The sequence below is a fragment of the Nonomuraea sp. 3N208 genome (assembly GCF_052245935.1).
Taxonomy (GTDB): Bacteria; Actinomycetota; Actinomycetes; order Streptosporangiales; family Streptosporangiaceae; genus Nonomuraea.
Genome location: NZ_JBQQBR010000026.1, coordinates 1 through 55,502 on the forward strand (window position 1 = coordinate 1; position 55,502 = coordinate 55,502).

Annotated in this window: 59 protein-coding genes and 1 pseudogene (1 of these 60 running past the window's edge); 38 read left to right on the forward strand and 22 right to left on the reverse strand. The window is 69.8% G+C overall.

Annotation, left to right across the window (positions count from 1 at the left end; all coding sequences use genetic code 11):
- Positions 1-273 precede the first annotated feature (273 nt).
- The gene (locus ACTWPT_RS34380; protein WP_443181670.1) at positions 274-858 is read left to right on the forward strand and encodes a redoxin domain-containing protein; all 585 of its coding nucleotides are present in this window, start codon (positions 274-276) and stop codon (positions 856-858) included.
- Between the two features lie 42 nt (positions 859-900).
- Positions 901-1,761 carry a cytochrome c biogenesis CcdA family protein gene (locus ACTWPT_RS34385; RefSeq protein WP_443181671.1) on the forward strand — a complete coding sequence of 287 codons (861 nt, stop codon included), beginning with the start codon at positions 901-903 and terminating at the stop codon, positions 1,759-1,761.
- 18 nt (positions 1,762-1,779) lie between these two features.
- Here the strand turns inward: ACTWPT_RS34385 and ACTWPT_RS34390 are convergent, their stop codons facing one another.
- Positions 1,780-2,517, reverse strand: coding sequence for a GntR family transcriptional regulator (locus ACTWPT_RS34390; RefSeq protein ID WP_443181672.1), 738 nt, complete (start codon positions 2,515-2,517; stop codon positions 1,780-1,782).
- A gap of 155 nt (positions 2,518-2,672) precedes the next feature.
- On the opposite strand from ACTWPT_RS34390, the gene ACTWPT_RS34395 reads away from it, so the two are divergent.
- The 10 genes from ACTWPT_RS34395 (at position 2,673) to ACTWPT_RS34440 (ending at position 13,929) form a co-directional block, all read left to right on the forward strand.
- Positions 2,673-3,701: a Gfo/Idh/MocA family protein gene (locus tag ACTWPT_RS34395; protein WP_443181673.1), complete on the forward strand. Its 1,029-nt coding sequence runs from the start codon at positions 2,673-2,675 to the stop codon at positions 3,699-3,701.
- Positions 3,698-4,591, forward strand: a complete 894-nt coding sequence (locus tag ACTWPT_RS34400) for a TIM barrel protein (RefSeq protein WP_443181674.1) — start codon at positions 3,698-3,700, stop codon at positions 4,589-4,591. The genes ACTWPT_RS34395 and ACTWPT_RS34400 overlap by 4 nt, the downstream gene beginning before the upstream one ends.
- Entirely contained in the window at positions 4,591-5,541 is a 951-nt protein-coding gene (gene iolC, locus ACTWPT_RS34405; protein ID WP_443181675.1) for a 5-dehydro-2-deoxygluconokinase, read from the forward strand. The genes ACTWPT_RS34400 and iolC overlap by 1 nt, the downstream gene beginning before the upstream one ends.
- Complete coding sequence (locus tag ACTWPT_RS34410; protein ID WP_443181676.1) at positions 5,538-6,440, forward strand: class I fructose-bisphosphate aldolase; 903 nt, start codon at positions 5,538-5,540, stop codon at positions 6,438-6,440. Before iolC ends, ACTWPT_RS34410 begins: the two co-directional genes overlap by 4 nt.
- Positions 6,437-7,345: a 5-deoxy-glucuronate isomerase gene (gene iolB, locus ACTWPT_RS34415; RefSeq protein WP_443181677.1), complete on the forward strand. Its 909-nt coding sequence runs from the start codon at positions 6,437-6,439 to the stop codon at positions 7,343-7,345. The genes ACTWPT_RS34410 and iolB overlap by 4 nt, the downstream gene beginning before the upstream one ends.
- Complete coding sequence (gene iolD, locus ACTWPT_RS34420; RefSeq protein WP_443181678.1) at positions 7,342-9,375, forward strand: 3D-(3,5/4)-trihydroxycyclohexane-1,2-dione acylhydrolase (decyclizing); 2,034 nt, start codon at positions 7,342-7,344, stop codon at positions 9,373-9,375. The genes iolB and iolD overlap by 4 nt, the downstream gene beginning before the upstream one ends.
- A 131-nt stretch (positions 9,376-9,506) precedes the next feature.
- Positions 9,507-10,496 carry a sugar ABC transporter substrate-binding protein gene (locus ACTWPT_RS34425; RefSeq protein ID WP_443181679.1) on the forward strand — a complete coding sequence of 330 codons (990 nt, stop codon included), beginning with the start codon at positions 9,507-9,509 and terminating at the stop codon, positions 10,494-10,496.
- A 6-nt stretch (positions 10,497-10,502) separates the two neighbouring features.
- Positions 10,503-11,558, forward strand: coding sequence for an ABC transporter permease (locus ACTWPT_RS34430; RefSeq protein ID WP_443181680.1), 1,056 nt, complete (start codon positions 10,503-10,505; stop codon positions 11,556-11,558).
- Complete coding sequence (locus ACTWPT_RS34435; RefSeq protein ID WP_443181681.1) at positions 11,555-12,430, forward strand: ATP-binding cassette domain-containing protein; 876 nt, start codon at positions 11,555-11,557, stop codon at positions 12,428-12,430. Before ACTWPT_RS34430 ends, ACTWPT_RS34435 begins: the two co-directional genes overlap by 4 nt.
- Positions 12,431-12,435: 5 nt before the next feature.
- A complete protein-coding gene (locus ACTWPT_RS34440) occupies positions 12,436-13,929 on the forward strand; it encodes a CoA-acylating methylmalonate-semialdehyde dehydrogenase (RefSeq protein ID WP_443181682.1) in 1,494 nt (497 codons plus the stop codon).
- Between the two features lie 68 nt (positions 13,930-13,997).
- Here ACTWPT_RS34440 and ACTWPT_RS34445 read toward each other — a convergent pair whose 3' ends face one another.
- Positions 13,998-15,077 carry a LacI family DNA-binding transcriptional regulator gene (locus tag ACTWPT_RS34445; protein WP_443181683.1) on the reverse strand — a complete coding sequence of 360 codons (1,080 nt, stop codon included), beginning with the start codon at positions 15,075-15,077 and terminating at the stop codon, positions 13,998-14,000.
- A 143-nt stretch (positions 15,078-15,220) separates the two neighbouring features.
- Here ACTWPT_RS34445 and ACTWPT_RS34450 point away from each other — a divergent pair, with 143 nt between their 5' ends.
- Together ACTWPT_RS34450 and ACTWPT_RS34455 are read left to right on the forward strand one after the other, a co-directional pair.
- The gene (locus tag ACTWPT_RS34450; RefSeq protein WP_443181684.1) at positions 15,221-16,003 is read left to right on the forward strand and encodes a TIM barrel protein; all 783 of its coding nucleotides are present in this window, start codon (positions 15,221-15,223) and stop codon (positions 16,001-16,003) included.
- Positions 16,004-16,029: 26 nt separating this feature from the next.
- A complete protein-coding gene (locus ACTWPT_RS34455) occupies positions 16,030-17,055 on the forward strand; it encodes a Gfo/Idh/MocA family oxidoreductase (protein WP_443181685.1) in 1,026 nt (341 codons plus the stop codon).
- A gap of 141 nt (positions 17,056-17,196) precedes the next feature.
- On the opposite strand, the gene ACTWPT_RS34460 is transcribed toward ACTWPT_RS34455, so the two are convergent.
- Together ACTWPT_RS34460 and ACTWPT_RS34465 are read right to left on the reverse strand one after the other, a co-directional pair.
- Positions 17,197-17,676, reverse strand: coding sequence for an SRPBCC domain-containing protein (locus ACTWPT_RS34460; protein ID WP_443181686.1), 480 nt, complete (start codon positions 17,674-17,676; stop codon positions 17,197-17,199).
- 135 nt (positions 17,677-17,811) lie between these two features.
- Positions 17,812-18,861: a LacI family DNA-binding transcriptional regulator gene (locus tag ACTWPT_RS34465; RefSeq protein WP_443181687.1), complete on the reverse strand. Its 1,050-nt coding sequence runs from the start codon at positions 18,859-18,861 to the stop codon at positions 17,812-17,814.
- A 624-nt stretch (positions 18,862-19,485) separates the two neighbouring features.
- On the opposite strand from ACTWPT_RS34465, the gene ACTWPT_RS34470 reads away from it, so the two are divergent.
- The 7 genes from ACTWPT_RS34470 to ACTWPT_RS34500 all read left to right on the forward strand — a co-directional run bounded on the left by ACTWPT_RS34470 (position 19,486) and on the right by ACTWPT_RS34500 (position 25,690).
- Positions 19,486-20,514 carry a substrate-binding domain-containing protein gene (locus ACTWPT_RS34470; RefSeq protein ID WP_443181688.1) on the forward strand — a complete coding sequence of 343 codons (1,029 nt, stop codon included), beginning with the start codon at positions 19,486-19,488 and terminating at the stop codon, positions 20,512-20,514.
- A gap of 88 nt (positions 20,515-20,602) precedes the next feature.
- Positions 20,603-21,661, forward strand: a complete 1,059-nt coding sequence (locus ACTWPT_RS34475) for an ABC transporter permease (protein ID WP_443181689.1) — start codon at positions 20,603-20,605, stop codon at positions 21,659-21,661.
- A complete protein-coding gene (locus ACTWPT_RS34480) occupies positions 21,658-22,464 on the forward strand; it encodes an ATP-binding cassette domain-containing protein (RefSeq protein ID WP_443181690.1) in 807 nt (268 codons plus the stop codon). Before ACTWPT_RS34475 ends, ACTWPT_RS34480 begins: the two co-directional genes overlap by 4 nt.
- A gap of 2 nt (positions 22,465-22,466) precedes the next feature.
- Positions 22,467-23,378 carry a TIM barrel protein gene (locus ACTWPT_RS34485; RefSeq protein ID WP_443181691.1) on the forward strand — a complete coding sequence of 304 codons (912 nt, stop codon included), beginning with the start codon at positions 22,467-22,469 and terminating at the stop codon, positions 23,376-23,378.
- Between the two features lie 14 nt (positions 23,379-23,392).
- On the forward strand, positions 23,393-24,397 hold the full coding sequence (locus ACTWPT_RS34490) for a Gfo/Idh/MocA family protein (RefSeq protein ID WP_443181692.1): 1,005 nt from the start codon (positions 23,393-23,395) through the stop codon (positions 24,395-24,397).
- Between the two features lie 14 nt (positions 24,398-24,411).
- Entirely contained in the window at positions 24,412-25,266 is an 855-nt protein-coding gene (locus tag ACTWPT_RS34495) for a sugar phosphate isomerase/epimerase family protein (RefSeq protein WP_443181693.1), read from the forward strand.
- A gap of 76 nt (positions 25,267-25,342) precedes the next feature.
- Complete coding sequence (locus tag ACTWPT_RS34500) at positions 25,343-25,690, forward strand: hypothetical protein (RefSeq protein ID WP_443181694.1); 348 nt, start codon at positions 25,343-25,345, stop codon at positions 25,688-25,690.
- Positions 25,691-25,704: 14 nt separating this feature from the next.
- Here the strand turns inward: ACTWPT_RS34500 and ACTWPT_RS34505 are convergent, their stop codons facing one another.
- Positions 25,705-26,877 carry an alginate lyase family protein gene (locus ACTWPT_RS34505; protein WP_443181695.1) on the reverse strand — a complete coding sequence of 391 codons (1,173 nt, stop codon included), beginning with the start codon at positions 26,875-26,877 and terminating at the stop codon, positions 25,705-25,707.
- A 243-nt stretch (positions 26,878-27,120) separates the two neighbouring features.
- On the opposite strand from ACTWPT_RS34505, the gene ACTWPT_RS34510 reads away from it, so the two are divergent.
- Positions 27,121-27,678, forward strand: coding sequence for an SAM-dependent methyltransferase (locus ACTWPT_RS34510; protein WP_443181837.1), 558 nt, complete (start codon positions 27,121-27,123; stop codon positions 27,676-27,678).
- A 15-nt stretch (positions 27,679-27,693) separates the two neighbouring features.
- On the opposite strand, the gene ACTWPT_RS34515 is transcribed toward ACTWPT_RS34510, so the two are convergent.
- From ACTWPT_RS34515 to ACTWPT_RS34540, 6 genes are all read right to left on the reverse strand, one after another.
- On the reverse strand, positions 27,694-28,047 hold the full coding sequence (locus ACTWPT_RS34515; protein WP_443181696.1) for a hypothetical protein: 354 nt from the start codon (positions 28,045-28,047) through the stop codon (positions 27,694-27,696).
- Between the two features lie 132 nt (positions 28,048-28,179).
- Positions 28,180-29,007: a hypothetical protein gene (locus tag ACTWPT_RS34520; RefSeq protein ID WP_443181697.1), complete on the reverse strand. Its 828-nt coding sequence runs from the start codon at positions 29,005-29,007 to the stop codon at positions 28,180-28,182.
- A 33-nt stretch (positions 29,008-29,040) separates the two neighbouring features.
- Positions 29,041-29,211 carry a hypothetical protein gene (locus ACTWPT_RS34525; protein ID WP_443181698.1) on the reverse strand — a complete coding sequence of 57 codons (171 nt, stop codon included), beginning with the start codon at positions 29,209-29,211 and terminating at the stop codon, positions 29,041-29,043.
- 41 nt (positions 29,212-29,252) lie between these two features.
- Positions 29,253-30,509 carry an RNA polymerase sigma factor gene (locus ACTWPT_RS34530; protein WP_443181838.1) on the reverse strand — a complete coding sequence of 419 codons (1,257 nt, stop codon included), beginning with the start codon at positions 30,507-30,509 and terminating at the stop codon, positions 29,253-29,255.
- A complete protein-coding gene (locus ACTWPT_RS34535) occupies positions 30,506-30,832 on the reverse strand; it encodes a YciI family protein (protein WP_443181699.1) in 327 nt (108 codons plus the stop codon). Before ACTWPT_RS34535 ends, ACTWPT_RS34530 begins: the two co-directional genes overlap by 4 nt.
- A gap of 8 nt (positions 30,833-30,840) precedes the next feature.
- Positions 30,841-31,008, reverse strand: coding sequence for a hypothetical protein (locus ACTWPT_RS34540; RefSeq protein ID WP_443181700.1), 168 nt, complete (start codon positions 31,006-31,008; stop codon positions 30,841-30,843).
- Positions 31,009-31,230: 222 nt separating this feature from the next.
- Here ACTWPT_RS34540 and ACTWPT_RS34545 point away from each other — a divergent pair, with 222 nt between their 5' ends.
- Together ACTWPT_RS34545 and ACTWPT_RS34550 are read left to right on the forward strand one after the other, a co-directional pair.
- The gene (locus ACTWPT_RS34545; RefSeq protein WP_443181701.1) at positions 31,231-32,646 is read left to right on the forward strand and encodes an MFS transporter; all 1,416 of its coding nucleotides are present in this window, start codon (positions 31,231-31,233) and stop codon (positions 32,644-32,646) included.
- A gap of 41 nt (positions 32,647-32,687) precedes the next feature.
- The gene (locus ACTWPT_RS34550) at positions 32,688-32,873 is read left to right on the forward strand and encodes a hypothetical protein (RefSeq protein ID WP_443181702.1); all 186 of its coding nucleotides are present in this window, start codon (positions 32,688-32,690) and stop codon (positions 32,871-32,873) included.
- Positions 32,874-33,006: 133 nt separating this feature from the next.
- Here ACTWPT_RS34550 and ACTWPT_RS34555 read toward each other — a convergent pair whose 3' ends face one another.
- Positions 33,007-33,606, reverse strand: a complete 600-nt coding sequence (locus ACTWPT_RS34555) for a TetR/AcrR family transcriptional regulator (RefSeq protein ID WP_443181703.1) — start codon at positions 33,604-33,606, stop codon at positions 33,007-33,009.
- Between the two features lie 92 nt (positions 33,607-33,698).
- On the opposite strand from ACTWPT_RS34555, the gene ACTWPT_RS34560 reads away from it, so the two are divergent.
- From ACTWPT_RS34560 to ACTWPT_RS34575, 4 genes are all read left to right on the forward strand, one after another.
- Positions 33,699-35,111 (forward strand): DHA2 family efflux MFS transporter permease subunit, encoded by a 1,413-nt coding sequence (locus ACTWPT_RS34560; RefSeq protein WP_443181704.1) that lies wholly within the window; start codon positions 33,699-33,701, stop codon positions 35,109-35,111.
- Positions 35,108-35,689 (forward strand): NAD(P)-binding protein, encoded by a 582-nt coding sequence (locus tag ACTWPT_RS34565; protein ID WP_443181705.1) that lies wholly within the window; start codon positions 35,108-35,110, stop codon positions 35,687-35,689. Before ACTWPT_RS34560 ends, ACTWPT_RS34565 begins: the two co-directional genes overlap by 4 nt.
- A 308-nt stretch (positions 35,690-35,997) precedes the next feature.
- Positions 35,998-36,426, forward strand: a complete 429-nt coding sequence (locus tag ACTWPT_RS34570) for a MarR family winged helix-turn-helix transcriptional regulator (RefSeq protein ID WP_443181706.1) — start codon at positions 35,998-36,000, stop codon at positions 36,424-36,426.
- Entirely contained in the window at positions 36,416-36,922 is a 507-nt protein-coding gene (locus ACTWPT_RS34575; protein WP_443181707.1) for a hypothetical protein, read from the forward strand. The genes ACTWPT_RS34570 and ACTWPT_RS34575 overlap by 11 nt, the downstream gene beginning before the upstream one ends.
- Before the next feature lie 466 nt (positions 36,923-37,388).
- Here ACTWPT_RS34575 and ACTWPT_RS34580 read toward each other — a convergent pair whose 3' ends face one another.
- From ACTWPT_RS34580 to ACTWPT_RS34590, 3 genes are all read right to left on the reverse strand, one after another.
- A complete protein-coding gene (locus ACTWPT_RS34580) occupies positions 37,389-39,026 on the reverse strand; it encodes a VanW family protein (RefSeq protein ID WP_443181708.1) in 1,638 nt (545 codons plus the stop codon).
- Positions 39,027-39,299: 273 nt separating this feature from the next.
- Positions 39,300-40,088 (reverse strand): SDR family oxidoreductase, encoded by a 789-nt coding sequence (locus ACTWPT_RS34585; RefSeq protein WP_443181709.1) that lies wholly within the window; start codon positions 40,086-40,088, stop codon positions 39,300-39,302.
- Positions 40,089-40,213: 125 nt separating this feature from the next.
- Positions 40,214-41,059: a S1 family peptidase gene (locus ACTWPT_RS34590; protein WP_443181710.1), complete on the reverse strand. Its 846-nt coding sequence runs from the start codon at positions 41,057-41,059 to the stop codon at positions 40,214-40,216.
- A gap of 328 nt (positions 41,060-41,387) precedes the next feature.
- Between ACTWPT_RS34590 and ACTWPT_RS34595 the strand changes: the two genes are divergently transcribed.
- The 5 genes and pseudogenes from ACTWPT_RS34595 (at position 41,388) to ACTWPT_RS34615 (ending at position 45,767) form a co-directional block, all read left to right on the forward strand.
- Positions 41,388-42,224, forward strand: coding sequence for a glucuronyl esterase domain-containing protein (locus ACTWPT_RS34595; RefSeq protein WP_443181711.1), 837 nt, complete (start codon positions 41,388-41,390; stop codon positions 42,222-42,224).
- A 26-nt stretch (positions 42,225-42,250) separates the two neighbouring features.
- A complete protein-coding gene (locus tag ACTWPT_RS34600) occupies positions 42,251-42,352 on the forward strand; it encodes a glucuronyl esterase domain-containing protein (protein WP_443181839.1) in 102 nt (33 codons plus the stop codon).
- Positions 42,353-42,500: 148 nt separating this feature from the next.
- Positions 42,501-42,908 (forward strand): annotated as a pseudogene (locus tag ACTWPT_RS34605) (IS200/IS605 family accessory protein TnpB-related protein); the annotation flags it as partial.
- A 214-nt stretch (positions 42,909-43,122) separates the two neighbouring features.
- Complete coding sequence (locus ACTWPT_RS34610; protein ID WP_443181712.1) at positions 43,123-43,770, forward strand: cellulose binding domain-containing protein; 648 nt, start codon at positions 43,123-43,125, stop codon at positions 43,768-43,770.
- Between the two features lie 167 nt (positions 43,771-43,937).
- Positions 43,938-45,767, forward strand: a complete 1,830-nt coding sequence (locus ACTWPT_RS34615; RefSeq protein WP_443181713.1) for an ABC transporter ATP-binding protein — start codon at positions 43,938-43,940, stop codon at positions 45,765-45,767.
- A 5-nt stretch (positions 45,768-45,772) separates the two neighbouring features.
- Here the strand turns inward: ACTWPT_RS34615 and ACTWPT_RS34620 are convergent, their stop codons facing one another.
- Together ACTWPT_RS34620 and ACTWPT_RS34625 are read right to left on the reverse strand one after the other, a co-directional pair.
- Complete coding sequence (locus ACTWPT_RS34620) at positions 45,773-46,045, reverse strand: hypothetical protein (protein ID WP_443181714.1); 273 nt, start codon at positions 46,043-46,045, stop codon at positions 45,773-45,775.
- Positions 46,046-46,121: 76 nt separating this feature from the next.
- On the reverse strand, positions 46,122-47,108 hold the full coding sequence (locus tag ACTWPT_RS34625) for a glycoside hydrolase family 11 protein (RefSeq protein ID WP_443181715.1): 987 nt from the start codon (positions 47,106-47,108) through the stop codon (positions 46,122-46,124).
- A 276-nt stretch (positions 47,109-47,384) separates the two neighbouring features.
- Here ACTWPT_RS34625 and ACTWPT_RS34630 point away from each other — a divergent pair, with 276 nt between their 5' ends.
- Complete coding sequence (locus ACTWPT_RS34630; RefSeq protein ID WP_443181716.1) at positions 47,385-47,513, forward strand: hypothetical protein; 129 nt, start codon at positions 47,385-47,387, stop codon at positions 47,511-47,513.
- Positions 47,514-47,605: 92 nt separating this feature from the next.
- On the opposite strand, the gene ACTWPT_RS34635 is transcribed toward ACTWPT_RS34630, so the two are convergent.
- The 3 genes from ACTWPT_RS34635 to cobF all read right to left on the reverse strand — a co-directional run bounded on the left by ACTWPT_RS34635 (position 47,606) and on the right by cobF (position 50,434).
- Entirely contained in the window at positions 47,606-48,025 is a 420-nt protein-coding gene (locus tag ACTWPT_RS34635; RefSeq protein ID WP_443181717.1) for a DoxX family protein, read from the reverse strand.
- A gap of 374 nt (positions 48,026-48,399) precedes the next feature.
- On the reverse strand, positions 48,400-49,773 hold the full coding sequence (locus ACTWPT_RS34640) for a pyridoxal phosphate-dependent aminotransferase (protein WP_443181718.1): 1,374 nt from the start codon (positions 49,771-49,773) through the stop codon (positions 48,400-48,402).
- Complete coding sequence (cobF, locus tag ACTWPT_RS34645; RefSeq protein WP_443181719.1) at positions 49,676-50,434, reverse strand: precorrin-6A synthase (deacetylating); 759 nt, start codon at positions 50,432-50,434, stop codon at positions 49,676-49,678. Before cobF ends, ACTWPT_RS34640 begins: the two co-directional genes overlap by 98 nt.
- A gap of 72 nt (positions 50,435-50,506) precedes the next feature.
- Here cobF and ACTWPT_RS34650 point away from each other — a divergent pair, with 72 nt between their 5' ends.
- From ACTWPT_RS34650 to ACTWPT_RS34665, 4 genes are read left to right on the forward strand one after another with little or no spacing between them, the layout of a single operon-like run.
- Positions 50,507-50,893, forward strand: a complete 387-nt coding sequence (locus ACTWPT_RS34650) for a pyridoxamine 5'-phosphate oxidase family protein (RefSeq protein ID WP_443181720.1) — start codon at positions 50,507-50,509, stop codon at positions 50,891-50,893.
- Positions 50,890-52,128 (forward strand): precorrin-6y C5,15-methyltransferase (decarboxylating) subunit CbiE, encoded by a 1,239-nt coding sequence (gene cbiE, locus ACTWPT_RS34655; RefSeq protein WP_443181721.1) that lies wholly within the window; start codon positions 50,890-50,892, stop codon positions 52,126-52,128. The genes ACTWPT_RS34650 and cbiE overlap by 4 nt, the downstream gene beginning before the upstream one ends.
- Positions 52,125-52,880 carry a precorrin-4 C(11)-methyltransferase gene (gene cobM, locus ACTWPT_RS34660; RefSeq protein ID WP_443181722.1) on the forward strand — a complete coding sequence of 252 codons (756 nt, stop codon included), beginning with the start codon at positions 52,125-52,127 and terminating at the stop codon, positions 52,878-52,880. Before cbiE ends, cobM begins: the two co-directional genes overlap by 4 nt.
- Positions 52,865-53,593 (forward strand): cobalt-precorrin-6A reductase, encoded by a 729-nt coding sequence (locus ACTWPT_RS34665; protein WP_443181723.1) that lies wholly within the window; start codon positions 52,865-52,867, stop codon positions 53,591-53,593. Before cobM ends, ACTWPT_RS34665 begins: the two co-directional genes overlap by 16 nt.
- On the opposite strand, the gene cobJ is transcribed toward ACTWPT_RS34665, so the two are convergent.
- On the reverse strand, positions 53,584-55,062 hold the full coding sequence (cobJ, locus tag ACTWPT_RS34670) for a precorrin-3B C(17)-methyltransferase (RefSeq protein ID WP_443181724.1): 1,479 nt from the start codon (positions 55,060-55,062) through the stop codon (positions 53,584-53,586). The two genes, ACTWPT_RS34665 and cobJ, sit on opposite strands and share 10 nt — an antisense overlap.
- Positions 55,063-55,067: 5 nt before the next feature.
- Positions 55,068-55,502: the 3' portion of a precorrin-8X methylmutase gene (locus tag ACTWPT_RS34675; RefSeq protein ID WP_443181725.1), read on the reverse strand. It continues 186 nt past the right edge of the window; only the last 435 of its 621 coding nucleotides appear in the window; its start codon lies off the right edge, out of view; its stop codon occupies positions 55,068-55,070.

A 55,502-nucleotide genomic window follows, 5' to 3' on the forward strand; every position in this document is an offset into this window, starting at 1 on the left:
GACGGCACGATCACCGCGATCGAAGGCAACACCGGCAACGGCAAGGTCGAGCAGCGCATCCGGCCCAAGTCCCACGTCGTGGGCTACGGCTACCCGCAGTACAAGGCCTGACCGGCCAGACGGCTTCCAGCCACATACGCAAAAGCAACGGGTGGTGCAGGACAAGCTCCTGCACCACCCGTCGCATGTGTGCATGCATATCGGAACGCGCAAGATCGGCGTTGTCATCGGCTCGTAAGATTCGGGCCCGCGGCCAAGGCCTATCCTCACGACGTGGACAGAATTCGTGTGACCGCTGTCATCGTGGCGGCCGGACTATTGATCGCCGGGTGCGGCGGGGCTGATGAGACGGTCCGCGGTGATGCGCCCGTGCCGGCGACGGTGGCGCCGGCCACCCCGGCTCCCGCGTCCACGGCGTCCAGTACGCCCCGTGAGTCCAGTGACGTGCGCGTTCCAGACGCCTTGAAGTTCACCGCCACCACACTCGGCGGGCAGACGTTCGACGGCGCGAGCCTGGCGGGCAAGCCGATCGTGTTCTGGTTCTGGGCGCCGTGGTGTCCCAAGTGCCAGTCGGAGGCGCCGGCCGTCAAGGCGGCCGCCGAGAAGTACGCCGACGTCTCCTTCGTAGGGGTCGCCGGTCTGGACACCGAGGCGGAGATGAAGGACTTCGTCCGGCGTACCGGGACCGGCGACCTCGTCCACCTGTCGGATGAGAAGGGCGCGGTGTGGACCCGGCTCGGGATCACCCAGCAGTCCACGTTCGTATTCATGAAACCGGACGGATCAACCGCGAAAGCCTCCGGCCCGCTCGGCTCCGATGAGCTCGATAGCCTTGTCGCCAAGCTGCTCGCCGCATGACGCCGCGCCGCGGCCGAGCCGGGGCGGGCCATGATCGGTGACGTGCCGTTGGCGCTGGCCCTGGCCGCGGGCCTGGTGGCGGCGTTCAATCCTTGCGGGTTCGCGCTGCTGCCGGCGTACCTGACCATGCTCGTGGCCGACGACGACACCCGCCCGGCGGGCGGCGTGCTGTCTCGGGGGCCGGTGGCGCGGGCTCTGCTGCTCGGGGCGGCCATGACCGCTGGTTTCGTCACGGTTTTCGGGGTGTTCGGGCTGGTGGTCACCCCGCTGGCGGTGTCGGTCGGCCGCTACCTGCCGTGGGTGACGATCCTGATCGGCCTCGCCCTGACCGGGCTCGGGCTGTGGCTGCTCAGTGGGCGGGAGCTGCTGATCCGCACGCCCCGGCTGGCCACCGGCCGTCCCATCGCCTCGCTGCCCTCGCTGTACGGATACGGCCTGAGCTACGCCGTGGCCTCGCTGTCGTGCACCATTGGGCCGTTCCTCGCGGTGACCTCCGCCTCGCTGGCCGCCGGCGGGATACTGGGCGGCCTGATGGTCTTCGTCGCCTACGGGCTCGGCATGGGGCTCGTGGTCTCCGCGCTGTCGCTGGCGGTGGCGCTGGCCCGGTCGGCCGTGGTCGCCCGTACCCGGGCCGTGCTGCCGTACGTGTCGCGCATCAGCGGCGGCCTGCTGGTCCCTGCCGGCCTGTACGTCGCCTACTACGGCTGGTACGAGCTACGCGTCTTCGCCGGCGCCCCGCCCCGCGACGCGATCGTCGACGCCGCGACCGCAGTGCAAGGCACCCTCGCGCGGTGGCTGGAATCCCTCGGCGTGGCCTGGGTCGCCGTCATACTCGCGGTGCTCGGCGCAGCCGCTCTGGCCGCTCGCCTGGCACGGCGCAAGGCGCACCGGTCCGAGGACTGACGCGTTCGCCGGCGCTGCTCAGCGCTGGTCGACCAGGACCTCGATGCTGTAGTCCTGGGCGCGATAGCAGTGGTCCCCGTGCTCCACCGCTCTGCCCCCGGCGTCGAAGGCGGTGCGTGTCATCGTCAGGACGGGCTCGGCGAGCTCGAGCTGGAGGTGGTGCCGCTCCGGCGCGGTCGGAGGGCGGGCTCCGATCGACTGGGCCGCGACGACGGGGCGCACCCCGCGTTCGCGCAACAGCGCGTAGAGGCCTGATTCCTGTAGATCCTCCCGGCTGATGTCGTAGTGCGCCGGGGGCAGCCAGTTGCGCATGATGGCCAGCGGCCGGTTGCCGGAGAACCGCAGCCGGACGATCGAGAGCAGGTCGGTATCGGCCGGCAGATCGAGCGCGGCGGCCACTTGCCCGTCACGCACCAGCTCGTGTTGCAGGACGCTCGTCGAGGGCCGCCCGCCGGCCCGGGCGAGGTCGTCGAAAAGGCTGGTGAGCTCGGCGCGCCGGTGCACCTTGGGGTTCGCCACCGTGGTGCCGATCCCGCGCCGGCGCAGCACGAGCCCGCGGTCGACCAGTTCTTGGATGGCCTGACGCACCGTCGGGCGTGCCAAGCTGAGCCGCTCGGCCAGGGCGAGCTCGTTCTCCAGCTGGTCACCGGGCTGGAGCCGCCCGCTGGCGATCGCCGTGCGGAGCTGCTCGGCGAGTTGGTGGTAGAGGGGCACGGGGGAGGAGCGATCGAGCGTCACGCCCACTTGGACTGCCACGAGGCGAGTGTACCTCTGTTCATGTATATGACGTTACGCAATGATGTCAGGACAAAGTCTTGACTCGATCAATGTTAACAAGGCAGGCTTCACCACATCGCCGATGGCCCGACCAGGCGCGGGGTACGGCGAGTGACGACCCAACGACGACGTGAATGGACAGGACGCGTATGCGCATCGGGCTCGCGGGAGTCGGAAGGATAGGCGCCTTCCACGCCAAGACTCTGGCCGCTCTCGACTATGTCGACGAGCTGGTCGTGACAGACGCCGACACCGGGGCCGCCGAGCGCGTCGCAGCCGAGCTCGGCCTCCAGGTGGCTCCGGACGCCGAGGCGCTGCTGGCCTCGGGCGTCGACGGATTCGTGATCGCCACCGCCACGCCGGGGCACGCGCCGCTGCTGCGCCAGGCCATCGCCGCCGGGGTGCCGGCCTTCTGCGAGAAACCCGTGGCCGCCACCTTGAAGGAGACCATCGAGCTGGCCGAGCTCGTCGCCGCGACCGGCGTGCCGGTGCACGTCGGCTTCCAGCGCCGGTTCGACGCCGGATACCGGCGTGCGCAGGCCGCGGTGGCCTCCGGCGAGCTCGGGTTCGTCCACACCATCCGGGCCGGCACCCACGACCAGGCCCCGCCGCACGCGGCCTACATCCCGACCTCCGGCGGCATCTTCCGCGACTGCAACGTGCACGACTTCGACATCCTGCGCTTCGTCAGCGGCCGCGAGGTGGCCACGGTCTACGCCACGGGCGGCAACAAGGGCGCGGACTTCTTCGCCGAGGCCGGCGACGTCGACACCGGCGGCGCCCTGCTGACCCTGGACGACGGCACGATCGTGCTGGTCTCCTCGACCCGCTATAACGGCGGCGGCCACGACGTGCGCATGGAGGTCCACGGCGAGAAAGGCACGATCGCCGTCGGCCTGGACCACTCGCTGGCGATGCGCTCGGCGGAGGAGGGCGTCGACTTCCCACGCGGCCCGCAGAAGTGGTCGTTCATGGAGCGCTTCCTGCCGGCGTACCAGGCCGAGCTCACCGCCTTCGCCGACGTCGCCCGCGGCGAGCGGCCCTCACCCTGCACCGTCCGCGACGCGCTCGAGGCCTTCCGCATCGCCGAGGCGTGCGAGCTGTCCAGGGCCGAGCGCAGGCCCGTCGCCCTGTCGGAGATCGAGGGGATCGACAAGCCATGACGACCACACCAGTGGCCGGCCGCATCGCCGGCGCACCCATCTCGTGGGGGGTCTGCGAGGTCCCCGGCTGGGGCCGCCAGCTGGAACCCGGCACCGTGCTGAGCCAGATGCGGGCCCTGGGCCTGGCCGCCACCGAGTTCGGTCCCGACGGCTTCCTGCCCGACGACCCGCAGACCAAGGCCGCGACCCTGGCCGGATACGACCTGAAGGCGGTCGGGCAGTTCGTCCCGGTCGTCCTGCACGATCCGGAGCACGACCCCCTTCCCGAGGTCGAGCGCGCGATGGAGGGCCTGGTCGCCGCCGGGGCGTCGACGGTCGTGCTGGCCGCCGCCACCGGCCAGGACGGCTACGACGACCGGCCGGTCCTCGACGAGCCCGGCTGGGCGACCCTGCTGGGCAACCTCGACCGCATCACCGAAGCCGCCGCCGCCCACGGCCTGGTGGCCACCCTCCACCCGCACGTCGGCACGATGGTCGAAAGCGGTGCGGAGACGGCTCGTGTGCTCGCCGGCAGCCGCGTCGGCCTGTGCCTGGACACCGGGCACCTGCTGATCGGCGGCGGCGACCCTGTCGCGATCGCTCGCGAGCACCCCGGGCGGATCGCCCACGTGCATCTCAAGGACGTCCGGCTCGACTGGGCGCGGCTCGTGCAGGTCGGCCAGGAGACCTACACCGCCGCCGTGGCCGGCGGCATGTACGTCCCGCTCGGCAAGGGCGACGTCGACATCGCGGCCATCGTCTCCGCCCTCGAGGGCCACGGCTACACCGGCTGGTACGTCCTGGAGCAGGACACCATCCTGGCCGAGGGCGACGCGGGCGCGGACCCGGCCGCGGACGTCCGGGCGAGCATCCAGCACCTGCTCGCCGTGGCGAGCGCGGTGGGCGCGTGATGACGGCGTACGACCTGGTGGCCATGGGCCGGTGCGGGGTGGACATCTACCCCCTCGACCACGGCGTCGGCCTGGAGGACGTGGAACGGTTCGCCAAGTTCCTGGGCGGCAGCGCGACCAACGTCGCGGTGGCCGCGGCCCGGCACGGCCGCCGGGCCACGATCATCACGCGGACCGGCCGCGACCCGTTCGGCCGCTACGTTCGCCGGGCCCTGCGCGACTTCGGCGTCGACGACTCCTTCGCCGGCGAGGTCGACGGCCCGCCGACGCCGGTGACGTTCTGCGAGATCTTCCCTCCCGACCACTTCCCGCTGTACTTCTACCGGTATCCGACCGCTCCCGACCTGCTGATCGAGCCGGACGAGGTCCCGGTGGAGGCCGTGCGCGAGGCGGGGGTCTTCTGGGCCACCGTCACGGGCCTGTCGCAGGAGCCGTCGCGCGCGGCGCACTTCGCCGCCTGGCAGGCCCGCGGCCGCCGCCGGCACACCGTGCTCGACCTCGACTATCGGCCCATGTTCTGGCCCGATCCCGGCGAGGCCGCCGCGCTGGTGGGCAAGGCGCTCCAGCACGTCACGGTGGCGGTCGGCAACCGGGAGGAGTGCGAGGTCGCGGTAGGCGAGACCGACCCGCAGCGGGCGGCGTCCGCCCTGCTGGAGCGGGGCGTGGAGCTCGCGATCGTGAAACAGGGCCCCAAGGGGGTGCTCGCGGCGACCGCGGACGAGCGCATCGAGGTGCCGCCATTCCCGGTGAACGTCGTCAACGGCCTCGGCGCAGGCGACGCCTTCGGCGGCGCTCTCGTCCACGGCCTGCTCAGCGGCTGGGACCTGACCCGCGTCCTGCGCTTCGCGAACGTGGCCGGCGCCATCGTCGCCGGCCGCCTCGAATGCTCCAGCGCCATGCCGTACGAGGCCGAAGTCCAGGCCCTGCTCGAAGAGGAGACGGGACGATGAGCCATATCTCCAGCCGGCCGGGCATCGCCGAGCTGACCGAGATCCGGGTACGCCAGCCGTGGCGGATCACCGAAGGATGGGCCGCCCGCAAGCGGCGCGACCTGGTGGGCGCGGACGGCAGGCTGCTGATCGTGGCGGCCGACCACCCGGCCCGCGGCGCGCTCGGCGTCCGTACCGACGGCCGGGCCATGGCCTCGCGCAGCAACCTGCTGGAACGCCTGGCGATCGCGCTGTCACGCCCCGGCGTGGACGGCGTGCTCGGCACCCCCGACATCCTGGACGACCTGCTGCTGATGGGGGCGCTGGAGGACAAGGTCGCGATCGGGTCGATGAACCGGGGCGGCCTGCAGGGCGCCGTCTTCGAACTGGACGACCGCTTCACCGCCTACACCGCGGACGAGATCGCCGCCTGCGGCCTGGAGGGTGGCAAGATGCTCACCCGCATCTGCAGGGAAGATCCCGGCACGGCCGCCACGCTGGAGGCGAGCGGCCAGGCGGTCACCGAGCTGGCGGGGCACGGCGTCATGGCGATGGTGGAGCCGTTCCTGTCGGTCCGGGGGGCGGACGGCCGGGTCCACAACCTGCTCGATCCCGACTCGACCATCACCTCCATCCACATCGCCGCCGGGCTGGGCGCCACCAGCCGGCACACCTGGCTGAAGCTGCCCGTGGTCGATGAGCTGGAACGGGTCATGGACGCCACGACGCTGCCGACCCTGCTGCTGGGCGGCGATCCCACCGGCCATCCGGACGAGACCTACGCCGCCTGGCGGCAGGCGCTGGACCTGCCCGCCGTGCGGGGGCTGGTCGTCGGGCGGGCGCTGCTGTTCCCGCCGGACGGCGACGTGGCCGCCGCGGTGGACATCGCCTCGGGGCTCGTCCATGGATGCGGATCATGAACGACAACGCACGCTGGGTCCTGCCGTTCGGCACGGCTCGCGAGGACGGCTTCGAGGTGTCGGTCACCGACGCCGTCCCCGGGTGGGCGCACACGAGCCTGCGCGTGGCCACGCTGGCGCCGTTCGCGCAGGTGGTGCTCGACACCGGGGACAGCGAGATGATCGTGGTGCCTCTGCAGGGTGGTGCGGACGTCACGGTGGTCGACCACGCCGGGCAGCATCACAAGGCCCGGCTCGCCGGACGGGATAGCGTGTTCGCCGGTCCCACCGACGTCGCCTACGTGCCGAGGGGCGCCGGCCTCACGATCAGCAACGGAGACCGTGAGAGCAAGATCGCCCTGTGCGGTGCTAAGGCGGCCGAGTCGCTGCCGTTCCGGTACGTGGCCGCGGCCGAGGTCCCCGTCGAGCTGCGCGGCGCCGGCACGGCCTCGCGCGAGGTACGCAACTTCGGGGTCCCGCAGGTGCTGGAGGCCGATTCGATCATCGCCTGCGAGGTGATCACGCCCGCGGGCAACTGGAGCTCCTATCCGCCGCACAAGCACGACGAGGAGCGCGAAGGCGTGGAGACCGAGCTCGAGGAGATCTACTACTTCGAGGTACGGGCCGAGCCAGGCGCCCCCGAAGGCGCGGACCCCGTCGGCTACCAGCGCGTCTACGGCACCGCCGAGCGTCCCATCGACGTGCTCGCCGAGGTCCGCACCGGCGACGTCGTCCTCGTGCCGCACGGCTGGCACGGTCCCGCCATGGCGCCGCCCGGCTACGACCTCTACTACCTCAACGTGATGGCCGGCCCCGGCGCCACCCGCGCCTGGCTGATCTGCGACGACCCCGCCCACGGCTGGGTCCGCCAGACGTGGGCCGGCCAGGCCATCGATCCCCGCCTGCCGATGGGAGGAACCCGATGAGTAGTGTCGCGGACTCGGCGAAACCAGGCCCTGTCGCGGACTCGGCGACGTCAGGCCCTGTCGCGGACTCGGCGACGTCAGGCCCTGTCGCGGACTCGGCGACGTCAGGCACCGTGCGCCTGACCGTGGGCCAGGCTGTCGTGCGTTTCCTGGCCGCTCAGTGGAGCGAGCGCGACGGGCGCCGCCAGAGGTTGTTCGCCGGCTGCTTCGGGATCTTCGGTCACGGCAACGTCGCCGGGCTCGGCCAGGCGCTGCTGCAGGACGAGGTCGCCGGCGGCCAGGACCGGCTGCCGTACGTGCTGGCCCGCAACGAGCAGGCGATGGTGCACACGGCCGTCGCCTACGCGCGCCACAAGGACCGCCTGCAGACCTGGGCCTGCACCGCCTCGGTCGGGCCCGGCTCGACCAACATGCTCACCGGGGCCGCGCTGGCCACCGTCAACCGCATCCCGGTGCTGCTGCTGCCCTCGGGCACCTTCGCGACCCGGGTGGCCGGGCCGGTGCTGCAGGAGCTGGAGGTGCCGTACGCCGCGGACGTCACCGTCAACGACGCCTTCCGCCCGCTGTCGCGCTTCTTCGACCGGGTCAACCGGCCAGAGCAGCTGCCCGCGGCACTGCTGGCCGCCATGCGCGTGCTGACCGACCCGGTCGAGACCGGTGCGGTGACGATCGCACTGCCGCAGGACGTGCAGGCCGAGGCGTACGACTGGCCGGTGGAGCTGTTCGAGCGGCGGATCTGGCGCGTGGGCAGGCCGCTGCCGGAGGCGGCCGACATCGCCGACGCCGCGGCGCTCATCTCCGCGGCCCGGCGGCCGTTCGTCGTGGCGGGCGGCGGTGTGCACTACTCCGGTGCCGAGGCGGCCCTGCGCGCGTTCTGCGAGGCGACCGGCATCCCGGCCGGCGAGAGCCAGGCCGGCAAGGGGTCGCTGCCGCACGGTCACCCGCAGGCGATGGGCGCCGTCGGCTCGACCGGCACCACGGCCGCCAACGCCCTGGCCAGGGAGGCCGACCTGGTGATCGGGATCGGCACCCGCTACGCCGACTTCACGACCGCCTCGCGCACCGCCTTCCAGCACCCGGACGTACGCTTCGTCAACATCAACGTCGCCCGCTTCGACACCGGCAAGCTCGCGGGGCTGCAGGTCGTGGCCGATGCCCGGGAGGCTCTGGCCGCGCTCACCGCGGCGCTGGACGGATACCAGGTGGAGCCGTCCTACCGCGAGCGCCAGGCCGCGCTGTGGAGCGAGTGGGACGCGCGCGTGGAGGCCGCGTACAACCCGCCGGCGGAGGTCGGCGATGCGCTGGCCGAGGGCGTGCTCACCCAGGGCACCGTGCTCGGCTGCGTCAACGAGCTGTCCGACCCGCGGGACGTGGTGGTGTGCGCGGCCGGGTCCATGCCGGGCGACCTGCACAAGCTGTGGCGGGTCCGCGACCGCAAGGCCTACCACGTCGAGTACGGCTACTCGTGCATGGGCTACGAGATCCCCGGCGGCATTGGCGTCCGGTTGGCCGACCCGGACCGGGACGTCTTCGTCATGGTGGGCGACGGCTCCTACCTGATGATGCCGACCGAGCTGGTCACCGCCGTCCAGGAGCACATCAAGATCATCGTCGTCCTGGTCCAGAACCACGGCTTCCACTCCATCGGCTCGCTGTCCGAAGCGCTCGGATCCCAGCGGTTCGGCACCAGCTACCGCTTCCGCGACCAGGCCTCCGGCCGGCTCGACGGGGACCGGCTGCCGATCGATCTGGCCGCCAACGCCCGGAGCCTCGGCGCCACCGTGATCGAGGTACGCGACCGCGAGGGCCTCGTCCAGGCCGTCAAGGACGCCAAGGCCGCGCCGGCGGACGGCGGCCCGGTCGTCATCCACGTGGAGACCGACCCGACGGTGCACGCCCCCGACAGCGAGTCCTGGTGGGACGTGCCGGTCAGCCAGGTCAGCGAGCTCGACTCCACTCGCCGTGCCTACGAGGAGTACACGGCGCACAAGGCCGCCCAGCGCCCGCACGTACGCGGCCTGCCCCACTGACGATCCCGCACTGGGGGGTGCGGGGACGAGGCCGCCTGCGCATACCGCGCCGCGGCGCATGACACCCGAATAGCACCGAACCACCCCCGATCCGTCCCTTCCAGGGAATGGATAACGAAAGGCAGACAACAGTGGCCCGTACATCAAGAATCGCCGTGCTGGTGACCAGCAGCGTGGCGGCACTCGCGTTGGCGGCGTGCAGTTCCAGCGGAGGCAAGCAGAGCACCGAAGCGGCGTCCGCGCCCGCCTCCACCGCCGGCACGCCGACGATGACGGTCGCTTTCATCACTCATGCGGCACCCGGAGACACCTTCTGGGACCTGGTGCGCAAAGGCGCCGAGGCCGCCGCCGCCAAGGACAACATCGAGCTGCAGTACCAGGCGGAACCGGACGGCGCCAATCAGGCCAACCTCGTCCAGTCGGCCATCGACAAGAAGGTCGACGGCATCGCGGTCACGCTGGCCAAGCCCGACGCGATGAAGGCCAACGTGGAGAAGGCGCTCAAGAGCGGCATCCCGGTCGTCGCGCTCAACGGCGGCATCGACCAGTGGAAGAGCATGGGCGTGCTGGAGTACTTCGGCCAGGACGAGAAGATCGCCGGAGAGGCGGCCGGCGCGCGGCTGAAGCAGGACGGCGCGAAGAAGGCGCTCTGCGTCATCCAGGAGCAGGGCCACGTCGGACTCGAAGCCCGGTGCGACGGCACGAAGTCGGCCTTCCCCGACACCGAGAAGATCTACGTCACCGGCACCGACATGCCCAGCGTGCAGGCGGCCATCACCTCCAAGCTCCAGCAGGACTCCAGCATCGACCGGGTGCTGACCCTCGGCGCGCCGATCGCGATGACCGCCGTCAAGTCCGTCAAGGACGCCAACAGCTCGGCCAAGGTCGTCACGTTCGACACCAACAAGGAGCTCGTGACCGCCATCAAGAACGGCCAGGTGGAGTGGGCGGTCGACCAGCAGCCCTTCCTGCAGGGCTACCTCGCGGTCGACAGCCTGTGGCTCTACAAGACGAACGGCAACGTCATCGGCGGTGGCCAGGCGACTCTGACCGGGCCGGCGTTCATCGACAAGACCAACGTCGCCGCGGTGGAGCAGTTCGCCGCGAGCGGCACGAGGTGACGTGACATGACTGCTGCGGCTACTGAGCCGGGCAGAGCGGAGGCGGCCCGGGACGACCGGGTCGCCGGCCGCTCGCTCGCGGCACGAATGCTGAGCCGGCCCGAAGTCGGCTCCCTCGTCGGCGCGATCGTGATCTTCGCGCTCTTCATGCTGGTGGCGGTGCCCTTCCGCAACGTCGCCAACATCGGCACGATCCTCTACGGCGCCTCCGCCATCGGCATCATGGCCGTCCCCGTGGCGCTCCTCATGATCGGCGGCGAGTTCGACCTGTCCGCGGGCGTCGCGGTGACCACCGCCGGGCTCTCCGCGTCGCTGTTCGCCTGGAACCTCGGCCTCAACGTCTGGGTGGGCGTCGTCCTCGCGCTCGCCCTGTCCATGGGCGTCGGCGCGTTCAACGGCTGGCTGTTGCTCAAAACCGGCCTGCCGAGCTTCCTCGTCACGCTCGGCACGTTCTTCGTCCTGCAGGGCGTCAACCTCGGCGTCACGCGGCTGCTGACCGGCAACGTCGCCACGGCGGACATCAGCGACATGGACGGCTTCGCCAGCGCGCAGGCGGTGTTCGGTTCCGAGATCGTGCTCGGCCCGGTCACCCTGAAGATCACCGTGCTGTACTGGGTCGTGCTGACCGTCGTCGCGGCCCACGTCCTGCTGCGCAGGCAGGTGGGCAACTGGATCTTCGCGGTCGGCGGTGACGCCGCGGCGGCCCGGGCGATCGGCGTCCCCGTACGGACGACGAAGATCGGCCTGTTCATGGCCGTGGGCTTCTGCGCCTGGCTGTCCGGCATGCACCTGCTGTTCCAGTTCAACACGGTCCAGTCGGGCGAGGGCGTCGGCAAGGAGTTCATCTTCATCATCGCCGCGGTGATCGGCGGCTGCCTGCTCACCGGCGGCTACGGGTCGGTGGTCGGCGCCTCGATCGGCGCGCTGATCTTCGGGATGACCCAGCTGGGCATCAACTACGCCGGGTGGAACCCCGACTGGTTCAAGGCGTTCCTCGGCGTGATGCTGCTGCTGGCGACCATCGTGAACGTGTACGTCAAGAGGAAGGCGGACCTTCGATGAGCGCTCCGATCCTCGAGCTCGACGACGTCGGCAAGAGCTACGGCAACGTCCACGCGCTGCGCGGGTGCAGCCTGCGGGTCCGCCAGGGCGAGGTCACCTGCGTGCTGGGCGACAACGGCGCGGGCAAGTCCACCCTCATCAAGATCATCGCTGGCCTGCACGACCACAGCGAAGGGGTCATGAAGCTGGACGGCGAGGCCGCCCGGTTCGCCTCCCCGCGCGAGGCCCAGTCCGGCGGGATCGCCACGGTGTACCAGGACCTCGCGCTCGCACCCTTGATGTCGGTGTGGCGGAACTTCTTCCTCGGCAACGAGATCCGCAACGGACTCCTGCGCGTCCTGGACATCGAGCGCATGAAGGAGATCTGCCACGACGAGCTGGCCAAGATGGGGGTGATCATTCCCGATCTGGACCGGCCGGTGGGGAGCCTGTCCGGCGGGCAGCGTCAGTGCATCGCCATCGCGCGGGCCATCTACTTCGGCGCCAGAGTGATCATCCTCGACGAGCCGACGGCTGCCCTCGGCGTCAAGCAGTCGGGCGTCGTCCTGAAGTACATCGTGAAAGCCCGCGACGCCGGCCTCGGCGTCATCTTCATCACGCACAACCCGCACCACGCCTACCTCGTCGGCAACCACTTCGTGATCCTCAAGCTGGGCCGGGTCGTGCTCGACGCACGCCGCGACGAGCTGACCCTGGAGCAGCTGACCGCGGAGATGGCCGGCGGCCAGGAGCTCAAGGAGCTCAGCCACGAACTGCGCGGTGCGGAGCCCGGCAAGGTCGCCGCGCCGGCCGCGGTGGAGCACGGGCAGGTGGAAGCGCCCAACCTCGGGCCCGGAGAGCGCGTGGCCGTCACAGATCCGGAAGGACCATGAGTACGTTGACCACCCGTATCACTCACCTCATCGGCGGCCACCCGTGGGAGGGCGCGGCCGAGCGCACCGGCGACGTACACAACCCCGCTACCGGCGCCGTCACCGGTCACGTCGACTTCGCCTCCGCTTCCCTCGTCGGCCAGGCCGTGGCGACGGCGCAGGCGGCCTGGCCCGGCTGGGCGGGCACGTCGCTCGCCAAGCGCTCCCAGGTGCTGTTCGCGTTCCGCGAGCTGCTGAACGCGCGCAAGCACGAGATCGCCGCGCTGATCACCGCCGAGCACGGCAAGGTGCTCGACGACGCGCTCGGCGAGGTCACGAGGGGACTCGAGGTCGCCGAGTTCGCCTGCGGCATCCCGCACCTGCTCAAGGGCGGGTTCAGTGAGAACGTCTCCACCCGGGTCGATGTGTACTCCATCCGGCAGCCGCTCGGCGTCGTCGCGGTGATCTCGCCGTTCAACTTCCCCGCCATGGTGCCGATGTGGTTCGTCCCGGTCGCCATCGCCTGCGGCAACGCGGTGATACTCAAGCCCAGCGAGAAGGACCCCTCGGCGGCCCTCGCCGTGGCCCGCCTGTGGAGCGAGGCCGGCCTGCCCGACGGGATCATGAACGTCGTGCACGGCGACAAGGAGGCCGTGGACGCGCTGCTGACCCATCCCGACGTGCGGGCCGTCTCCTTCGTCGGCTCCACCCCGATCGCCAGGTACGTCTACGAGACCGGCACCGCGCACGGCAAGCGGGTCCAGGCGCTCGGCGGCGCGAAGAACCACATGCTCGTCCTGCCGGACGCCGACCTCGACCTGGCCGCCGACGCCGCTGTCAACGCCGGCTTCGGCTCGGCGGGGGAGCGGTGCATGGCGATCTCGGCGCTCGTCGCGGTCGACACCATCGCCGACGAGCTCGTCAGCAAGATCACCGAGCGCATGGGCAAGCTGCGTACCGGCGACGGCACCCGCGGCTGCGACATGGGCCCACTGGTCACCGGCCAGCACCGCGACAAGGTGGCCGGTTACGTCGAGGCGGGAGCCGCGGAGGGGGCGGCTCTCGTCGTCGACGGACGGGACGGGGACTTCGACGGCGGCCAGGACGGCTTCTGGCTCGGCCCCACCCTGTTCGACCACGTCACGCCGGACATGTCCATCTACCGTGACGAAATCTTCGGCCCCGTGCTGTCGGTCATCCGGGTGCAGTCCTACGACGAGGGTCTGGACCTGATCAACGCCAACCCGTACGGCAACGGCACGGCCATCTTCACCAACGACGGCGGGGCGGCGCGGCGTTTCCAGAACGAGGTGGAGGTCGGCATGGTCGGCATCAACGTGCCGATCCCGGTGCCGGTGGCGTACTACTCCTTCGGCGGCTGGAAGAGCAGCCTGTTCGGCGACAGCCACGCCCATGGGACCGAGGGCGTGCACTTCTTCACCCGCGGCAAGGTCGTCACCTCCCGCTGGCTCGACCCGTCGCACGGCGGCCTCAACCTCGGCTTCCCGCAGAACGACTGACGGCCGGGCCGGTGCTCACGCGCCGCGGCGGTCGCTGCGGCGCGTGCTGACGACGCAGACGGTGCCGGTTACGAGCCGGGCCGGCGGCCGGCCGTGCGCCGTCGTTTCCCGGCGGGCGCGTCCAGTGCGGCGGGCCGGGGCGGGGCCGTGGTGCCGCGGGTCACCAGACGCGGGGCGACGACGATGTCTTTCCCGGATGCCGGCTCGCCCTCCAGCCGGGCGATGGCCCGGCCCACCGCCAGGCTCGCCAGCCGCGGAATGTCCTGTGCGACGGTGGTGAGGTCGATGTGAGCAAGCCGGGCCAGGTGGCTGTTGTCGAATCCGACGACGGAGACCTCATCGGGGACGGCCACGCGGGCACGCAGGAACGTGTCGAGCACGCCCGTGGCGCAGCGGTCGTTGAAGGCGAGCACAGCGGTGGGGAGCGGACCACCGTTGAGCAGAACGCGGGCGGCCGCGGCGCCGTCCTCCTCGGTCAGCCCGCCGCCCAGGATCCGGACCTGGCCGAAGAGACCGTGACGGCTCATGGCGGTGCGATAGCCGCGCCGCCTGTCGGCGGCGCCCGGCGCTCTGCCGCCGTCGATGTGGGCGATGTCCCGGTGGCCGAGTGACACCAGGTGGTCGACGGCCTGGCGGGCCCCGTCGTCGTCGGCGGTCCTTACGACGTCCACGCCCGCGGACGCCCGCCCCAGCCGGCGGGCCACGGAGACGACCGGCAGCCGGGCCGCGAGCTCCTCCAGCTGCGCGGCGGGGGCCTGCGGGCCGAGCAGGATCAGGGCTTCACAGCGATCGGCGAGCAGCGTCTCCACGGCGTGCCGCTCGCCGCGACTGGGCGCGACCGCGCTCAGCGCGACCAGGTAGCAGGCGGCCTCGGCCGCCGCGTAGACGCCCTCCACCAGGTCGGCGTGGAACGGCTGCTGGAGCCCGAACTGCACGCCGAGCAGGCGCGAGCGGCTGCTGCGCAGCAATCGCGCCCGGGCGTCGGGCCGGTAACCGATCTCCTTCGCCGCCTGCAGCACACGCTCGCGCGTGCTCGCGCTGGCGCCCTTGGCCCCGCGCATGACGATGGAGACCAGCGCGGTGGACACCCCCGCCCGCGCCGCGACGTCGGCCAGGGTTGACCGCTTCCCCTCCGAGCCCACTGCCACGCCGCACTCCTCGAGATGATCGCAGACTGTACATCACACGATACTGCAACGTTCTAGTCATGCGCATCGTGAGGTCTTGACACAGGTCCATCTCGGCTGGCGTACTACTGAGGGACTATAACGTTCTAGACGAGTGAGTGGCGATGTACGCATTGGCGGTCTGCGCCGAGATGGTCTTCCCCGACCTGCCGATTCACGAGCGGGCGCGGCGGATCCACGACGCCGGATTCCAGGTCGAGATCTGGGACTGGAGCCGGCACGACCTGACGGCCCTGGAGCGCACCCGGGCCGTCTTCTCCTCGATGACCGGCTACCTCCGCGGCAGCCTGACGGACGAGGACGGGGCTGCAGAGCTGCTCCGCACCGCCGCGGAGTCGGTCAAGGTGGCCGAGCGGCTGGGCTGCCCCAGGCTCAACCTGCACGGCACGGGCCTCGACGACCAGGGCCTGCCCGTGGTGCCGGTGACCGGCGAGCCCACCGGCCCGATGTGGATCGCCGCGCACCGCACGCTCACCCGGCTCGCCGAACTGGGCGAGCAGGCCGGCGTGGTCTTCACCCTGGAAAACCTCAACACCGCCGTCGATCACCCCGGGGTGCCGTTCGCCACGGCCGCCGACACCCTCGCCTTGGTCGCGGCCGTGGACAGGCAGGGGCTGCGGATGAACCTCGACCTGTACCACGCGCAGATCGGCGAGGGAAACCTGATCGAGCTGGTCCGCCGGGCCCACGCCCTGGGCCTGATCGGCGAGATCCAGGTGGCCGACGTGCCCGGCCGCCGCGAGCCCGGAACCGGGGAGATCAACTACCCGGCCGTTGCCCGTACCCTCGCCGACCTCGGCTACGACGGCACGGTGGCGATGGAGGCATGGGCCTCCCGCGACAGCGAGCTCGCTCTGGAGCGTTTCCGCTCCGCCTTCACCCTCTGACACGACGTACGTACGGAGAACGCGACATGACCACCCCGCGACACCTCGCCGTCGGCCTCGTCGGCACCGGACGGATGGGCGCCTTCCACGCCGAGACCCTCGCTCACCGCCTTCCCGGCGTTCATCTTGCCGCCCTGGCCGACCCCGCCCCCGGCGCCGCGCAGCGCCTCGCGGACAGGCTCGGCTGCCCCATGGCGACGACCGACGTCGACGAGTTGCTCGCCGACCCGCGGATCGACGCCGTGGTGATCGTCACCCCGGCACGCACCCACGCCGGCCTCGTCGAGGCGGCGGCCCGGATGGGCAAGGCCGTCTACTGCGAGAAGCCCATGGCCGTCGCCCTCGCCGAGGCCGACCGGGCCATCACCGCCGCCGACAAGGCGGGCGTGCCTGTCCAGGTGGGCTTCAACCGGCGTTACGACGCGGGTTTCCGCGCCGCCCACGACAAGATCGTCGCCGGTGCCCTAGGCACCCCTCAACTGCTGCGCTCCCTCACCCGCGACCCGGAACTCGCCGACCCGGCTCGCGTACCGCCGTGGACGATCTTCCTGGAGACCCTCATCCACGACTTCGACGCCCTGCGTTACCTCAACCCCGGCGCGGAGGCGGTCGAGGTCTTCGCGATGGCCGACGCCCTGGTCCGCCCCGACTTCAAGGAACGCGGCCTGCTCGACACCGCCGTGGTCACCATCCGCTTCGACAACGGCGCCATCGCCACGGCCGAGGCCAGCTTCCAGGCCGTCTACGGCTACGACGTACGCGGCGAAGTCTTCGGGTCGGCCGGCATGCTCACCATGGGCGACCTCCACAGGACCCACCTCACCGCGTACGGCCCGGACGGCGCGGCCACCGAATGCGTCACCTACGACCAGGACCTCTTCCACGACGCCTACGTGGCCGAACTCGCCGATTTCGCCGAGTGCGTCCGCACGGGACGCGCCCCCGCGGTCACCGGCCAGGACGCCCGCGCCGCCCTGGCCATCGCTCTTGCCGCCATCGAGTCGGTCACCATTGGCCGCCCGGTCCGCGTCGGTGAGCCGGAACGCCGGTGAGCCACGGCCTCAGCCGGAGATCCGGGAAGCCCGCCGTCCATGGCGGATGGAGTAGCGGACTTCACGGCCGTCCCACAGCCGGGCCTCGACGAGCCCGGCTTGGTTCGGCGACCGCCGCCGGGAGCCACTCGTCATCGGGGTTCATCGCCGCACTGATGCCCGCTCCTTCGCGGAAGCGTACGCCACCAGGTCGGCGAGGTGCTTGCTCCAGCCGTGGATGTGCTCCTGGGCGTAGGTGACCTTCTGCTCCTCGGTCCAGTCGATCTCGCTGAGGCCGCACTCGGTGACCCGCACCCGGGTGCTCTCGCCCTCTGGTGTGAGCGTGAACTCCACCAGGACGGAGTTGCCCTCGCGTGGCTGAGCACCGTCCGGGTAGGCCCAGCGGAAGGAGAACAGGCGGGGCGCCTCAACGGCCACCACGGTGATCTCGACGGTGACCGGCGCGGTGATTTCCTTGGCTGCCCGGTCGGCCCAGGTGAGCGTGCCCTTGCCGCCCTCGCGTACGTCGATGTCCGCGGCGTTGGTGAACCAGCTGCTGATCTGGTCGGGCTCGGTCACCACGCCCCAGACCACCTCGACCGGCGCCTCGATCAGGATTTCTCGTTCGATGCTCGGAATCATGGTGATTCTCCCGTCTCATGTGCAACCGTTGGTTGCGCGCTCATGCTAGCGGGCACCTCTCGAACGCGCAACCGCTGGTTGCATTTCATGGTGACGGGCGGTCGGGCACCCTCTTTCTGTCCTGGCCGACCCCCGTCACGGCCGTGGTGGCGCGGTGGTGCCGCGGACGACGAGTCGGGCGTCGAGGATGAGCTCGCGGGAGGGGAGGCGCCGGTCGTCCAGGCGTTCCACCGCCGAGCGCACCGCGAGCGTGGCCATCTGCTCGGCGTCCTGACGCACGGTGGTGAGGTTGATGTGGGACAGGTGCGCTATGTGGCTGTCGTCGTACCCGACCACTGAGATGTCCTTCGGGATGACGACCCCCGCCCGGCTGAGCACGTGCATGAGCCCCATGGCGCACCGGTCGTTGCCGGCGAGCACGGCGGTCGGCAACCGGTCGTCGCGGAGCAAGGTCTCGCCGGCCGTCTCGCCGGACTCCTCGGTGTGATCTCCGGGGACGACCCGGATCTCTTCCTGCAGTCCGTGATCGCGCATGGCGGCGCGGTACGTGCGGCGGCGTTCGGCGGAGCCGGGCCCGTCGCCGCCGTCGATGTGCACGATGGCGCGGTGGCCGAGGCCCACCAGATGGTCCACGGCCTGTCGCATGCCCTTGTTCTCCGCGGTGTGGACGGTGTCGACGCCGTTCGCCGGGACGCGGCGTCCCACCACCACGGTGGGGGTGTGCGCGCCCAGCTCGGCGAGGTAGTCGGTCCCCGCGTTCGGTCCGAGCAGGATCAGCGCCTCGCAGCGGTGACCCAGCAGGGCCTCCACGACTTTCCGTTCGTCCCGCGTGGGGCCGAGCGCGCTGAGCAGGACCTCGTAGCCGAGCCGCTCGGCCTCGGCGTAGATCGCCTCGACGAGGTCGGCGTGGAAGGCGTTCCGGATGTTGATCATCACGCCGAGGACCATGCTCCGGTTACGGGCGAGCAGCCGCGCCGCGTTGTCCGGACGGTAGCCGAGCTCGTCGGCCGCGCGAAGGACCCGGTCGCGAGTCTCCTGGCTCGCTCCCGGCTCGTTGCGGAACACGAGCGAGACCAGCGCCCGTGACACGCCTACCCGTGCGGCGACATCCGCCATCGTGGGACGCTTGGCCCGCGCCGATGCTCTCGTCTTCGACGGCTCGGATTCCGGGGCCTGCTCCAACATCAACCCTTTCCTGATGTGCGCAGCTCGTCGCAAGCTGTTGACATCCGGTGTGACCGCGCTCATAGTAACAGGAACTAGAGCGCGCTAGTAGAGCGTGCTCTGCTCGGAGAGTCGGACGAACGCATGGAGCATCACAGGTCGCTCATGCCCGCCGCTCGCCGTGCTCGCGCCGGACCGTTCGATGGGCAAGGTGGCTCACCTCGAGGCGATGGCGACGAGCGGCCCGGCCGCGGGGTCGCACTACGCAGCCGCCTCCTGGATCGCCGGAGGCTGTGCGCTTCCGTGTAGCGAACTGCGCCACCTTGCGCGCCGGATGCTGGAGTAATACCGCAGGTCGGTGCCATGTAGAGGCGGTCGCGTCCTGCCCTCCTGGCGAGAATTTGTAAAGACAAAAGAATGTCAAGACACCCTATTGACAAGGTGCTTCATGTGCCGGTTACATCGGGGAATCGCAGCCGACACAAGCTGTTGGCTGACGCCTTAAGGGGCCGCTGTGAGTCCCAGCACCGCCCCTGCAACCTCTCGATGTCCCCCTGATCCACAAGGCCGTGGCCGCCCCCCGGGAGAGGTAGAACCAAAGTGCCGTACTCCATTCGTAGACCCCGTCGTCGGCATATCTTCAACTTGCGCGCTCTAGTAACCGCACCCCTTCTCGTGCTCGCCCTCGTCGGCTGCTCGAATGCCTCGAACAGTGCCGGCGCCGGTTCGAGCGCACTGTCCACGGAGCCCGCCGCGGCCGCCTCGGGGGCGGGGCTGCAGTCCGGGCTCGGCGGCAGGGCCCAGAACCGCAAGATCACGTTCCTGCTCTCCCAGGATCCCGGCGACTCCTTCTGGGGCACCATCTCGCAGGGCGCCAAGGACGCGGCCGAGCTGTTCAAGGTCGAGCTGAACCTGCAGACCAGCCAGGGCGACCCAGGGAAGTACAACGACCTGATCGGCAGCGCCGTCGCGGACAAGCCCGCCGCTGTCGCCGTGGTGATCGACGACCCGAAGCGCTACACCGAGAACGTCTGCGCCGCCTCCAAGGCCGGCATCGCGGTGCTCGCGTACAACATCACGCAGGAAGGCGACGTCGCCAAGTGCACCTCGGGCTTCGTCGGCCAGAACTTCGAAGAGGCGGGCTTCCTGCTCGGCCAGCGGCTGATCGCCGAAGCGAAGCTGCCGCAGGGCGCCAAGGTGTTCACCCCGGTCGAGTTCCCCGACCAGGTGTACGCCATCCAGCGCAATGCAGGGGTCCAGAAGGCCCTCGACGCCATCGGCGCGAAGACCGAGATGGTCGCGACCGGCATCGACGACGCGGGCGCGCTGGACAAGATGAGCCAGTATCTGCTGGGTCACAAGGACATCGCGGCGATCGTCCCGCTCGGTGGCACCCCGCACCGCAACATCGCGGCCGCCATGTCGGACGTCGGCGTCAAGGTGCCGGTGGTCGGCTTCGACCTGTCCAAGCCGGTCATCGACGGCATCAAGGACGGGAGCATCATCGCCGCCGCCGACCAGCAGCCGTACATCCAGGGCTTTCAGACCGTGGCCCAACTGGCGCTGAAGCTCGACTTCGGCCTCAGCCCCGCGACGATCAACTCCGGCGGCGGCGGTCTGGTGGACAAGTCCAACGTCGCGATCGTCGAGCAACTGGCAGGCACGATCCGCTGACCCGACCGGACCGGGGCGGGCCCGAACGGGCCACCGGGCCTGCCCCCACCGGTCGCCTACCGCGACGGACATGGAGAGCCAAGCAGCCATGAGCAACACGACCAGCGGCGGAGCGCCGTCGCCGACCATGGAGGATCAGCCCACGGTGGCGGTCCCCACCCGGAGAGTCCGTACTGAGCCGTTCGGCGGGTGGCTTCGGCTGGTACGCGGCCGCGGCGCGCTCGAGATCGGCATCATCTTCGTGCTGGTGCAGATCGGGTGCGTCGTCGCCTACCTGGTGGCGCCGGACAGCTTCCCCTACCTGTCAGAAGCCAACTTCAACGTCCTGAGCCAGTCGATCCCGGTCCTGGCGATCCTGGCGATCGGCGCGGGCGTGCTGATGATCGCGGGCGAGTTCGACCTGTCTCTGGGGATGAACTACACCTTCTGCGCGCTGGTGTTCATCCACTGGTACTCCAGCGGGAACATCATCGGCGCGTTCATCGTGACCTTCGCCATGGGCATCGGCATCGCACTGCTCAACGGCGTGATCGTGACCAGGTTCAAGATCCCGTCGTTCATCGTCACGCTCGGCATGATGTTGTTCTGGGACGGCGCCGCGCTGTTCTACAACGGCACCTCGGCCGCGCGCATGCAGCGCGGCGAGACCCTGCAGACCGTCTTCGCCGGGCAGATCGGCCCCTTCCGCGGTCAGGTCGTGTGGCTGGTCCTGGTCGCGGTGTTCTTCTGGGTGCTCATGCACCGCCACAAGCTCGGCAACCACATCTTCGCCGTGGGCGGCAACGAGTCCGCGGCCCGGGCGATCTCCATCAACCCGACTCGCGTCAAGCTGCTCGCCTTCGGCATCCTCGGGCTGTGCGTGGCACTCGCCGCGATCCTCGTCGCCGTGCGGACACAGTCCGTCCAGCCCGGCACCGGCCGCGGCATGGAGCTGCAGGCCATTGCCGCGGCCGTGGTCGGCGGCGTGTCGCTGCGCGGTGGCAAAGGGAGCGTGCTCGGCATGGTGCTCGGCGCGGCGCTCATCCTCGTGCTGCAGGACATCCTGCTGCTCTCCGGAGCCCCCGGCTTCTACCTCAACCTCTTCATCGGCGTGATCATCGTCTTCGCCGCCGTCTTCAACCGCCTCATCGAAGGGAAAGCCGAATGAGCTCGAACGGCCCCGAGCCGGACGGCGAGGTCCTCCTGGAGCTGTCGGGCATCACCAAGCGCTACGGGCCCAACGTCTGCCTGAACGACGTCGGCTTCGAGATCCACAAGGGCGAGGTGGTCGGCCTGCTCGGCGACAACGGCGCAGGCAAGTCCACCCTGGTCAAGATCATGTCGGGGGTCGTCCGGGCGGACGCGGGCGAGTACGCGTGGCGAGGCGAGAAGCTGACCGCGCCGAGCCGCCAGGACACCGAGCGGCTCGGCATCGAGACGATCTTCCAGGACTCGGCACTGGTCCCGTCGCTCACCATCACCCGCAACATCTTCATGGGCCGCGAGCTCACCAACCGGCTGGGCCTGCTGAAGCTGCGTGCGATGGATCGCATCGCCGGCGACATCCTCGACAGCGTCGTGACGATCGAGGGAATCAAGAGCCCCCGGCAGCTCGTGAGCTCGCTCTCGGGCGGTCAGCAGCAGGCGGTGGCGATCGCCCGCGCCGTGCACTTCAAACGCAGCCTGCTCATTCTCGACGAGCCCACCAGTGCCTTGGCCGTGCGGGCCACCGAGGCCCTGCTGGCCTACCTCACCCGGCTCAAGGGCGAGGGGGTCAGCTCTGTGCTGGTCACGCACAACCTGCACCACGCGTACGAGGTGTGCGACCGGCACATCGTGATGAACCACGGGCGCAAGATCCTCGACACCACGCGCGAGCAGACCTCCGTCAAGGAGCTCACCGCCGCCGTGGTCGAAGGCGAGACCGGGCTGCGGCGCCACCGCGAATCCCTGATCACCGAAAGGAATTGACGTTGCCGAACACCGGCTCCCTGCCCCGCATCCGGCTGGGCACGGCCCCCGACTCCTGGGGCGTGTGGTTCCCCGACGACCCGAACCAGGTGCCCTGGGACCGCTTCCTCGACGAGGTCGCCGCGGCCGGCTACCAATGGATCGAGCTCGGCCCGTACGGCTACCTGCCCACCGACCCCGAGCAACTGCGTGACGAGCTCGGCCGGCGCGGGCTCCAGCTGTCCGGCGGTGCGGTGTTCTCCGGCCTGCACCGCGGCAGGGAGGCACTGAAGGTGGCCGTCGAGGAGTGCCGCGCGGAGGCCGAGCTGCTGGCCGCGCTCGGCGCGAAGTACCTGGTCTCGCTGCCCGAGGGGTACACCGACCTCGACGGGAACCTCACCCAGCCGGTGGACCTGACCCCCGAGCAGTGGCAGGACCTCACCACCGGGATGTCCGAGCTGGCCCGCGTCCTCCACGAGGAGTCCGGCGTCCAGCTGGTCTTCCACCCCCACGCCGACAGCCACGTCGACACCCAGGAACGCGTGCTGCGGTTCCTGGAGGACACCGACCCTGAGGTCGTCTCGCTGTGCCTCGACACCGGTCACATCTCCTACTGCGGCGGCGACAACATCGAGATCATCCGGGCGTTCCCCGAGCGCATCGGATACGTGCATCTCAAGCAGGTGGACCCCGAGATCGTCCGGCAGGTCCGCGAGGAGAACCTGTGCTTCGCCGAGGCCGTACGGCGCGGCGCCATGATCGAGCCGCCCACCGGCATCCCGGCCATGGAGCCGTTGCTGGCCGAGCTCGGCCGGCTGGACGCCGACCTGTTCGCGATCGTCGAGCAGGACCTCTACCCGTGCTCGCCGGACACCCCGCTGCCCATCGCCACCCGTACCCGCACGTACCTCAACGGCTGCGGCCTGCGTCCCTGAAAGAAGGAGTCATCGTGACAATCAAGGTCGGCGTCATCGGGACCGGCAACATCGGGGCCGACCATGTGACACGCCTGTCGTCTCAGATCGTCGGATCCACGGTGGCCGCCGTCTTCGACGTGGACACCGCCCGCGCGGAGCAGGTCGCCGCGGATGCCGGCGCCGTGGCACGGGGGAGCGCGCTGGCGGTCATCGACGACCCCGCCGTCGACGCCGTGGTCATCGCCTCACCGGGCGATCTCCACGCCGAGCAGGTCCTGGCCTGCATCGCCGCGGGTAAGCCCGTGCTCTGCGAGAAACCGCTGGCCACCACGACGGCGGACTGCCTGAAGGTCCTCGAGGCCGAGGTCGCCACCGGCCGCCGCTGGATCCAGGTCGGCTTCATGCGCCGCTACGACCCCGGCTACAAGGTCGTCAAGAACGCCGTCGACGACGGCACGATCGGCGAGCCGCTGCTGGCCCACATGGTGCACCGCAACGCGACCGTGCCCGACTCCTTCACCAGCCCGATGGCGATGACGGACTCGGTCATCCACGAGATCGACACCACCCGCTGGCTGCTCGGTCAGGAGATCGTGCGCACCACGGTCGTCGCCACCAAGCCGAGCCCGCTGGCCGCGGCCCACCTGCGTGACCCGCAGATCGTGCTGCTGGAGCTGGCCGACGGCGGCGTGGTCACCGTCGAGGTGTTCGTCAACTGCCAGTACGGCTACGACGTGCGCTGCGAGGTCGTGGGCTCCACCGGCGTCGTGGCGCTGGAGAATCCCAGCGCCAATGCGCTGGTCCGCGACGGCTGGCGCGCCCAGACGGTCCCGGCCGACTGGCGGGTCCGGTTCGGCGCCACGTACCTGACCGAACTGCAGGAGTGGATCACCGGGCTGCGAGCCGGCGTCGTCGGCGGGCCGAGCGCGTGGGACGGCTACGCGGCCACCGCCGTCGCGGAGAGCGCCGTCGCCTCGCTCGAGACAGGCGCGCCCGTCCCGGTCGGCCTGGTCGAGCGGCCCGGTCTCTACGTCTGAGAGGAAACGAAATCATGAAGATCGCCCTCGACCCGTACATGGTGCGCCACACGCCGCTGCTCGAGCTGCCCGCGCTGGTCGCGGAGCTGGGCTACGAGTACATCGAGCTGTCGCCACGCGAGGACTTCCTGCCCTTCTTTCTGCACCCGAGGGCCGATCGGGACACCGTCGCGGCCTTCAAATCCGCCCTCGCCGCGGCGGATGTCAAGCTCGCCTCGGTGCTGCCGCTCTACCGCTGGTCCGGCCCCGACGAGGAGGAGCGCCAGGCCGCGGTGCGCTACTGGAAGCGGGCCATCGAGATCACGGTCGAGCTCGGCTGCACCGTCATGAACTCGGAGTTCAACGGCCGTCCCGAGCAGGCCTCCCGGAGTGAGGCCATGTTCTGGCGGTCGATGGAGGAGCTCCTGCCCGTCTTCGAACGCGAGGGCGTGGAGCTGCGTCTGGAGCCCCACCCGGACGACTTCGTCGAGGGCGGCAAGATCGCCGTCGACATGGTACGCGGCATCAACTCCCCGCTCGTGTCGTTCCTCTACTGCGCGCCGCACACCTTCCACCAGGGCGGCAACCTGACCGAGATCATGGAGTACGCCGGCGACCTGCTCACCCACCTGCACGTCGCCGACTCCTTCGACCATCGCGCCTCGTCCGGTCTGCGCTACATCGTCAACCCGCCGGGCTCGACCGCCCGCGTCCACCAGCACCTGAACATGGGCCAGGGGGAGGTCGACTGGGACGAGTTCTTCGGCACGCTGGGCCGCCTCGGGTTCGACGGCATCATGACGGCGTGCGTCTTCGCGTGGGAGGACAAGGCGCGCGAGTCGAACCTGTTCATGCTCCAGGAGATGACCAAACGGACGGCGTCATGGTGAAAGAGCCCCCGCACTTGACGCGCTGATCATCCTGTGACGCGTCAGGGCCGACGCTAGACTGCCCGATATGCGGTGATTGACCAGTACGGTGGTCGTGGTGGCGGGGGACGGCGCTGGAGACGTGGTCGCGGCCCTGGACGGGCTGCACAACGTGCGGGCGATCCCGCGTGGGGAGCGCCAGCCTGCCGAGGTGATGGAGCTCGCGGCACGGTCGGCGGCGACGTACGTCGTGCACGACGCCGACCCGCTGGCCGAGGTGGCCGCAGCGTGGACGGGGTTCTTCGACGGCACGGGAGTCATCGGCGGCCTGGAGGTGGCCGCGGGCCGTTGGTGGCCCGCGGACCTCGAGGCATGGCTACGCGGCCACCCCCGGGTGGTGCCCGACCGTGCCGGCCTGCCGAGCGGTGGCGTCGTGGTGGCGTGAGCACGGCGTGCGGGTCAGTTCGGGTTGCCGGCGTGGGTGAGGGTTTCCCAGGCGACGAACAGGTTGTTGGTGCCCGCCGGGCGCTGCCGCTCGGTGAGGGTCTGGGTGTTGGTCATCGCGATGCCCATGCGGTTGTGCAGGGCGTTGAAGCCGACCTCCGTGACCGGGCCCAGGCCCAGCGTGAGGCCGCCGCCGCACAGCCAGGACGGCACGGCTGCGCCGAGCTGGTACTTGGCGTGCAGGCCGAGCGCGTGCCGCAGGCGGTCGGCGATCTCGGGATAGAGGTCCTGCCCCTGGATCCGGGCCGTCTCGGCGATGTGCGCGATCGCCGCCAGTCCGTAGCCGGTGTGGGTGAAGTCTCGGCACGTCTCCTGCGACAGCCCGTCGACGAAGGTCTCCTGACCGTGCCAGTACGCGACGATCTCGGCCCGCGTGTCGATACCGCTGCCGGCCGGCCCCCTGGGGAGGGTGCCGTCGCCGGTGAGGTAGATGTAGGCGGGCATGCGAGCCCGGAACGTGCTCACGGCCTTGTCGTAGGCGGCCTTGTCCTCAAGGAACACCGCGATCCCGATGGCCGCGTCCATCATCGACAGCTCCCAGTTGCCGTTCGTACTGGCTCTGCCGTTGATGACCTCGGGCAGGTAGACGTTCCTGAGCATGGTCGCGAAGCGGCTGACGCCCGTCGCGGACCAGCCTGTGTAGGTGTACCGGATGATCTCGGCCGCTCTGGGCCAGGACGAGCCGGCCCACCCCGTCTGGAGCGGCGCGTTGCTGTTGGTGTGGTCGGTGATCACCGCGGACCAGGCGTCCATGATCTGGATGGCCTTCTGGGCGTACCTGGTGTCGCGTGAGATGTACCAGATCAGCGCGTCGGTGTAGGCGGCCAGCGCGTCCTGGCGCTCGTCCGTGCAGCCGTAGTTGGGATTCGAGTACGAGCCGCACTCCACGACGGCCCGCGGCTTCGGGGTGCGTGACAACGACGCGAGGCTGCTGGCGACCATCTGGTCGTAGGCGGCCTTCCACGGCTGGGCGCCGGCGTTGACCTTGGAGCGGACGAAGTCGAGCTGGGCCCTGCTGACGAGCACGCCGGGATGCGCGAAGGCGGCCGGCGCGCTGCGGGCCACGGCTGCGGGTGCGGACATGGCCCCGGTGATCAGTGTGATGACCAGCGCGACCGTGAGTGACAAGCTTCCGCGAGACGGGGGACGGACCACGAGTTCACCCTTTCCTTATTTAGGAAAGTTTCCTAAAAGCTGGTGAGATCGTAGCCCTGACATCCCTTCCTTACAAGAGCCCGTGGGTGCTGAAAGGCCGCAGTCGACGCGGGACTGGCCACCCCTAATGGCCGTATTAATCCCAGCCATAAGCACATTTGTCAGATCAGAGGCGCCTATGATCATGGTGATCGACTTCGTGAGGAAGGACGCCTGCTGCCGACCGTGGAGAACACCCACCAGGTCGCACAGCGCGCGAACCCGGAGTCGCGCGTGGTCTACGTCGACAACGACCCCATGGTGCTGGCCCACGGCCGGGCCTTGCTGGCGGAGAACGAGCGCACCGCCGTGGTCACCTCAGACCTGCGCGACCCGGCGGCGATCCTCGCCGACGAGGCCGTCGCGCGGCTCATCGACCTCGGCCGCCCGGTCGGCGTGATGCTGGTCGGCATCCTGCACCACCTGCACGACGACGAGGACCCGCGGGGGATCGTCGAGGCGTACATGGCCGCGGTCCCGTCCGGCAGCCACCTCTTCATCACCCACTTCTGCGCTTCGAGCCAGGATTCCCGCGACGCGGAGAAGAAGTTCCTCGCGCTACTCGGCACCGGCAGGTTCCGCACCGTCGCGGAGATCACCGCCTTCTTCCACGGGTTCGAGCTGGTGGAGCCGGGTGTCGTTCCGCTGCCTTTGTGGCGTCCCGAGGCGGCCGTTCCTGACGAACTGACCGTGGGCCAGCGCCTCATGTTCGGCGGCATCGCCCGCAAACCCTGACCACGTACCCTCCACTCAGCCGGTGTGCCGGCGAGTGCGCGGTACGGTACCGCCTGAGCCCCTCATCGCAGCGGTCAATGCCGACGCCGCAGCCGCCAAGATGGGAAGACCTATCGAGGCGAGTGCGAGAATCCCCAGTGCGGCCAGCATCGTCCCGGCGATCCCGAGCGCGGCTCTGCGTCTGGGCGCCGCCCGCGCGACACCGTACGTCGCGAGCAACGCGCTCACGGCCATCAGGCCCAGAAACCAGATCGCCGGCCGACCGCCCTCTTGTGCGATCAGCACCATGTACCAGACGGACATGATCACGGCGATCAGAGCCGCCGATAACGCCAGCAGGTCCCAGCCCGCTTCTCGTCCCGCAGCCACGTTCCCATGATGCCCGTCCCATCGTGACCTTGGACAGGAACCCCACGCGACGGTCCTTCGGTCCTGGGGGAGGGGCGCACGTGAGGCGAAGGCCGAGATGCGCGCGCCGCGGGTGATGGAGGGGGTCGGCCGTCACTGCGTCGACGGCTGAGCGGGGAGGGGCGAGGGCGGGGCCGGCTGGTGGTGCGGGTCGGCAAGCTCGTGGGCGGAGCGGGCCAGCCAGATCATCATCAGGGCGGCGGCCGTCACCGCTGTGTCGTCGGAGATGTGCCGCCCCGCGAGGGCGAACAACAAGCCCATCAGCGGGAAAATGAAGGGCGCCACCAAGGCGGCGATGCCGTACACGACAGTGGCCCGCTGCCAGCGGCTGTCGTGCCGCTGCGCCCGCAGGACCAGCACCGTCCAGATCAGGCCTGCCACGCCGCAGATCACGGCCAGCCAGCCGGGCACGGGCCAGTCGAGGACGTCGAGTACCTCGATGGCGGCGACGCCTCCGTACGCCAGCACACCCGCGGCCCGCGCACCTTCGGCATACTCCAGGTTGCCTCCCAGCACCGGCTGGAACAGCAACACGACGACCCACATCACCATGGCGTCGAGCACCGCCGCCCACCACGGCCAGGCCGGCGCGAGGGCGTAGAGCAGCAGGAACGCTGCCGAAGCGTACAGTGCCAGCCGCAGTCGCCGCGTGTTCCGGTCCAGCTCGGGCGGCGACCCCGCCAGCGGCCCGCGCAGAGTCTGCCACAGCGCCCATGCCCACGGCAGGCCGGCCAGGACCAGGATGACCACGTTCGGCCACGTCACCGCGACGCCTTCGTCCACCTCCGTGAACAGCGTCAAGCGCCACAACGCGCCGAGGTCACCGGAGGTCAGCGCGATGACGGCGGCGACCGCCAGCGCGACGACGTACACACCCGTGATGAGCAGGGCGGGAATCCCTAAACGGTAACGACGGGGCACGTGACACATCCTGGGGGGCAGGGATCGAACGCCTCACCTTAGCGAGGTGGCGCCGCGAAGTCGATCAAGCATCGCGGCGGCCGTGGCGTCGGCGCGGTAGGTGAGGGTGCCGTCGGCGTGCTTCAGCAGCTGGGAGGGTATGAACTGTTGCTCCACGACCACGACCACGACGTCGCTGAGCGGGCAGCCGAGATGCCCGGTCACCTTGGTGATCAGCGGAGAGGCGGCATTGTCCTCGCCGATACTCAGTCTTCGCCCTGGAGGGTGGTCTCCGCGAGCCGGTTGGCCAGGTAGCGGCGCTCGGCCTCGGTGGGGGCCAGGGCGAGTGCCTCGCGGTAGGCGTCGGCGGCCTCGGTGCGGCGGCCGAGGCGGCGGAGCAGGTCGGCGCGGGTGGCGGGGAGCAGGTGGTAGCCGGTCAGCTCGCCCGAGGTGTGGAGCGTTTCCACCAGCTCGAGTCCGGCTGCGGGGCCGTCGGCCATCGCCACGGCGACCGCCTGATTGAGCTTCACCACCGGGGACGGTACGACCCGTACCAGTTGTTCGTAGAGTTCGGCGATGTGCGCCCAGTCGGTGTCAGCCGCGTCGGCGGACGTGGCGTGGCAGGCGGCGATGGCGGCCTGCAGCTGGTACGGTCCGGGCCGGTCGTGTCGAAGGGCCGTCTCCAGGACGGCGACACCCTCGTCGATCTCGCCTCGGTTCCACCGGGTACGGTCCTGCTGCTCCAGTGTCACCAGGTCGCCGGCCGCATCGACGCGGGTCTCGCGGCGGGAGTGGTGCAGCAGCATGAGCGCGACCAGGCCGTACGCCTCAGGCTCGGCTGGCATCAGCCGCGCGAGCAGGCGGGCGAGACGGATGGCCTCGGCGCACAGGTCCCATCGCACCAGGTCGGCGCCCGTGCTGGCGGAATAGCCCGCGTTGAACAGCAGATACAGGACGGCGAGCACCGCGCCGGTCCGTTCCGGCAGCAGATGAGCAGGCGGCACCCGGTACGGAATGCCGGCATTGCTGATCTTGCTCTTGGCCCGGACCAGGCGCTTGGCCATCGTCGCCTCGGTGACCAGGAAGGCCCGAGCGATCTCGGCGGTGGTCATGCCGGTCAACGTGCGCAACGTCAGCGCCACCCGGGCCTCCAGCGGCAGCGCCGGGTGGCAGCAGGTGAAGATCAACCGCAGCCGGTCGTCCTGAACACCGCTGTCGTCCTCGCTGGAGCCGAAGGCGTCATGACCGACCGCCATCGTGGCCACCTCCCGTAGCTTGGCCGCCTCGGTCGTCCTGCGGCGCAATCGATCCACAGCCCGGTTGCGCGCCGTCGTGGTGAGCCAGGCCCCGGGACGGTTTGGGACGCCGTCGCGCGGCCAGCGCTCCAGTGCCAGCGCCAAGGCCTCCTGCGCGCACTCCTCGGCCAGATCCCAGTCGCCGGTCACCCGGATCAGGGTCGCGACGATGCGGCCCCATTCCTGGCGGAAGGCCTCGGTGACCGCCGCCTCGACCTCGGCTGTCATTCCTCCCACAGCGGCCTCACCTCCACCCAGCCGAACCGGGCGGAGGGATGCTTGGAGGCGACCTCGATCGCCTCGTCGAGGTTGTCGCACTCGATCAGGTCGAAGCCGCCGATCTGCTCCTTCGTCTCGGCGAACGGCCCGTCGGACAGCAGCACCTCATCGCCACGCACCCGAACGGTCGTGGCGTCACTGCCCGGCCGCAGGCGTGCACCCTGGAGACGGACGCCCCGGCTGTCCATCTCCCGCACCCATGACGCGGGGTCGGCGTCCTCCATGCGCACTCCGACCGACTCGTTGTCGCAGACGAACATCACGTACCGCACGGTTCCTCCTAGGAGATCGGCTTGACTGTACGACGGGTGAGCATGCCCATGAAAGGCAGCCCGAATGTCCTGGTCTTCCGCTGTTTGGCGCCCTTGACCGGGGCGTTGGGCAACGCGGACCTGGCGAGTTCGTTGCGGGGCCGCAGAGCGTAGGTGGCGGCGAGCAGATCAGGCATGACAGGCCCTCCCATTCAGCGCCGCTGCGGGCGCTTCGCGATGTCTTGTGACACCCCTACGACGAACGGGAGCGCCCGCGATGGACAGCCCGGCGTGGATATGCCAATCCCCGCACAAGGCGGGCCTTCTGCGCGGATAGCGCGTCCAGGCCAGAAACCCTACCGACGTATGGTTCATGCGTGCTAACTTGAACATCAGTGTACGAATTAAGGAGGGTTCGGATGAGTCTCAACACGGCTCCCAGTCAGGCGCGCACCGGCGGATGGGGCGTGCTGGTGCTGCTGTGCCTGGCGCAGTTCATGCTGATCGTGGACATCACGGTCGTCCAGGTGGCGTTGCCGACCATCGGCACGGATCTCGCGCTCGACCGTGAGTCGCTGACCTGGGTGGTGACCACGTACACGCTCTGCTTCGGCGGCCTGATGGTGCTCGGCGGGCGGCTCTCCGACGCCTTGGGCGCGCGCCGCACGCTGCTGGCGGGACTGGGGCTGTTCACGGCGGCCTCGCTGATGTGCGGGCTGGCCGGCAGCGGTCCCGTGCTCATCGCCGGGCGGGCGCTGCAGGGCGTCGGCGCGGCGCTGCTCTCGCCGGCGGCGCTGGCCGTCATCACCGCCACGTTCCACGGCGAGCGGCGCGGGCGGGCACTCGGCGTCTGGGCGGCCATCGGCGGCACCGGCGCGGCCCTCGGCGTGCTGCTCGGCGGCGTGCTGACCGCAGGGCCGGGGTGGACGTGGGTGTTCTTCGTCAACGTGCCGATCGGGCTGGTGGTGCTCGCGGCCGTACCCGCCGTCGTGCCGCCCACGCCGGGGCGGAGCGGGCGGCTCGACGTGCCCGGCGCGCTGGTGGTCACGCTGGCGACGGCGCTGCTGATCTACGGGCTGGTGACGGCGGGCGACGCCGGCTGGGGAGCGGTGGGCACGGTGCTGCCGCTGGCCGGGGCCGCGCTGCTGTACGTCCTGTTCGTGGTGGTCGAGCGGTCGGTACGGTCACCGCTGATGCGCGCCGAGACCCTGGCCAGGCGGCCGGTGATCTCGGGGACATTCGTCATGCTGGTGGCGACGGGGCTGATGCTGGGCCTGTTCTTCCTCAGCTCGCTCTATCTCCAGCACGTGCTGGAGTTCAGCGCGCTGGAGACCGGGCTGCTCTTCCTGCCGGTGGCCATCGCGATCACGATCGGGGCGCAGCTCGGCGGGCATCTCATCGGCAGGATCGGCGGACGGCCGGTGGCAGTGGCGTCCTTCGTGGTCACGGCAGTGGGGGCGGCTCTGATGACCCGCATCTCGCCCGACGCGAGCGCGTACACCACGTTGTTGCCGGGGTTCGTGCTGGCCGCGCTGGGCATCGGGCCGGCGTTCGTGACGGCCACCACGACGACCATGGCGAACATCCCGCCCGGTGAGAACGGCGTCGCCTCCGGCGTGATCAACACCTTCCACGAACTCGGCGGCTCGATCGGCGTGGCCGTCGTCTCCACTGTCGCCGCGTCGAGCCTCGCGCCCGGCTCGGCAGGCGGCATCGGCGGCTTCGTGGCGGGGCTCACGCTGTGCGCTGTCGTCGCGGGCGTCGCGGCGGCCGTCGCGCTGGGGCTGGTGCCGGCGGGCAAGCCGGCGACAGCGTTCGTGGGCCACGGCCACTGATGACCCCGGGCGGGCTCACGGTTCCGAGGACCGCTCCCGTCGTGTTCATCGGCCGCCGCCCGGATCCGGCGGCCTCCCTCGCCTGGACCTTGGACGGGCTGGGCGCGCTCGACGGCTCATGGGCGATGAGCTTTCCGGCGCCGTACGGCACACGTATCGTTCACCGGCTGCCGTTCTCCAGCGTGTTCGTGGTGAGCAACAGCCTCCGGCTCCGCCGCTTCAAGTGACAACCATCGGATGGCTCCGGGCAGCGTGCTCGGAGCCATCCGCGTGCCAGCCGTGTCGTGGAGCTCCTGATCGCGCCCGCTCATCGTGGGAGCGCTGACAGCTGGGCGCTGGAGCAGCGCAACGAGCGGTCTTCTACTGTCGTGGCGTGACGGCTGAGATCAGGGCCGAAGCCGTTCTGCGCATGCGGTCGCGCAGGTCGGGCGACTGCGGGCCGCGGGTGAGCAGGAGTTGGTGTGCGGCGCCCACCAGGGCGAGGGCGAGCGATTCGGCGTCGGCGTCGGCGTGGACGCGGCCGTGTTCCTGCTCGGCACGGAGGTAGGCGGTGAAGGCGCGCTCGCTCGCGTCCATCTCCAGGGTGCCGTCGGCGAGCGCGTCGCCCAGATGACTGAGGATGGACGGTCTGGCCATGGCGAGCCCGGCGAGCGCGAGCAAGTTGCCGGCGAGCAACGTCTCGATGGCGTCCATGAGGTTGCCGACGACGTCTCCGCTGCCCGCCAGGCCGGGCAGGCGGGCCATTCCGGCGCTCGCCCGGCCGGCGCGGTCGAGAAAGAGCGCGGCCAGGAACGTGTCAAGATCCGCGAAGTGGTTGTAGAGCAGTCCGGTGGCGCACCCGGCCTCCGTGGTGATCGCGCGCCCGGTCAGGCCCGAGGGGCCCTTGCTCAGGAGTACCCGCTCCGCGGCGTCGAAGAGCTGCTGTCGTACGTCCGGGATCGCAACGCCACGCGGTGACATGAGCCCTCAATCTACCTGAACGGCATTTACACAGTATGAGCATATGCTCATACTGAATGAGCACATGCTCATTCTCGACTGTGAGGAGCCGGATGGAGACGCGAGAGTTTGTCTGGACCCGCAGGCACGTGTGGTCGCTCGGCGTGTTGTGCCTGGCTCAGGTGCTGGACAGCGTGGACGTCACGATCGTCAACGTCGCGCTGCCGGCGATCCAGGAAGACCTGGGATTCTCCGCCGCCACCCTGTCCTGGGTGATCAACGCGTACATGGTGGCGTTCGGCGGGTTCCTCCTGCTCGGCGGCCGGCTCGGCGACCTGTACGGCCACCGGCGCATCCTGCTCGGCGGGGTCGCCTTGTTCACCGTCGCGTCGGCGGCGGCCGGGTTCGCGCAGAGCGACTGGGTGCTGGTGGCGGCACGGGCCGTTCAAGGGCTGGGCGCGGCGCTCATCGCCCCCATGACGCTGGCGCTGATCGCCCTGATCTTCCCCGAAGGGCCGCCACGGAGCAGGGCATTCGCCGTCTGGGGCGCCGCGACCGGGGCCGCGAGCACCCTTGGACTGATCGCAGGTGGGCTGTTCGCCGACGGACCGGGCTGGCGATGGATCTTCTTCGTCAACCTGCCGGTCGGCCTGCTCCTCCTGGCCGCGTGGCGGTCGCTGGGCACTGGGGAGCGGCCCGCCCGCGCCTCTCGCGGCTTCGACCTGATCGGCGCGCTGACCTCCACCGCCGGGGTGGGACTCCTGGCCTATGCCGTCCTGCAAACCGACGTCGACGGCTGGTCCTCGACGCGTACCCTCACCCTGCTCGGAGTCGGCGCCGCGCTGCTGGCCTACTTCGTGCTTCATGAGAGTCGGATCGCCAGGGAGCCGCTGGTCGCGCTCGGGCTGTTCCGCAACCGATCACTGGTCGGCGCCAACACGATCCAGGCGTTGCGAGGTGCCGCGATGTTCGCCGTTTTCTACTTCGCCACCCTCTACCTGCAGGGCGTCCTCGGCCACTCCGCCCTGGCGACGGGCCTGGTGTACGTGCCGCTGACGGTGATTCTCATCGTCGCGTCCGCCCTCGGCCCGCGGCTGGTCAGGCGCTTCGGCACCCGCCTGGTGATCGCCGGCGGATCGCTGGTCACGGCCGCCGGGCTGCTCCTGCTCACCCGGCTCCCGCTCAACGGCACGCTCCTGGCCGACGTCATGCCGCCGCTGCTCGTCGTCGGGCTCGGTCTCGGCGTCATCGTGGTCCCGCTCACCACGGCCGCGCTCGCCGGGGTTCCCCCCTCGTCCAGCGGCGTGGCCTCTTCGCTGCTCAATGTCAGCGCCCAGCTCGGCGGCGCGCTGGGGCTGGCGGTCCTGTCCGCCCTCGCCGCCAGCGCGAGCGCCGCCGGCCCTGATGGGTCCGCGGAGGCGCTTGCCGCCGGATACCGCTTCGGCTTCGGCGTCGCCGCCGGGCTGATGGCCGTGGTCGCCGTCATAGCGCTCGTTGTCTTCCACGACAGAAGGGACGAACCATGACCAGCAGAGCCGTCATCGTCGGAGCGGGCATCGCCGGGCTGGCCGCCGCGCTGCGGCTGCACCAGATCGGCTGGGAGCCAGTGGTGATCGAGCGGGCCCCGGCCCGCAGGAGCGGCGGATACGTCGTCGCGCTCTTCGGCCGCGGCTACGATGCCGCCGAGCGCTTGGGCATCCTGCCCGTGCTGCGCGAGCGCCACTTCGGCGCCGTGGACATGGTCTACAGGAAACCGGACGGGCGGCGCCGCTTCACCGTTCCGCACCGCACCATGCAAGCCCTGCTCGGGGACCGCGGCCTGACACTGATGCGCGGCGAAATCGAGACAGCGCTCTCGGTGGCAGGCGCCGAGCTCCTGGGAACGGTGCTGCGTCGCCATCCAGGCGACGTCCCCGCCGCGCTGCGCGAGTGGGAGGCCGGGCTTCGCCCCGAAGCCGAGGAGCGGCGGGCCGCGGGCCGCCGCAACGCCAGGGCCTACGCACCCGCCAACCGGCTGGACCCGGTGAAGCTGGATCTGCCCTTGCGTCTGGCCAACCTGCCGCCGGTCACTCACTTACTCCGTCGACATCTCCGCCTCCACTAGGATATATGACTATATTGCGTAGTAGAAGGATTTTGCAGGTGTGGGTGTCGACAGCGGGACCATGTTGATCATTACTGGCGCCATGGACGCCGGTCCCGCCTCCGTGTTGTTCTGAGGCTCTCGCCTTTTCGCCGCTGGTGGCGTTCCTCGTCACGCTGCCGATCAATGGATCATCGGTGAGGGGCATGCGATGATCAGCGCCTACCATTACCGGCTTCTACTATGTTAAGCAGTAGTTAGGGCGCGATTCGGGCGTGGACCGGGGGGTTTGGTTGCGTCCTACAACCATCTAGTTGTATGGTCGAACCATGGCGGAGGAGCGTGAACTTCAGGAGGCCGTTGGGCGCTTCGTGCGGGCGTTCGGTCTCCATCAGCCTGACCAGACTCCCTGCGGGCGGCCCATCCCGGTCTCGGAGGCCCACGCCCTGGCCGAGCTGGCCAGGGACGGGGCACTGCGGCAAAACGATCTGGCGCACCGGCTCCGCCTGGAAAAGAGCACCACCAGCCGTCTGGTCACGCAGCTCATCAACCGAGGCTGGGTCGAGCGCAGCGCCGCTCCGGGTGACGGGCGCGGCGTGCTGGTCCAGCTCACCGCCGCCGGAGTCACCGCGGCAGAGCAGCTGGCCAAGGCCAGGGCGGCACGCTTTTCCGCAATCCTCGACCGTGTCCCCCCAGGCGAACGCGCCGACGTGCTGCGCGCCCTGGAAACCCTTACGGAGGCAATGGATGACCCCTAAGAAACGGCGCGGCATGCTGGCCGTCGCCACGCTCGCGGCCATCGCCGTCGCCTTGGCCGCGTACGTGCTCGTCGACCAGAACGGTCAGGCGGCGCGTCAAGCGGAGATCGCGGCCAAGAGCCGGCAGGTGATGCCGTTCGACCTCGAGCGCACCACGCACCGCTTCACCAAGTCCGCCACCGGCGGGCTCCAGACGGTGACCGCGGACGACACCGCCGACAGCGAGCAGGTCAAGCTCATCCGCGAACACCTCACCAAGGAGGCCGCGGGCTTCAGCAAGGGGGACTTCGGCGACCCCGCCTCCATCCACGGCACCGAGATGCCAGGCTTGCGGGAGCTCGAGCAGGGCCACGGCCGTATCGACGTCCGCTACACGCAAACGCCGGCCGGTGCCCAGCTCACCTACACCGCATCCGATCAATCTCTGGTCACGGCGCTGCACGCCTGGTTCGACGCCCAGGTCTCCGACCATGGGCAGCACGCCGAACACGGATGACGTCCACGACCCGGCTCACGGGCCCACGAAGCGGGTGCCCAGCCCGATAAGCAGCGCCTCATCCTTCGGTTACATCCGCCTCTCTTATACCTATCCCCGGTAAGGTTAAGGCTTAGTGCATACCTTGCCGGGGTACGGTTTGCTCCGCAACGAGACGTAACGATCATGAAGGGATGGTTTTGTGTCTGCAGATATCGACCCTGGCCTGGATCTCGGCACCGCGGCGGCCGCAACGCCGGCGAAGGCATCCAGGCCCTCTCATCGAAGCGGCGCCCGGGCTGAGGCGTGCGAAGCGTCCGGCCCCGATCGGCCCAGAGCCGCAGAGCAGCTTGGCCGAGTGCGCGCCCAGACGCTCAGCCGCCACCCGCAATCTCAACACAGCCAAACCCAGAGCTCAAAGATCGCAGCAGAACCTCAGGCTTTCATAGCGAATATGGGGAACGGTTCCTACCTTTCGCCGGGGTGCTCAGGTGCACGTCAGGCGCGGCTCGGGCGCGTAAACGGTGTGGAACCTCTGCTTGCGTACTTCCTTGCCGCCCTGCCGGAAGATCCGCCACACGTCGATGGAGAAGCCCTCGGCGCCTTCCATCGGGATGCAGTCGGGACCGGAATCGCTGAGCGTGGGGAAGGACTTGACGTCATAACGGGACGAGTTCTTCGACTCGATGTCGAAGCGCTCGGTGCTCCAGAACTGAACAGTGATCGACGTGCTGGTGTAGGAGGTCTTGATCAGCACTCCATGACGGGAGTCGTTCCGCCACCGGAAGTCCGGCTGCGGATAGGAAACCGTGGACTCCCGCCCCGCCGGGTAGCGCGAGATGTAGTACTGGTGCGGCCTGTGCTGCACGTCCTCGAAACCGCCGAAGAACACCGCGTTGAACATGGTGGTGGCGAACTGCGACACACCGCCGCCGACATCGTTCACGAACCGGTTGTTGAGGATCATCGGCGCCTCGACGAATCCCCTTGCCTTGTCGCGCTTGCCGACGACGCCGTTGAGCGAGAACGTCTCGCCGGGCTTGACCACGTATCCATCCACGATGTCCGCGATGCGGTGGATATTGGTCACTCTGGGTGCGCAGCAGGGGTGGTGGGTGGTGAAGGAGCTGACCTTCTTCTTGATGCCGAGCTTCCTGGCCAGCGCGGTCGTCACCCGTGGCTGTGTTTCGGCCACGGGCACCTGCACGCTGCGCCGGCCTGCCGTGAGGGCGGTGGAGATCGCCGTGCCGAGGCCCTTGGCGTCGATCCCACGGCCCGGGCGCGCGGGAATGACCTGTGGCTTGCCTTCCACGATCTTGAAGGAGGCGTCTCGAGGACGCTGGGCCTCGTCGATGAGCTGCTTGTCCAGGCTGGGCAAGAGATCCTTGACGTCGAGGACGGGACGGAGCCCGCCCCGTCCGTCGGCGGCCCAGCTCAGTGCCTCGGCCAATTGAGGCCCGGACAGCTCGGCGCTCTGGGCGCCGTTCACGAGAGCAAGCGGGCCGCCGACCGCGGTACGGGCGAGGCCGTCGGCGATGCGCCGTACCTCGTCGGGCGAGGTCGCGGGCGGCCGTGAGCGCGTGGTGAGCGTCACCGAGGAGCGGCCGCTGAGGAAGGCGTCGCGGATGGTGTCCGCCGCGCCGGCTCGGTCGAGGACGCGGCCGGGTTTGGGGACGATCGGCTGCGGTTGCGTTCCCTTGTAGCGCACGCCGCCCTCACGGGGCTTGGCGTCCACGGTACGCGCCAACTTGGCGAGTTCGCCGGTGAGGCGGGGCTCGTCGAGTTTGATGCGGGGTCGCACCTCGCGCCGATCGTCGCCGAGCAGCGAGCGCACCACCCCAGCGGGGGTGCTCGCGCCGTCCATGGCCGCCTCGACCGATGCCGGAACGTCCACCCCAATCCCCAGCTCGGAGGGAGTCCGCCGGATCGATTTGCCGGCGGCCGACAGTGTCAGCGGGCGGGCGAGACGCTCGCCGAACTCACGCTCCAGTCGCGAACGGGCCTCAGCCTCGGACAGGCCGCCGATGTCCACGCCACCGATCCGCGTGCCGCGCGGCACTTCACCGGCCAGCGCGATCGCGGGTATGGCATAGGCCAGGACGACCACCAAGCCTAGAGCCGCCACGATGGCAGCAACCCGGCGCCGTCCTGATGTGGCGCCCTCATGATGGTCGTTCGCGCCGTGCCGGCTCACTACAGGTTCCACGGGAAGGTGGTCGTGGCAACGCCGGCTCGTGGTCTGGGGCTGGCAGCGCGCATGCGAAGCATATTAGTAGCCATGGTAGAGGCCTCCTCTGGGTGGCCCGGCGCTCGAGCCGTTCGTTCGAGGCCTCTCCATGACATACGGATGGTGGCGGCGGTACGGCCGGTTCCGTCCGGGCGTAACGTGCTCACCTCGTCATGACAGGTCGGGCAGCCCCAGGTCGAGGTTGGGCCGGTCGATGCCGCCGTCCACCTCCAGCACCTTGCCGGTCACGTAGCGGGCGGCCGGGGAGACCAGGTAGAGCACCGCGGCCGCCACGTCCTCCGGCTCGCCTATCCGCCGCAGCGGTGTGGCCTGCTCCATCTGGGTACGCAGGTCCTCGTCGTTCATGACGATGTCGAGCGCCGAGGTGGCGACCGCGCCGACGGCCACCGCGTTGACCCGCACGGCGGGGGCGAGGTCGAGGGCGGCGAGGCGGGTGTAGTGCGCGAGCGCCGCCTTGGCGGTGCCGTACGCCAAGTAGCCGCGGCCGGCTACGCGGCCCACGGCGGAGGAGACGTTCACGACCGAGCCGCCGCCCCTCACCAAGTGGGGGACGGCGGCCCTGGTCAGCTCGTGCGCGACGCCGACGTTGAACTGAAACGCGTTCTCGAGATGCTTGCGTTTCGTGTCCAGGAACGCGCGGGGCAACGCGCCGCCCACGTTGTTCACGACGACGTCCAGCCTCCCGAAGGCGTCCGCGGCCCGCTCCGCGAGCGCCTCGGCGGTACCCGGCACGGACAGGTCGCCGGGGACGACTAGGGCCCGCCGGCCCGCCTTCTCCACCTGTTCGGCAACGGCGTGGAGCTGTTCCTCGGTGCGCGCGCAGAGTGCCACGTCCGCCCCGGCCTGGGCCAGCGCGACGGCGGTGGCGGCGCCGATGCCCCGGCCCGCGCCGGTGACGATCGCGGCGGCGCCGGTGATCTGGAAGCGGTCCAGGATCATGCACTCAGCGTAGGGCTGGCTATAACTTGTTTCAATCGGCTCAGGGCTCAGGGCGGCGATCTGCTGTACTCAATGGCGTCGCACCGCCCTGAGCGGGGCGCAGGAGAAGCTGTCCGCCTGGCCGTCTACAGGTAGTCGTTCAGCCAGTTCTGCGCGACAGGGATGTCGATGCGCTGGTAGCCGCCGAGGTAGCGGCAGTTCTGCGTGTAGCCGTAGCTCGTCACCGCGACGAGGTAGCCCTTGAGGAACACGGGGCCGCCCGAGTCGCCGAAGCAGGTGCCACCGCCGCCGCGGGTGTCGTTGTAGTTACCGTTGGCCTGGAGGATCTGCTCGGTGAGCTTCTGGCCGGGCTGAGTGGTGTAGCGGCGCTCCAGGGGGTAGCTCATCGGCTGCGGCTTCTGGGGGCCGGTGAGCGGCTTGCGCACCTCCGTGCCATAGCCGACGAACTCGAAGAGCGTCTTGCTCAGCGTCGGCGGGCGGTAGGCGTCAAGGAACCTCGAGGACGCGATCTTGGCCGGAGTGATCCCGGAGACCGCCTTGTCCAGGACGATCACGCCGACGTCGTTCCAGTTGTCGAGGTCGGTGAAGTCGGAGTACTGCGGGTGGGAGTGCGCCGTGCCGGACAGGGCGCCGGCGCCGGTGATCTCGGCGGCCGTGTAGCCCTTGCTCGGGTCTGCCGCCACGGGGAATGGCGCCGGGGGCTCCTTGGCGATCTCCGACTTGAACGTCACCAAGGTCTTGCCGAGCGTTCCCTCGGTACAGTGCGCGGCGGTGACGAGCACGGTCGGCGAGACCAGCGTCGCGGAGCACCGGAAGCGACCGTCAGGCTGGTAGAACATAATCAAGCCGACATTCGGGTGGCGTTCTCCGTCGGGTTCCCCGCCGGTGATGGCCTGAGCGGGCATGGCGACGGTGACTACGGCGAGGGCTACGGTGAAGATCGCTGCGGCCAACCGAGTTAATGATCTCATGACGTAACTTTCCTTTCCTGGTTACTTGTGCAGTTCTGCCACTGACGTGGCATGCGGATCAAGTCCCAGGAGCCTGAAAGTCTGCTGTCAGCTTCTCGCGCCGGTGCTCAGGCGGCAGCGCGTCGCCTACCGCGGTTTCGTGCCCCGTCGGCCGCTCTCCGCCTCGTATTCAGCTAATTTCCGATAGTTTCGGGATTTGGCCGGGTGTATTCCCAGGCGAGAAGTGCGCTCAAGAGTCCATCTTTGAAACATTTCGGCGTGGCGTTGACATGTTTCGAAGGAATTCTCAGACTGATCGCCAACGCCCCACTCGGAAGGGAGAGCTCTGGTGATCACTACCTTGGCCCGCTCTAAGATCCGTACGAGGATCGTCGCGTTGGCGGTAGCGGCGACGCTCTCGGTCGCTGGAGTGGTGACGATGGCATCCACCGAGGCCGCTGCGGCTGCTGGAGTGGAGAACGAGGGTGCCGATTGCGCGGTACCCGGCCTCCCCGACGCGGGATCATTGCCGACCAACTCGAAGCTTCCCGATCCCTTCAGGAAGCTGGATGGTACGCGCATCTCCGCCAAGTCCGAGTGGCGGTGCCGACGGGAAGAGATCAAGAGGCTGGCGGAGAGGTTCGTCTACGGCGAGAAGCCCGTAAAGCCGGCCAGTGTCACGGGAACGGTCTCGAGAAACGGCATCACGGTGAACGTGAACCACAACGGCAGGAGCTCCGGTTTCTCGGCAAGCGTCTCACTGCCGAGTGGTTCCGGCCCCTTCCCGGCCGTTGTCGTCCTGGGCGGATTCGGCGCGGACACGGCCGCCATCACGGCGGCAGGTGCTGCCGTCATCAGCTACGACCCCTATGCGGTCGGGCGAGAGGGCACGCCGCGGAACAACAAGCAAGGCGCGTTCTACAGCATTTACGGCTCCTCGAGCAGCACAGGGCTGCTGCTCGCCTGGGGCTGGGGTGTGAGCCGCATCATCGACGTCATCGAGCAGTCGGACGGCAGCATTCTCCAAGCGGATGCGACCGGCGTCACGGGATGCTCGAGGTTCGGAAAGGGCGCCTTTGTGGCCGGTGCGTTCGATCAGCGCATCGCTTTGACCATGCCGATCGAGTCGGGCAGCGCCGGCGTTCCCATTTTCCGCGGGATTCCCGGGGAAGGCGCCCAGAGCTGAGCAGTGCCTACGGAGAGCAGCCATGGCTGAGCGACGCGTTCGGCTCTTTCACGAGCAGCCCGACCAGGCTGCCGGTGGACACGCATGAAATCGTGGCCATGATCGCGCCGCGCGGACTCTTCATCTGATTTGTGGCGCGGAGGCCCGATCCTTCAGGGCCGGGAGGAAGCCCCTCCTTTCGAAAACAGTATGGAAAATATTGGTAACAGCCAGTAATATCTGCGGTGCGTGAGGGGCTTGTGACAGGAGGTGCGCGATGGCACCAACGACGGCGCGGTGCTGCCCGGCCCCGCCCTGCCCGGCCCGATCCAAGGCAACGGACACGTCCGCAGCCTGCGCGAGCGGCGGCATCGGCAACGCCGCCGCTTGCAGAAGAAAGGCACCCCTTCGGCGCGGCGGGTGCTGCGCCGCCTGTCCGGGCGTGAGCACCGGATGATGACCGACGTCAACCACCAGATCTCCACGTTCGTGGTGTGCGAAGCCGAACGCACCGGCCGCGGCATCGCCCTGGAGGATCTCCAGGGCATCCGAGGCCGGGCAAGGGCTCACCGGCTCCAGCGGCGCACCCTGCACGGCTGGGCATTCGCCCAGCTGATCGAGTTCACCCGCTACAAGGCCGCACGGGCCGGGATCGCCTTCACACTGGTCGACCCCGCCTACACCTCCCAGGCCTGTCCCGACTGCGGGTGCGTCTCCAGAGCGAATCGGCCCGCCCGGGCCGGTTCGTCTGCACCGGCTGTGGCCTCGCTGGGCACGCCGATCACATCGCGGCCTGCAACGTCGCCGTACGCGGGGTTGCGGGCTGGGCTGCTGTCAACCAGTCGCACGCTACCGGCCTCCCGTCAGCCAGACGGGACCGTGAGAGCAAGCCACCGGCTTCAGCCGGTGGTAGTTGACCATGGACAATCCCCACATCACCAATCTGGGTCCCCGGTCCGCGAGCGTGGCGGCTTTGGGTGGTGCGGAGGTCTACAAGGCGCTCGGCGCGGGCGAGAACATCACCTACTGGTCCGACATCCAAGACGGCAGCCACTGCGCCAACAGGCCTGAGTGGAGGACCCCGTTGCAGCAGAACATCCAGAAGTTCCTGCTGAAGACGGGCAATGCCGCCGGCGCGATCAGGATCTCGTCCAGGGCGATGGGCAATTTGTCGGAATGGAGGGACTGGCAGACCCCGACCCTCAGCGACTCAGGCAGCGACACCACCCCGCCGAGCACGCCGGGCACCCCGGCCGCGTCCACCTGCACGGCCGTTCCGACCGTGCAGACCCAGTGGGCCACCGGGTACGTCATCCAGCCGCTGACCATCACCAACACCGGCACCTCGACGATCACCGGATGGACTGTCACCTTCACGCTGCCGGACGGGCACACGCTGACCGGCTCGTGGAACGGCACCGTCACCGCCAGCGGGCAGACCGTGACCATCAGGAACGCCGGTCACAACGGCACCCTCGCCCCCGGAGCCGCCACCACCAGCCTCGGCTTCCAGGCGAGCCGCCCGAACGGCAACACCGCACTTCCGTCCGGGTACACCTGCGCCTGACAGCCGGCACTCCCCGGCCCACCCAACCCCTCCTCACCAGGGGTGGGTGGGCCGGCGGCCTGCCGCGAGCAGTGCCACATGTGTCCGTGCGCGGCCGGAAAATCGTTCGCTCTGCCGTACACCCTCCGGCACCATGGCCAAGGCGCTGTCGGCATTCGGGAGGGCGGATGGCTGTGCACGGATCACTCGAGGACTCCAGGACTGGTCCGTCCGTACGAAAGTCGGCGGTTCTCCTGGTCCTGCGCTACTACGGCGGCGAGCTGAAGCGCCAGTGGCGGGTCGCGGGGCCCGCGCTGACGCTGCCGGCGATGGGGAACATCTGCCTGTTCTACCTGGCACCGCTGGCGGTCGCCGGGCTTGTGGGGCATCTTTCCGAAGGCAGGGACGGCACCCTCGCCGCGTTACTGCCTTATGTGCTCGGATTCGCCGGGTGCCTGCTCGCGGGCGAAGCGCTGTGGCGGGTGGGACTGCACTTCCTGAACCGTACGGACGCCCGGGGGATCGAGCGACTCGGCGTGGTGGGCATGGACGAGTTGCTGACCAAGGACGCCGCGTTCTTTCATGACAACTTCGCCGGTTCGCTGACCAAACGTGTGCTGGGATTCTCCTCCAGGTTCGAGGAATTCGCCGACACGCTCACATTCTCGATCATGGCCAAGGTGGTGCCGCTGACCTTCGCTTCGGTCGTGTTGTGGCAGTATCACCCGCTGCTGGTCGTCGTTCTCGTGGGCCTCATCGTCGTCACCGGCTTTCTCGTCGCTCCGCTCATTCGCCGTCGCCAAGCACTGGTCGACGAACGTGAGGCGGCCAAAGTGCTGGTGTCGGGCCACGTCGCCGATGTGCTCGCCAACATGGAGACGGTTCGCGCGTTCGCCGCCGAGGATCGCGAAGCCACCGAACATCGGGCCAGGGTCGCCGAGCAGGGCAAGCTGTCGCTCCGCTCCTGGGATTACGGCAATCTCCGGGTGGACACCGTCGTCGCCCCGCTGTCGGTCCTCACCAGTGCTGTGGGCCTGCTCCTTGCCGTGGCACTCCGGGGAGGCCTCGGCGTGGAGGCCATCGTGGTGACGTTCTCCTACTACTCGACCACGATCAGCATCATGTTCGAGTTCAACCAGATCTACCGGCGCATCGAGAGTGTGCTCACCGAAGCCGCCCAGTTCACCGAACTGCTCCTGGTACCGCCGACCGTGGTGGATCCGGCCGACCCGCAGCCGCTGCGCCCGGCCGACGCGAGCGTCCGCTTCGAGCGGGTGAGGTTCGCACACGCCGAGGGCCCGCCTCTCTTCGAGGACCTGAACCTGGACATCCCCAGCGGCACCAAGATCGGGCTGGTCGGCCAGTCCGGCGGTGGCAAGAGCACGCTGACCCGGCTGTTGCTGCGCCTCATGGACGTCGATGGAGGCCGGATCCTGATAGGCGGTCAGGACATCACCCGGCTGCGTCAAGCCGACCTGCGCAGTCTTATCGCCTATGTCCCGCAGGAGCCCGCCATGTTCCACCGGTCGGTGCGTGACAACATCGCGTTCGCCCGGCCGGGGGCCACCGATGACGAGATTCTGCGGGCCGCGCGGGCGGCGCATGTCACGGAGTTCGCCGAGTCTCTGCCGAACGGATTCGACACCTTGGTCGGCGAGCGTGGCGTCAAGCTCTCCGGCGGTCAGCGGCAACGCCTCGCCCTGGCGCGCGCGATCCTGCGCGACGCCCCCATTCTGCTGCTGGACGAGGCGACCAGCGCCCTGGACTCCGAGAGCGAAATCCTCGTTCAGGAAGCCTTGTGGCGCTTGATGCAGGACCGTACCGCGATCGTGGTCGCGCACCGCTTGAGCACCGTTGTCCGCATGGATCGGCTTGTCGTGCTCAACCGGGGACACATCGTGGAGCAAGGCACCCACAGCGAGTTGCTCCAGGCCCAAGGTCCCTACGCGCGGCTCTGGCGCCACCAATCGGGTGGCTTCCTGGTGGATAACGACGCCCCGGACGCGCTCCACCATTGATTGGGTCAGGAGTTCTGCATGCGTGCCTGCTCCAGCTCGACATGGGCCCCAACCCCCTGTGGTTGCTGGAGGACCTGGCGCAAGACCTCGATCTGCGTCCAGGGATGCGGGTGCTCGACCCGGGCTCGGGCAAGGGCGCTACCTCGGTGTTCCTCGCCCGCGAGTACGGGGTCCAGGTCGTCGCGGCCGACTGGGGGATCGGCGCCGAGGCCGCGGCCGCCGTCTTCGCGGAGGCCGGCGTCGGCGACCACGTCGAGGGCGTGCACGCGGAGGCGCACGTGCCGCCACAGCAGTGCGGCGCGGCGGTCATTGGCCGCCGCGCCACAGGTGCGGTGCTTTTCGGGTGTTCGGAGGTCAGCTCGCGCTGCAGGAGACCGTGGGCCAGGTCGTATTGCCGTTGTGCTGGATCGTCACACCCCAGTTGTTGCCATTGCCGTTGGGCCTGGCGGTCAGCACTTGGGCGCTGGGGTAGCTCGCGCTGATGTTCCAGGTAGCGATGATCTTCGCTGGGGACGGCACGTTCATCGTCACGGTCCAGTTGCTTGAGCCGCTGACCGAGACGTTGAGGTTGTACCTGTCGCTCCACTGCTGACCGGCGGACAGCGTCGCGGTGCAGCCGCTGCCGGGGTTGCCGCCGCCGGAGGAGCCGCCCACCGTGATATTGGAACTCCCGCTGCTTTGATATCCCTCGGTTGCGAGGATCATGTAATCATGGCTGCCCAGATTCATTCCATAGCGGGCCCATGCGTCAAAGTGGTTGCCAGAGGTTATGGTTCCGCCCGTTTTCTTCGACTGCCGGACACTCCAGTACTGATTAAAGGTTCTGTTGCCTTCGATGGAGGGGGCGTTGTAGCGCGTCGTCTGATAGATGTCGTACGTGCCGCCATCGCTGGTGACCGTGCCCTTGTACGTCCCGGTGGGCCGGTAAGTGCCCCAGTTGTCGACGATGTAGTATTCCACGAGCGGGTTTCTCGTCCACCCATAGAGAGTCAGATATGCATTGCCGGACGGATTGAAGCTGCCCGAGTAGTTCACGGTCCTGCGTCCGCCGGGGTTCCAGCCCTTACCGGCAACGAAGTTCCCCGTGTTGCGCCATGAGGTGCTGTAATTGCCGCCGGAGCCCAGTTCCATGGAGACCGTTCCAGGGCTGTCGGTCCAGAACGAATAGAAGTAGCCGTTGTTGGTGCCCGTTTGATTCGAGGTTATCGGGGCCGCGTTGGCGATGCCGGGCGGCATCGCGACGGCCACGACCAGGGCTACGGCCAAGGCGCAGGCACGGGCGATGAGCAGCCTGATCCGGCCGCGTCTGCGGCTCTTCCGGTGGGCGGGGGCGCCGTTCATGTGCGTGCTTCCTTCCTCGTGAAGGCGGGCGTGGGCGCGCAGTGTGATGTGGGTGACCCGGATCGGCAGTGGGCGAGGTTTGTCTGGTCGATGTCGAAACTATCGGTGCTGTGGCGAAAGTGTCGGACGCCACGATCGAGTTGTCAACCGATGCCGCAGAGTCGGAGATAACTCAAGAACGCACCTGTCCTGGCCGTGGCCCCATCCTGGTTGATTGGGTCCAGGATTGGGTGATGAAACTTTCGCCGATCTTCCGAAACATGCCAGGCGGGAATCATGCCCGCCGATGTCCGCCTCTGGAAGCACGCGGGCGCCGGGGACGTGCGAATGCACGGCGACGCGGGCGGTGATGGCGTCGGCATCCTCGACGAGAGTGAGAACGGCCGGGCGCCGGAGCCGCTGTGAAGAAGCTCCGTGCCCGGCCATGAAGGAAGCCGCTGGCGCGCCTGACCGCATCGCCTACCCGCGAGCAGCCGCCGAGCCATGTGCGGCGATCGTCACCTCCTGTCGTGTTCGACGACTTGCGAGGGCGTCAGCAACCCGGACAGCGCCCAGCGGCCGGGCCCGAGGATGGCGATGAGGAGGAAGGACCAGCAGAAGAGCGCGGCCAGCTCGCCGCCGTTCTGGATCGGGAAGAGTGCTTGAGGCTGGTGGACGATGAAGTAGGCGTAGGCCATGGAGCCTGAGCAGATGACGGCGGCGGCGCGGGCGGCCAGTCCGAGCAGGACGAGGACGCCCCCGACCAGCTGGATGACTGCGGCCCACCATCCCGGCCATTGCCCGATGCTGGGCACTTGGCCGTGCGGCCCGCCCAGCACGTCGAAGAGTGTGGCCACGCCGTGGCAGGCGAACAGCAGTCCCACCACGAACCGGTACAGGGCCAGGAACAGCCCTTGATTCTTGGCCAATGACTCCACAGCAGGTGTCCTTTCTGAGGGGATGTTGTGGCGGGCCCGCTGGAACGGAACAGAAGTAGTAGTTTGGGAGCGCTCCCAGCGAGGTTCTTTGCTCAGTTATCAAATGTCAATGCCGAGCCGCCCGGAGAATCACTCTCCGGCGCGACTGATATGCGCGTCATGTGGCCGGACGCGCTAATCCTGAGCGTGCCTCAACGTTGAAACTTTCATGAGTGCACGGCTGATCTGACGAAGTGGGAGTGAAACACGGCACGAAGAAGCTTCACGAAGAGTTCAAGGACGAGACCGTGCGCATGGTGCTGGAGGGCGATCGCACCTGGCTGTGACACCCCGGCACTGCTGCAGCTTGGGGGCACGCCGACCGCCGGCTTCCGTCACATCGTCGGCCGAAGTGTGGCGACGAACCTCGCAAGCCGGGCGATCCCTTCTTGAAGATCATCCGTCGACACCGCGTACGAGAGCCGGACATGCGTCTCGGCGGTGTGCGCGCCGAAATCCCTGCCCGGAGTGAGGGCGACATGTGCCTCGTGCAGCGCTCGCTCGCAGAACTCCCAGGACGTGAGCCCGGTACGGCTGACGTCGAAGTACGCGTAGAACGCACCGTCGGGCGGGACGGGAACCGGCAGCCCGACCCGCACCAGCCCGTCGAGAACGAGCGCGCGCCGCTTGGCGAACTCGCCGCGGCGGGCCTCGCAGACCGCGAGGGACTCGGGGGTGAAGCAGGCCAGAGCAGCGTGCTGCGCGGGAGCGGACGCGCAGAGGAAGTAGTTCTGGGCCAGGCGCTCCATCGCCGGCACGAGGATCTCCGGCACGACGCACCAGCCGAGTCGCCAGCCGGTCATGCCGAAGTACTTCGAGAAGCTGTTGATGACGACGGCGTCGGGATCGAACGACAGCACGCTCCGCGGCGGCCGGCCCTGCTCGTCGTGGTCGCTCAGGTTGAGGTAGATCTCATCGACGATGCGCCACGCGTCACGCTCGCGGGCGAGCTCGCAGATCGTGGCCAGCTCATCGGACGGAATCGAGGTGCCCGTCGGGTTCGACGGGGTGGCGATCATGATCCCGCGAGTGTCGTCCGTCCAGCTCGACTTCACCGATGCCGCGTCCGGCTGGAAGCGGGTCTCCGCGGTGGCGGGGACGAGCGTGACGCGGGCGCCGAAGCTCTCGACGATCTGCCGGTTGCAGGGGTACGACGGGTCTCCGATCAGCACCTCGTCTCCGGTGTTGACGAGCGCCGCGGTGGCCAGTACCAGGGCGGCAGAGGCGCCCGCGGTCACGACCACTCGGGAAGGGTCGACGCCGACGCCGTGCTGGTTCAGGTAGAACCGCGCGATCGCCTGTCTTAGCGCGGGCAGCCCGAGCGCCGCCGTGTAGGCCATCGGCCTGCCGTCCATGACCTCGCGCATCGCGTCCAAGACGGCCGGGGGCGCGCCGAAGTCCGGTTCGCCGATGTTGAGCTTGATGACGTGGTGCCCCTGGGACTCCAGCGCTGCGGCATATTTGCCGAACTCCATTGCGAAAAACGGGGCGACAGCCTGCGCACGTTCCGAAATCCTCACGCCATGACCTCCCGCTCCGATCGCAGCCAAAGGGTACAAGGGCGGACTGAATGACTGGAGCGGGCAGCCCGTCCGGCAGACGCCAGGTCCGTCAACCCTCGGTGCGAGGCAGGCGGCGCAGGAGGTACGTGTCCATGATCCAACCCTTGCGGGCGCGTGCCTCGGCCCGAAGCTCGCGGATCCGGTCACCGACCTCGGCGACCGGCCCGGACACCAGGATCTCGTCAGGTGTTCCCAGGTATGCGCCCCAGTGGATGTGGAAGTCGTCGAGCCCGGCGAAGGAGCAGTGGGCGTCCAGCATGACGACCACGTCGTCGGCCGTGGGGCCGTGCTCGGCCAGGCGGCGGCCGGTGGTGAGGTGCACGGGCCGTCCTACCTGGGTGAGGCTGGTGTGGTGGCGGGCGGTGAGCGCGGCCACGCTGCTGATCCCGGGGATGACCTCGTACTCGAACGTGACGTTCCCACGCTGGAGGATCTCCTCGACGATGGCGAGCGTGCTGTCGTACACACCCGGGTCGCCCCATACCAGGAACGCCCCGGTCTGGCCGTCGCGCAGCTCGTCGCGGATGAGCGCCTCGCAGGCCAGCGCGCGGCGCGAGCGCCAGTCGTCGACGGCGGCGGCGTACGCCGGGGCGGCCCGGTCGCGCTCGGGGTCCCTGGCCTCGGCGATCCGGTACGGCCGGTGGCCGTGCGCGGCGATCAGATCCAGCCGGAGCTGGACCAGTTCGTGTTTGACCTCGCCCTTGTCCACGATGAGGAACACGTCCGTGGCGGCGATGGCCTTGACCGCCTGGAGGGTGAGATGGTCGGGATCGCCGGCGCCGATGCCGATGACGAGTAGCCGCTTCACCCGCACGAGTCTGCCAGAACAGCGGATATACGATATGCCTCGCGAATTACCCCAAAGAGGCCAAGGAGGGGCGTGGATCTCGTCGAGCAGGGCGACGCCTTCGCCGCGTTCTGGCAGGAGCGGCACCTGTGCACGCTCTCCACCGCACGCCCCGGCGGCCCGCCGCACGTGGTGCCGGTGGGCGCGACGCTGGACCTGCGGAATGGTGTCGCCCGCGTGATCACCTCGGCTTCCTCGGTCAAGGCCCGGCTCATCGGCGCGGACAGCGCGCTGGTGGCGCTCTGCCAGGTGGACGGGCGCCGGTGGTCGACGCTGGAGGGCCGCGCGGTGCTGCGTACCGAGCCCGAGCAGGTGGCCGACGCCGAGCGCCGCTACGCCGCCCGCTACAAGCCGCCCCGGCCCAACCCGGCGCGGGTGGTCGTGGAGATCCAGGTGACGCGCGTGCTGGGCAACGTGTGATCACCGTCGTCGGCATCGGCGCGGACGGCTGGGACGGGTTGTCCGCCGACGCGCGGCTGGCCCTGGAGGCCGCCGAGGTGCTCATGGGCGCCGCGCGGCAGCTCGACCTCGTGCCCGCGCCCACGGCCGAGCGCGTGCCTGCGCCCACGGCCGAGCGTGTGGCCTGGCCCGCACCGCTGCTGCCCGCGCTGCCCGCGCTGATGGAGCGGTACGCCGGGCGCGACGTGTGCGTGCTGGCCAGCGGCGATCCCATGTTCTATGGCATCGGCTCCACGCTGGTCCGGCTCCTGGGCGCCGCGAACGTCCGGGTGGTCCCACACGTGTCGTCACTGTCGCTGGCGTGTGCCCGGCTCGGCTGGCCGGTGGAGCAGGTGGACGTGATCAGCCTCGTGGGCCGCTCCCCGGCAGCGCTGAACGCCGCACTCCTGCCGGGGCGGCGGGTCGTCGTGCTCGGCGCCGGCCGCGACTCCCCGTCCCTCGTGGCCGGGCTGATGACCGGGCGGGGGTTCGGGCCCAGCCGGATGACCGTCCTGTCGGACCTGGGCGCGGCGTCCGAATCCGTCGTGACGGGCACGGCGGCGACCTGGGCCTCGCAGGAAGCCGAACCGTCCGCGCTGAACGTGATCGCCGTCGAGTGCGTCCCCGACCCCGGCGTCGCGCCGCTCGCACGCGTGCCCGGACTCCCCGACGAGGCGTTCGAGCACGACGGGCAGCTCACCAAGCGAGAGGTCCGTGCGGTCAGCCTGTCGCGGCTCGCGCCGTTGCCGGGGGAGCTGCTGTGGGACGTGGGCGCGGGGGCGGGCAGCATCGCCATCGAGTGGATGCGCGGCCATCCGTCGTGCGCGGCCATAGCGATCGAGAGCAGGCCCGGCCGCGCCGCCGCCATCGCGCGCAACGCCGACCGGCTCGGCGTGCCGTCGCTGCGGGTCGTCGAGGGCAGGGCCCCTGCGGCGCTGGAGGGGCTGCCCGCGCCCGACGCGGTGTTCGTCGGTGGCGGCGCGACCGCGCCCGGGCTGCTGGAGAGCTGCTGGGCGGCGCTGCGGCCGGGCGGCAGACTGGTGGCGAACGCCGTCACCCTGGAGTCCGAGTCCGTCATGGCCCAGTGGTACGCCCGGCTCGGCGGCGATCTGGTGCGCCTGGCCGTGCAGCGGGCCTCTCCCGTCGGGTCCTTCACGGGCTGGCGGGCCGCGATGCCGGTGACCGTGTGGTCGGTCACCAGGAAGGACGTGCCGTGACCGTCTACTTCATCGGGGCCGGCCCGGGCGCCGCCGACCTGATCACCCTGCGCGGCCTGCGCCGGCTGCAGTCGTCGCCGGTGTGCCTGTACGCGGGCTCGCTCGTGCCCCGCGAACTCCTGGACGCCTGCCCCGTGGGGACCAGGCTGGTCGACACCGCGAACCTGAACCTCGACGAGATCGTCGCCGAGCTGCTCGCCGCCCACCGCGCGGGCCTGGACGTGGCGCGGCTGCACTCGGGCGACCCGTCGGTGTTCAGCGCGGTCGCCGAGCAGATGCGCAGGCTGGACGGGCTGGGCGTGCCGTACGAGGTGGTCCCCGGCGTGCCGGCGTTCGCGGCGGCGGCGGCCTCACTGGGCAGGGAGCTGACCGTGCCCGGCATCGGCCAGACCATCATTCTGACCCGCACCTCCGCCCGGGCCACGCCGATGCCCGAGGGGGAGGACCTGAAGACCCTGGGCGCGAGCGGCGCCACGATGGTGCTGCACCTGGCGGTCCAGCGGATCGACGCGGTGGTGGCGGAGCTGCTGCCCTCCTACGGGCCGGACTGCCCGGTGGCGGTGGTGGCGCGGGCCAGCAGACCCGACGAGGTGATCCTGCGGGGCACGCTGGCGGACATCGCCGGGCAGGTGCACGAGGCCGGGATCCGCCGTACGGCGGTGATCGTCGTCGGCCGGGTGCTGTCGGCGACCCAGTTCCCCGACAGCCACCTCTACAGCGCGGAGCGGGCGCGGCCGTGCGACGGGTCCTGATCCTGGGCGGCACGGCCGAGGCGCGGGCGCTGGCCGCCGAGCTGGTCGACAAGGGCGTTCACGTGGTGTCGTCGCTGGCCGGGCGGGTGAGCAACCCGCGGCTGCCGGTGGGGGAGCTCCGCGAGGGCGGATTCGGCGGGCCGGACGGGCTGGCGGCCTGGCTGGTGGCCGAGCGGATCGACGCCATGGTGGACGCCACTCACCCGTTCGCCGCGCGGATGACCGCCTCGGCGGCCGAGGCGTCGGCGAGGACGGGCGTGCCGCTGCTGGTCCTGCGTCGCCCCGGCTGGCGGGAGGGGCCGGGCGATATCTGGCAGCGCGTCGCCTCGCTGCATGAGGCCGCCGCACGGTTGCGTGCCCCGGCGCGGGTGTTCCTCACCACCGGCCGCCGGAGCCTGCCGGTCTTCACCGGCCTGGCCGGGGTGTGGCTGCTCGCCAGGTCGGTCGACCCACCCGAGCCGCCTGTCCCGGACAACGTGCACGTGCTGCTCGACCGTGGACCGTACACCGTGGAGGGCGAGCGCGCTCTCATCCGCGAGCACCGCCTCGACGTGCTGGTCACCAAGGACAGCGGCGGGCCGATGACCACCGCCAAGCTCGTGGCGGCCCGCGCGCTCGGCCTGCCGGTGATCATGGTGGACCGGCCGCCGCCGCCCGCCGGCGTCCGGTTGGTGGAGACGGCCGGGGAGGCGGCGGCCTGGGCTCAGGGGTAGCGGCGCGGGGTGTAGACGACTCCGCGATCGGTGATCCGGGTCGTCGAGGAGCCGACGATCAGCAGGCAGCGCATGTCCACCTGCGCGGGGTCGAGCTCGCCGAGCGTGGTGACGGTGACGCTCTCCTGCTCGCCGCCGACGTTCCGGCCGATCACCACGGGAGTGGTGGCGTCGCGATGCTCCAGCAGCAGGTCACGGGCGGCGGCGACCTGCCAGGTGCGGCTGCGCGAGGCCGGGTTGTAGATCGCCAGCACCAGGTCGGCCCGGGCGGCGGCGGTCAGCCGGTCGGCCACCACCTCCCACGGTTTGAGCAGGTCCGATAGCGACAGCACGCAGTAGTCGTGGCCCAGCGGAGCGCCGACCCGGCTGGCCACCGCCTGGGCGGCGGTCAGCCCGGGGACGATCCGGACCGGCACGTCAGGGAAGTCGGCCGCCGCCTCCAGCACGGCGCTGGCCATGGCGAACACGCCCGGGTCGCCGGAGGACACCACGGCCACCCGCGCTCCGTCGCGGGCCAGCTCCAGGGCATGCCTGGCACGCTCGGCCTCGACCCGGTTGTCGGTGCGGTGGCGGCTCTGGCGCGGGTTCGGGGCGACCCGGTCCACGTACGGGCCGTACCCGACGAGGTCGGTCGCCGCCGCCAGCGCCTCCTGGGCCTCGGGCGTGAGCCACGGCCGCCCGGCGGGCCCGAGGCCCACCACGACCACCTCGCCCCGAGCTTCGGCCGCGGGGGATTCGGGGACGAACGTCCGCTCGGCGGGGCTGGCGAGCAGGGCCAGCGAGAAGTACGGCACCCCGTCGGCGTCCACGTCCTTGAGCGGCGCGACCCGCTCGGTGCCCATCGTGGCGCGCTCGACGTACCAGGCGTCGTCCAGTCGTCCCGCCTCGGCCAGGGCGTCGCGGACCTTCTCGAACGTCCGGCCCAGCTTGAGCACCGCCGCCGAGTCGGTGCCGCGCAGCCTGTCCGCCAGCACCTCGGCGGGCAGCGTCCCGGGCAGCACGGTCAGCACCTCGTCCCGTTCCACCAGCGGCCGGCCCAGCACGGCCGAGGCGGCGCTGACGGAGGTGACGCCGGGCACGACCTCGGTCGGATAGCGGTGGGCGAGCCGCTTGTGCATGTGCATGTAGGAGCCGTAGAAGAGCGGGTCGCCCTCACTCAGCACGACCACGGTCCGGCCCGCGTCCAGGTGGGCGGCCAGCCGCTCGGCGCAGTCGGCGTAGAAGTCGTCGAGCGCGCCCTGGTATCCGCCGGGATGGTCGGTGGTCTCCGTGGTCAGCGGGTAGAGCAGCAGCTCCTCGATCTGGCCGTCCTTCATGTACGGCAGCGCGATGGAGCGGGCGATGCTGCGGCCGTGCCTGGCGGCGTGGTAGGCGATCACGTCGGCCTCGCCGATCAGCCGGGCCGTCTTGACCGTGACCAGCTCCGGGTCCCCGGGGCCGAGCCCGACGCCGTACAGCCGTCCCGTCATCGCCATCACTCCGTCTCGTTCGCGATGGCGTTGACCGCCGCCGCCGTCATCGCACTGCCGCCGCGCCGGCCGTGCACCACCAGGTACTCCAGTTCGCTGTCCGCCAGCGCCCGCTTCGACTCGGCCGCGCCGATGAACCCCACCGGGATCCCGAGCACGGCAGCGGGGGTTCCCGCGCCCTCGGCGACGAGTTCGAGCAGCCGGAACAGCGCGGTCGGCGCATTGCCGATCGCCACGACCGCGCCGTCGAGGCGGCCACGCCACAGCTCCAGCGCGGCGGCGCTCCGCGTGGTGCCGAGCCGTTCGGCCAGTTCCGGCACGCCGGGGTCGCCCAGCGTGCACACCACCTCGTTGCCGGCGGGCAGCCTGCGCCTGGTCACGCCGGAGGCGACCATCTGCGCGTCGCACAGCACGGGCGCACCCTGGCGCAGCGCCTCGCG

Excerpts from the sequence above, each read along its gene's own strand:
- ACTWPT_RS34395 (WP_443181673.1), top strand. The coding sequence starts at position 2,673 with ATGGACAGGACGCGTATGCGCATCGGGCTCGCGGGAGTCGGAAGGATA.
- ACTWPT_RS34400 (WP_443181674.1), top strand. The coding sequence starts at position 3,698 with ATGACGACCACACCAGTGGCCGGCCGCATCGCCGGCGCACCCATCTCG.
- iolC (WP_443181675.1), top strand. The coding sequence starts at position 4,591 with ATGACGGCGTACGACCTGGTGGCCATGGGCCGGTGCGGGGTGGACATC.
- ACTWPT_RS34410 (WP_443181676.1), top strand. The coding sequence starts at position 5,538 with ATGAGCCATATCTCCAGCCGGCCGGGCATCGCCGAGCTGACCGAGATC.
- iolB (WP_443181677.1), top strand. The coding sequence starts at position 6,437 with ATGAACGACAACGCACGCTGGGTCCTGCCGTTCGGCACGGCTCGCGAG.
- iolD (WP_443181678.1), top strand. The coding sequence starts at position 7,342 with ATGAGTAGTGTCGCGGACTCGGCGAAACCAGGCCCTGTCGCGGACTCG.
- ACTWPT_RS34430 (WP_443181680.1), top strand. The coding sequence starts at position 10,503 with ATGACTGCTGCGGCTACTGAGCCGGGCAGAGCGGAGGCGGCCCGGGAC.
- ACTWPT_RS34435 (WP_443181681.1), top strand. The coding sequence starts at position 11,555 with ATGAGCGCTCCGATCCTCGAGCTCGACGACGTCGGCAAGAGCTACGGC.
- ACTWPT_RS34450 (WP_443181684.1), top strand. The coding sequence starts at position 15,221 with ATGTACGCATTGGCGGTCTGCGCCGAGATGGTCTTCCCCGACCTGCCG.
- ACTWPT_RS34455 (WP_443181685.1), top strand. The coding sequence starts at position 16,030 with ATGACCACCCCGCGACACCTCGCCGTCGGCCTCGTCGGCACCGGACGG.
- ACTWPT_RS34460 (WP_443181686.1), bottom strand. The coding sequence starts at position 17,676 with ATGATTCCGAGCATCGAACGAGAAATCCTGATCGAGGCGCCGGTCGAG.
- ACTWPT_RS34465 (WP_443181687.1), bottom strand. The coding sequence starts at position 18,861 with ATGTTGGAGCAGGCCCCGGAATCCGAGCCGTCGAAGACGAGAGCATCG.
- ACTWPT_RS34475 (WP_443181689.1), top strand. The coding sequence starts at position 20,603 with ATGAGCAACACGACCAGCGGCGGAGCGCCGTCGCCGACCATGGAGGAT.
- ACTWPT_RS34480 (WP_443181690.1), top strand. The coding sequence starts at position 21,658 with ATGAGCTCGAACGGCCCCGAGCCGGACGGCGAGGTCCTCCTGGAGCTG.
- ACTWPT_RS34495 (WP_443181693.1), top strand. The coding sequence starts at position 24,412 with ATGAAGATCGCCCTCGACCCGTACATGGTGCGCCACACGCCGCTGCTC.
- ACTWPT_RS34530 (WP_443181838.1), bottom strand. The coding sequence starts at position 30,509 with ATGACAGCCGAGGTCGAGGCGGCGGTCACCGAGGCCTTCCGCCAGGAA.
- ACTWPT_RS34540 (WP_443181700.1), bottom strand. The coding sequence starts at position 31,008 with ATGCCTGATCTGCTCGCCGCCACCTACGCTCTGCGGCCCCGCAACGAA.
- ACTWPT_RS34545 (WP_443181701.1), top strand. The coding sequence starts at position 31,231 with ATGAGTCTCAACACGGCTCCCAGTCAGGCGCGCACCGGCGGATGGGGC.
- ACTWPT_RS34555 (WP_443181703.1), bottom strand. The coding sequence starts at position 33,606 with ATGTCACCGCGTGGCGTTGCGATCCCGGACGTACGACAGCAGCTCTTC.
- ACTWPT_RS34560 (WP_443181704.1), top strand. The coding sequence starts at position 33,699 with ATGGAGACGCGAGAGTTTGTCTGGACCCGCAGGCACGTGTGGTCGCTC.
- ACTWPT_RS34565 (WP_443181705.1), top strand. The coding sequence starts at position 35,108 with ATGACCAGCAGAGCCGTCATCGTCGGAGCGGGCATCGCCGGGCTGGCC.
- ACTWPT_RS34570 (WP_443181706.1), top strand. The coding sequence starts at position 35,998 with ATGGCGGAGGAGCGTGAACTTCAGGAGGCCGTTGGGCGCTTCGTGCGG.
- ACTWPT_RS34575 (WP_443181707.1), top strand. The coding sequence starts at position 36,416 with ATGACCCCTAAGAAACGGCGCGGCATGCTGGCCGTCGCCACGCTCGCG.
- ACTWPT_RS34585 (WP_443181709.1), bottom strand. The coding sequence starts at position 40,088 with ATGATCCTGGACCGCTTCCAGATCACCGGCGCCGCCGCGATCGTCACC.
- ACTWPT_RS34590 (WP_443181710.1), bottom strand. The coding sequence starts at position 41,059 with ATGAGATCATTAACTCGGTTGGCCGCAGCGATCTTCACCGTAGCCCTC.
- ACTWPT_RS34610 (WP_443181712.1), top strand. The coding sequence starts at position 43,123 with ATGGACAATCCCCACATCACCAATCTGGGTCCCCGGTCCGCGAGCGTG.
- ACTWPT_RS34615 (WP_443181713.1), top strand. The coding sequence starts at position 43,938 with ATGGCTGTGCACGGATCACTCGAGGACTCCAGGACTGGTCCGTCCGTA.
- ACTWPT_RS34625 (WP_443181715.1), bottom strand. The coding sequence starts at position 47,108 with ATGAACGGCGCCCCCGCCCACCGGAAGAGCCGCAGACGCGGCCGGATC.
- ACTWPT_RS34630 (WP_443181716.1), top strand. The coding sequence starts at position 47,385 with ATGCCCGCCGATGTCCGCCTCTGGAAGCACGCGGGCGCCGGGGACGTG.
- cobJ (WP_443181724.1), bottom strand. The coding sequence starts at position 55,062 with ATGACGGGACGGCTGTACGGCGTCGGGCTCGGCCCCGGGGACCCGGAG.